Source organism: Undibacterium hunanense (genome assembly GCF_014284335.1).
In the GTDB taxonomy this organism is placed as follows: Bacteria; Pseudomonadota; Gammaproteobacteria; order Burkholderiales; family Burkholderiaceae_D; genus Undibacterium; species Undibacterium hunanense.
Genome location: NZ_JACOGF010000009.1, coordinates 230,686 through 285,311 on the forward strand (window position 1 = coordinate 230,686; position 54,626 = coordinate 285,311).

The 54,626-nt window shown below is 50.5% G+C and carries 50 protein-coding genes and 1 tRNA gene; 22 read left to right on the top strand and 29 right to left on the bottom strand.

Annotated features, from left to right (window positions below):
- Nucleotides 1-89: 89 nt before the first annotated feature.
- The 3 genes from H8L32_RS18120 to H8L32_RS18130 all read right to left on the bottom strand — a co-directional run bounded on the left by H8L32_RS18120 (nucleotide 90) and on the right by H8L32_RS18130 (nucleotide 2,278).
- Nucleotides 90-350 (bottom strand): hypothetical protein, encoded by a 261-nt coding sequence (locus tag H8L32_RS18120; RefSeq protein WP_186948663.1) that lies wholly within the window; start codon nucleotides 348-350, stop codon nucleotides 90-92.
- 87 nt (nucleotides 351-437) lie between these two features.
- Complete coding sequence (locus H8L32_RS18125; protein WP_186948664.1) at nucleotides 438-1,250, bottom strand: HNH endonuclease; 813 nt, start codon at nucleotides 1,248-1,250, stop codon at nucleotides 438-440.
- A 509-nt stretch (nucleotides 1,251-1,759) separates the two neighbouring features.
- A complete protein-coding gene (locus H8L32_RS18130; RefSeq protein ID WP_186948665.1) occupies nucleotides 1,760-2,278 on the bottom strand; it encodes a hypothetical protein in 519 nt (172 codons plus the stop codon).
- Between the two features lie 647 nt (nucleotides 2,279-2,925).
- On the opposite strand from H8L32_RS18130, the gene H8L32_RS18135 reads away from it, so the two are divergent.
- From H8L32_RS18135 to H8L32_RS18155, 5 genes are all read left to right on the top strand, one after another.
- On the top strand, nucleotides 2,926-4,452 hold the full coding sequence (locus tag H8L32_RS18135) for an alpha/beta hydrolase (RefSeq protein WP_186948666.1): 1,527 nt from the start codon (nucleotides 2,926-2,928) through the stop codon (nucleotides 4,450-4,452).
- A gap of 14 nt (nucleotides 4,453-4,466) precedes the next feature.
- Complete coding sequence (locus H8L32_RS18140; RefSeq protein WP_186948667.1) at nucleotides 4,467-5,138, top strand: OmpW/AlkL family protein; 672 nt, start codon at nucleotides 4,467-4,469, stop codon at nucleotides 5,136-5,138.
- Between the two features lie 311 nt (nucleotides 5,139-5,449).
- On the top strand, nucleotides 5,450-6,055 hold the full coding sequence (locus H8L32_RS18145; protein ID WP_186948668.1) for a TetR/AcrR family transcriptional regulator: 606 nt from the start codon (nucleotides 5,450-5,452) through the stop codon (nucleotides 6,053-6,055).
- Between the two features lie 122 nt (nucleotides 6,056-6,177).
- Nucleotides 6,178-6,987, top strand: a complete 810-nt coding sequence (locus H8L32_RS18150) for an oxidoreductase (protein ID WP_186948669.1) — start codon at nucleotides 6,178-6,180, stop codon at nucleotides 6,985-6,987.
- A 131-nt stretch (nucleotides 6,988-7,118) separates the two neighbouring features.
- Nucleotides 7,119-8,120, top strand: coding sequence for an NADP-dependent oxidoreductase (locus tag H8L32_RS18155; protein WP_186948670.1), 1,002 nt, complete (start codon nucleotides 7,119-7,121; stop codon nucleotides 8,118-8,120).
- A 65-nt stretch (nucleotides 8,121-8,185) separates the two neighbouring features.
- On the opposite strand, the gene H8L32_RS18160 is transcribed toward H8L32_RS18155, so the two are convergent.
- Genes H8L32_RS18160 through H8L32_RS18170 form a run of 3 tightly spaced genes read right to left on the bottom strand, consistent with a single transcriptional unit; the run spans nucleotide 8,186 to nucleotide 10,379 of the window.
- Nucleotides 8,186-9,157: a GGDEF domain-containing protein gene (locus H8L32_RS18160; protein ID WP_230412294.1), complete on the bottom strand. Its 972-nt coding sequence runs from the start codon at nucleotides 9,155-9,157 to the stop codon at nucleotides 8,186-8,188.
- A 50-nt stretch (nucleotides 9,158-9,207) separates the two neighbouring features.
- Nucleotides 9,208-10,062, bottom strand: a complete 855-nt coding sequence (locus H8L32_RS18165) for an HDOD domain-containing protein (RefSeq protein ID WP_186948671.1) — start codon at nucleotides 10,060-10,062, stop codon at nucleotides 9,208-9,210.
- Nucleotides 10,059-10,379 carry a hypothetical protein gene (locus H8L32_RS18170; RefSeq protein WP_186948672.1) on the bottom strand — a complete coding sequence of 107 codons (321 nt, stop codon included), beginning with the start codon at nucleotides 10,377-10,379 and terminating at the stop codon, nucleotides 10,059-10,061. The genes H8L32_RS18165 and H8L32_RS18170 overlap by 4 nt, the downstream gene beginning before the upstream one ends.
- Nucleotides 10,380-10,743: 364 nt before the next feature.
- Here H8L32_RS18170 and H8L32_RS18175 point away from each other — a divergent pair, with 364 nt between their 5' ends.
- The gene (locus tag H8L32_RS18175; protein ID WP_230412295.1) at nucleotides 10,744-11,358 is read left to right on the top strand and encodes a DUF1345 domain-containing protein; all 615 of its coding nucleotides are present in this window, start codon (nucleotides 10,744-10,746) and stop codon (nucleotides 11,356-11,358) included.
- A gap of 11 nt (nucleotides 11,359-11,369) precedes the next feature.
- On the opposite strand, the gene H8L32_RS18180 is transcribed toward H8L32_RS18175, so the two are convergent.
- A complete protein-coding gene (locus H8L32_RS18180) occupies nucleotides 11,370-11,804 on the bottom strand; it encodes a hypothetical protein (RefSeq protein WP_186948674.1) in 435 nt (144 codons plus the stop codon).
- 213 nt (nucleotides 11,805-12,017) lie between these two features.
- Between H8L32_RS18180 and H8L32_RS18185 the strand changes: the two genes are divergently transcribed.
- Nucleotides 12,018-13,256, top strand: a complete 1,239-nt coding sequence (locus H8L32_RS18185) for a nucleoside recognition domain-containing protein (RefSeq protein WP_186948675.1) — start codon at nucleotides 12,018-12,020, stop codon at nucleotides 13,254-13,256.
- A gap of 50 nt (nucleotides 13,257-13,306) precedes the next feature.
- Here the strand turns inward: H8L32_RS18185 and H8L32_RS18190 are convergent, their stop codons facing one another.
- From H8L32_RS18190 to H8L32_RS18200, 3 genes are all read right to left on the bottom strand, one after another.
- Entirely contained in the window at nucleotides 13,307-15,106 is a 1,800-nt protein-coding gene (locus H8L32_RS18190) for a M14 family metallopeptidase (protein ID WP_186948676.1), read from the bottom strand.
- A gap of 22 nt (nucleotides 15,107-15,128) precedes the next feature.
- A complete protein-coding gene (locus tag H8L32_RS18195; RefSeq protein WP_186948677.1) occupies nucleotides 15,129-16,436 on the bottom strand; it encodes a TRZ/ATZ family hydrolase in 1,308 nt (435 codons plus the stop codon).
- A gap of 244 nt (nucleotides 16,437-16,680) precedes the next feature.
- Entirely contained in the window at nucleotides 16,681-17,865 is a 1,185-nt protein-coding gene (locus H8L32_RS18200; RefSeq protein WP_186948678.1) for an NAD(P)/FAD-dependent oxidoreductase, read from the bottom strand.
- Nucleotides 17,866-18,128: 263 nt separating this feature from the next.
- Between H8L32_RS18200 and H8L32_RS18205 the strand changes: the two genes are divergently transcribed.
- The 3 genes from H8L32_RS18205 to maiA all read left to right on the top strand — a co-directional run bounded on the left by H8L32_RS18205 (nucleotide 18,129) and on the right by maiA (nucleotide 20,334).
- Nucleotides 18,129-18,758, top strand: coding sequence for a GntR family transcriptional regulator (locus H8L32_RS18205; RefSeq protein ID WP_186948679.1), 630 nt, complete (start codon nucleotides 18,129-18,131; stop codon nucleotides 18,756-18,758).
- 209 nt (nucleotides 18,759-18,967) lie between these two features.
- On the top strand, nucleotides 18,968-19,663 hold the full coding sequence (locus tag H8L32_RS18210) for a fumarylacetoacetate hydrolase family protein (protein ID WP_186948680.1): 696 nt from the start codon (nucleotides 18,968-18,970) through the stop codon (nucleotides 19,661-19,663).
- Nucleotides 19,664-19,677: 14 nt separating this feature from the next.
- The gene (gene maiA / locus H8L32_RS18215; protein WP_186948681.1) at nucleotides 19,678-20,334 is read left to right on the top strand and encodes a maleylacetoacetate isomerase; all 657 of its coding nucleotides are present in this window, start codon (nucleotides 19,678-19,680) and stop codon (nucleotides 20,332-20,334) included.
- 145 nt (nucleotides 20,335-20,479) lie between these two features.
- Here the strand turns inward: maiA and H8L32_RS18220 are convergent, their stop codons facing one another.
- Nucleotides 20,480-21,130, bottom strand: a complete 651-nt coding sequence (locus H8L32_RS18220; RefSeq protein WP_186948682.1) for a response regulator — start codon at nucleotides 21,128-21,130, stop codon at nucleotides 20,480-20,482.
- A 489-nt stretch (nucleotides 21,131-21,619) separates the two neighbouring features.
- Between H8L32_RS18220 and H8L32_RS18225 the strand changes: the two genes are divergently transcribed.
- The 5 genes from H8L32_RS18225 (at nucleotide 21,620) to H8L32_RS18245 (ending at nucleotide 26,372) form a co-directional block, all read left to right on the top strand.
- Nucleotides 21,620-24,406: a PAS domain S-box protein gene (locus H8L32_RS18225; protein WP_186948683.1), complete on the top strand. Its 2,787-nt coding sequence runs from the start codon at nucleotides 21,620-21,622 to the stop codon at nucleotides 24,404-24,406.
- A gap of 135 nt (nucleotides 24,407-24,541) precedes the next feature.
- Nucleotides 24,542-25,114: an RNA polymerase sigma factor gene (locus tag H8L32_RS18230; RefSeq protein WP_186948684.1), complete on the top strand. Its 573-nt coding sequence runs from the start codon at nucleotides 24,542-24,544 to the stop codon at nucleotides 25,112-25,114.
- A 15-nt stretch (nucleotides 25,115-25,129) separates the two neighbouring features.
- Nucleotides 25,130-25,477, top strand: a complete 348-nt coding sequence (locus tag H8L32_RS18235) for a hypothetical protein (RefSeq protein ID WP_230412296.1) — start codon at nucleotides 25,130-25,132, stop codon at nucleotides 25,475-25,477.
- A 1-nt stretch (nucleotide 25,478) separates the two neighbouring features.
- A complete protein-coding gene (locus H8L32_RS18240) occupies nucleotides 25,479-25,775 on the top strand; it encodes a 4Fe-4S dicluster domain-containing protein (RefSeq protein WP_186948685.1) in 297 nt (98 codons plus the stop codon).
- Nucleotides 25,776-25,931: 156 nt separating this feature from the next.
- Nucleotides 25,932-26,372, top strand: coding sequence for a hypothetical protein (locus H8L32_RS18245; RefSeq protein ID WP_186948686.1), 441 nt, complete (start codon nucleotides 25,932-25,934; stop codon nucleotides 26,370-26,372).
- Nucleotides 26,373-26,438: 66 nt separating this feature from the next.
- On the opposite strand, the gene H8L32_RS18250 is transcribed toward H8L32_RS18245, so the two are convergent.
- Entirely contained in the window at nucleotides 26,439-28,160 is a 1,722-nt protein-coding gene (locus tag H8L32_RS18250) for a cation:proton antiporter (protein WP_186948687.1), read from the bottom strand.
- Between the two features lie 319 nt (nucleotides 28,161-28,479).
- Nucleotides 28,480-28,812, bottom strand: a complete 333-nt coding sequence (locus H8L32_RS18255; RefSeq protein WP_186948688.1) for a DMT family transporter — start codon at nucleotides 28,810-28,812, stop codon at nucleotides 28,480-28,482.
- Nucleotides 28,813-29,191: 379 nt separating this feature from the next.
- On the opposite strand from H8L32_RS18255, the gene H8L32_RS28195 reads away from it, so the two are divergent.
- Nucleotides 29,192-30,778 carry a methyl-accepting chemotaxis protein gene (locus H8L32_RS28195; protein WP_186948689.1) on the top strand — a complete coding sequence of 529 codons (1,587 nt, stop codon included), beginning with the start codon at nucleotides 29,192-29,194 and terminating at the stop codon, nucleotides 30,776-30,778.
- A 142-nt stretch (nucleotides 30,779-30,920) separates the two neighbouring features.
- On the opposite strand, the gene H8L32_RS18265 is transcribed toward H8L32_RS28195, so the two are convergent.
- The 6 genes from H8L32_RS18265 to H8L32_RS18290 all read right to left on the bottom strand — a co-directional run bounded on the left by H8L32_RS18265 (nucleotide 30,921) and on the right by H8L32_RS18290 (nucleotide 36,306).
- Entirely contained in the window at nucleotides 30,921-31,799 is an 879-nt protein-coding gene (locus tag H8L32_RS18265; RefSeq protein ID WP_186948690.1) for an ABC transporter permease subunit, read from the bottom strand.
- Nucleotides 31,800-31,810: 11 nt separating this feature from the next.
- Entirely contained in the window at nucleotides 31,811-32,632 is an 822-nt protein-coding gene (locus H8L32_RS18270; protein ID WP_186948691.1) for a taurine ABC transporter ATP-binding protein, read from the bottom strand.
- Nucleotides 32,608-33,603 carry a taurine ABC transporter substrate-binding protein gene (gene tauA / locus H8L32_RS18275; RefSeq protein ID WP_186948692.1) on the bottom strand — a complete coding sequence of 332 codons (996 nt, stop codon included), beginning with the start codon at nucleotides 33,601-33,603 and terminating at the stop codon, nucleotides 32,608-32,610. Before tauA ends, H8L32_RS18270 begins: the two co-directional genes overlap by 25 nt.
- Before the next feature lie 333 nt (nucleotides 33,604-33,936).
- Nucleotides 33,937-34,746, bottom strand: a complete 810-nt coding sequence (locus tag H8L32_RS18280) for a carboxymuconolactone decarboxylase family protein (protein ID WP_186948693.1) — start codon at nucleotides 34,744-34,746, stop codon at nucleotides 33,937-33,939.
- The gene (locus tag H8L32_RS18285) at nucleotides 34,724-35,218 is read right to left on the bottom strand and encodes a (R)-mandelonitrile lyase (RefSeq protein ID WP_186948694.1); all 495 of its coding nucleotides are present in this window, start codon (nucleotides 35,216-35,218) and stop codon (nucleotides 34,724-34,726) included. Before H8L32_RS18285 ends, H8L32_RS18280 begins: the two co-directional genes overlap by 23 nt.
- A 35-nt stretch (nucleotides 35,219-35,253) precedes the next feature.
- Nucleotides 35,254-36,306: an alpha/beta hydrolase gene (locus H8L32_RS18290; protein WP_186948733.1), complete on the bottom strand. Its 1,053-nt coding sequence runs from the start codon at nucleotides 36,304-36,306 to the stop codon at nucleotides 35,254-35,256.
- 284 nt (nucleotides 36,307-36,590) lie between these two features.
- Here H8L32_RS18290 and H8L32_RS18295 point away from each other — a divergent pair, with 284 nt between their 5' ends.
- Nucleotides 36,591-37,502, top strand: coding sequence for a LysR family transcriptional regulator (locus H8L32_RS18295; RefSeq protein ID WP_186948695.1), 912 nt, complete (start codon nucleotides 36,591-36,593; stop codon nucleotides 37,500-37,502).
- 173 nt (nucleotides 37,503-37,675) lie between these two features.
- Here the strand turns inward: H8L32_RS18295 and H8L32_RS18300 are convergent.
- From H8L32_RS18300 to H8L32_RS18310, 3 genes are all read right to left on the bottom strand, one after another.
- Nucleotides 37,676-37,765, bottom strand: a tRNA-Ser gene (locus H8L32_RS18300).
- Nucleotides 37,766-37,862: 97 nt separating this feature from the next.
- Nucleotides 37,863-38,327, bottom strand: a complete 465-nt coding sequence (locus tag H8L32_RS18305; RefSeq protein ID WP_186948696.1) for a rhodanese-like domain-containing protein — start codon at nucleotides 38,325-38,327, stop codon at nucleotides 37,863-37,865.
- A 30-nt stretch (nucleotides 38,328-38,357) separates the two neighbouring features.
- Nucleotides 38,358-40,679 (bottom strand): putative bifunctional diguanylate cyclase/phosphodiesterase, encoded by a 2,322-nt coding sequence (locus H8L32_RS18310; RefSeq protein ID WP_186948697.1) that lies wholly within the window; start codon nucleotides 40,677-40,679, stop codon nucleotides 38,358-38,360.
- Between the two features lie 663 nt (nucleotides 40,680-41,342).
- On the opposite strand from H8L32_RS18310, the gene glnA reads away from it, so the two are divergent.
- From glnA to ntrC, 4 genes are all read left to right on the top strand, one after another.
- Nucleotides 41,343-42,758: a type I glutamate--ammonia ligase gene (gene glnA, locus H8L32_RS18315; RefSeq protein ID WP_186948698.1), complete on the top strand. Its 1,416-nt coding sequence runs from the start codon at nucleotides 41,343-41,345 to the stop codon at nucleotides 42,756-42,758.
- Nucleotides 42,759-42,884: 126 nt separating this feature from the next.
- Nucleotides 42,885-43,373 carry a DUF4124 domain-containing protein gene (locus tag H8L32_RS18320; RefSeq protein ID WP_186948699.1) on the top strand — a complete coding sequence of 163 codons (489 nt, stop codon included), beginning with the start codon at nucleotides 42,885-42,887 and terminating at the stop codon, nucleotides 43,371-43,373.
- A 95-nt stretch (nucleotides 43,374-43,468) separates the two neighbouring features.
- Entirely contained in the window at nucleotides 43,469-44,542 is a 1,074-nt protein-coding gene (glnL, locus tag H8L32_RS18325; protein ID WP_186948700.1) for a nitrogen regulation protein NR(II), read from the top strand.
- A gap of 78 nt (nucleotides 44,543-44,620) precedes the next feature.
- Complete coding sequence (gene ntrC, locus H8L32_RS18330) at nucleotides 44,621-46,132, top strand: nitrogen regulation protein NR(I) (protein WP_186948701.1); 1,512 nt, start codon at nucleotides 44,621-44,623, stop codon at nucleotides 46,130-46,132.
- 112 nt (nucleotides 46,133-46,244) lie between these two features.
- Here ntrC and H8L32_RS18335 read toward each other — a convergent pair whose 3' ends face one another.
- The 5 genes from H8L32_RS18335 to H8L32_RS18355 form a co-directional block, all read right to left on the bottom strand.
- Nucleotides 46,245-46,769, bottom strand: a complete 525-nt coding sequence (locus H8L32_RS18335; RefSeq protein ID WP_230412297.1) for a phosphatidylglycerophosphatase A family protein — start codon at nucleotides 46,767-46,769, stop codon at nucleotides 46,245-46,247.
- The gene (gene thiL / locus H8L32_RS18340) at nucleotides 46,766-47,734 is read right to left on the bottom strand and encodes a thiamine-phosphate kinase (RefSeq protein WP_186948702.1); all 969 of its coding nucleotides are present in this window, start codon (nucleotides 47,732-47,734) and stop codon (nucleotides 46,766-46,768) included. Before thiL ends, H8L32_RS18335 begins: the two co-directional genes overlap by 4 nt.
- Before the next feature lie 105 nt (nucleotides 47,735-47,839).
- The gene (locus H8L32_RS18345; protein ID WP_186948703.1) at nucleotides 47,840-49,036 is read right to left on the bottom strand and encodes an FAD-dependent oxidoreductase; all 1,197 of its coding nucleotides are present in this window, start codon (nucleotides 49,034-49,036) and stop codon (nucleotides 47,840-47,842) included.
- Nucleotides 49,037-49,044: 8 nt separating this feature from the next.
- Entirely contained in the window at nucleotides 49,045-49,209 is a 165-nt protein-coding gene (locus H8L32_RS18350; RefSeq protein WP_186948704.1) for a rubredoxin, read from the bottom strand.
- A 54-nt stretch (nucleotides 49,210-49,263) separates the two neighbouring features.
- Nucleotides 49,264-49,743, bottom strand: a complete 480-nt coding sequence (locus H8L32_RS18355; protein WP_186948705.1) for a rubrerythrin family protein — start codon at nucleotides 49,741-49,743, stop codon at nucleotides 49,264-49,266.
- 272 nt (nucleotides 49,744-50,015) lie between these two features.
- Here H8L32_RS18355 and H8L32_RS18360 point away from each other — a divergent pair, with 272 nt between their 5' ends.
- Entirely contained in the window at nucleotides 50,016-52,325 is a 2,310-nt protein-coding gene (locus H8L32_RS18360) for an NADP-dependent malic enzyme (RefSeq protein WP_222619405.1), read from the top strand.
- A 75-nt stretch (nucleotides 52,326-52,400) separates the two neighbouring features.
- Here H8L32_RS18360 and H8L32_RS18365 read toward each other — a convergent pair whose 3' ends face one another.
- Together H8L32_RS18365 and alkB are read right to left on the bottom strand one after the other, a co-directional pair.
- Entirely contained in the window at nucleotides 52,401-53,306 is a 906-nt protein-coding gene (locus tag H8L32_RS18365) for a 5'-nucleotidase (RefSeq protein WP_186948706.1), read from the bottom strand.
- A 60-nt stretch (nucleotides 53,307-53,366) separates the two neighbouring features.
- Nucleotides 53,367-54,020 (bottom strand): DNA oxidative demethylase AlkB, encoded by a 654-nt coding sequence (gene alkB / locus H8L32_RS18370; RefSeq protein WP_186948707.1) that lies wholly within the window; start codon nucleotides 54,018-54,020, stop codon nucleotides 53,367-53,369.
- Nucleotides 54,021-54,626 lie beyond the last annotated feature (606 nt).

Sequence of the window (54,626 nt, forward strand, 5' to 3'; positions counted from 1 at the left end):
AGAGAAAATTTCGCATTCTAATGCGATGTTTCCAAGCGCAGACTCAATATCGCTAGCTACCCTGGCTCTTACAATGACCTGGATACCCATTATCGTTTGAACTCCACCGTACAAAGTGCAGCAAGAGCCAGAATAATTTCATTAATTGCCAAATCGGATATCGACTGCCCCCTGATGTCATAAATGATACGACATGATTTCATGTGAGGTGGCAAATGCTTGGCACCGAAAGCGATGCGTGCCTTGTTGTATTGAACACTTAAATTAATTGCGTCCTGGTTTTCAAGATTGTGGTTGGCTAGGAGCACATATTCGTTTTTTGAGAGATCGATAAATTCAGGTGTGAACATATAGGTTAACTTGTCAAACTAGATTTGTTTGTGTTGGCGCGAATGGGGAGGTTCCTTATCGTTGTCAGTGAGCGTGGATATAAATAGTTACGTAATATTGCCCAATTTTGGAAATGCGCGACGTTCAATGAGATATCTCTCCGACGGTTGTAAGTCACTCCGTACTGGTATTTTCACTGACTTTCCGTGGAGATCGCTTGTGAGAAATTTGTCTGTCGCAGACAAATTCCGATTATTGTTTAAAGGGTGATATTCGATTTGAAATGACTCATTTAAAGTAATACGGCCTGAATCAAACAATCGATGGTGCAAAGCGCAAAGAAGAAGACCATTTTTTGGATCCATTCTTTGGTCAGAATTTGCCTTTTCCCATGGAATTATGTGTGCAGCATCTAAAGCTTCCATTTGAGAAAATTGACAAAATGCGCACTGGTAGTTGTACGCTTTTAGCAAAACGGTTCGAAATATGCTCTGCGCAATCCCACGCACTTTGACTTTGATGTAAATCTGTTCGCGACATTTTGGATCGTTATATATTTGCAGAGCAAGTGATTCAGGGGTATCGATTATACTGAATTCGTTGTATGGATTTATAACGCTCGACCACTGAAAATTAAAAACAGACTGAATGCCAGACTGCAAGTCGGAGATGTCCCATGCTATGAACCCGTTACCAGGCACGTGGGATTTTTTTCCTACAACGAGTATGGTTAATGGTGGTAGGCGATTCGTAAGGCAGTAGTCCTGTATTGGACTTAAAGCATATCCGACCGACAACGGATTTGTATCAATCAAAGGAGCGACGTCTTCGTAAGTAACGGTTTCACCATGTTTTGCAGCTTCGATTAAAATTGGCCAGACGATGCCAGCAGCATAAAACCAGTTCTTTTTTTGTTGCATAGCAAAACTCCTTCAATAATTATCTGTCTAAGAGTATTAAGATAATTGCAGACCTAGTTAATACATAGCCGGCTATCTCAATTGGGCTCAAAACCCATAGTTGTGCAGAGACTGATAAAGCCAAAACATATCAAGGAAAAACATAATGGCGTTTTTAATGGTGTTATAGTAATTGTTGAAAATTTGCGAAGATGAATGGAGAAATGAAGATCATTGCCTTGTCGCTAAAGTAGATCCACAGTAAAAAATCACACTCCTCCTAGAGTAAGTGTAAGGCGATAATAGATGGGCATGAATTTCAAATGTTTATGGTTACAACGAGGCGCTAGTTACATCGGTTGGCGAGGTAACTACTAAATTCAGAGATTCAATTTTTGAAGAGCAATGTAGACGATATCGTTGGAAAATTTGTTTAGCCTAAACCGATCTAGATTAAATGCATACCTATTTTACTAATTCAATAGATCCACATGTCAAAGTATTTGGCATGTGGAAATAAATGTTTAATGCTACATAGGGCCAATTTCAAGCATTTCCGCATGCGCTGCTTTTACATTCTTATTGAAAATATGTTGAAGGGCAATAAGTTCGTCATAGGTGCCGGTTCCTGTGGTCATCATTTTCTCGAAGTACGTCGGAATTTTTTCTGCACTTTTTTTTACATCAGCCCCAGTTTTAATTGCGAAAAGACTCATTCGATCAATAGCGAGAATAAGTTCCGATATACTCATATTGAGCTTGTAGCGCTCGTCTGTAAGCTCGCTTTTGAGGGCAGTTATCCGGTCACACTCCTTCTCTTGCTCAGTAATAAAAAACAGAATTGACATATACCTGTCTGTGGCAAACGTAAATTCTTGGCATTTGTCATAGAAATTGTCGGCCCATTTGACCTTGAATTCTGATGAGCGTGCTAGTTCACTTTTTTGTTTTTCTATGCGTGTTGTAATAAGAAAGCCTATCCATATTAGCGCTATGGGGATTGCTAATTTTGCGATTGCATCTACTAAGTCTTTGGTCATGGAGTCCATTAAAGTGCCTTTCATATGAAAAACTACATAGTTGTAATTAAAGAATAACTGTTGTGGTTGTCCTTAGAAAATTCCAATTTGTTTATTTTTGTTGAGGAGGGCGTCCTTTTAAATTGCTTCTATTGACATGGCTTAAGCCTGAAGTGAGAAGTATTTTAACAACATTATTAATGTCTATCAGTATTTATAAAAAATAAATATACTTGCTATATTTAATGAATGTCAAATTCAGTTTTAATGCTCAAAACTGCAATGAGGTAAGCTTTTTGTATTTAGATACAAAAATAAACCGTACTCTTTAAATTAAGTTTACGGATGTGTGGCGTCAGCGTTAATCCCTCTTCGCTAGACATGAATTAGTTCCTTATTGGTCGTCACAGGAATTTATATCAATAAAATCATTTCTGGTTTTTTTCTTAACAGACATTAAAATTACGCCTTGTGTTGTATTTGGTACGCGTAGACAGTTCGTGCACCAAATTCAATCAGAATTTTAAGAGTGTTTACTCTAGAGATGAAATTTTCGCTATTCAGCAAATTGCGTAAATGACATACTACTCATTGAGTTTTAGAACGCTCGTTCCATTTTATTTTGGACTTCGGTGGTTCTACTGACTTCCAAAAAAAATACTTAACAGGAGACAATAATGCGTCAAATCCATATAGCGCTGGGTCTGCTTTCGGCTGCCGTTCTTTCGGCTTGCGGTGGCGGTGGTAGTGCTGGTCCAACAATCGATACAACACCTGCGCGTGGTACGCTGGTTGCCAATCCCCCTGTCCTGGTGCCTATTCCTCAGGCGAGCGGCCCGGCATTGACCAAACTTGATCCAGTCGTCTTCAAGGCTTCGCTGGATGCAGCAAAACCTGGTCTGACCCAGATCACTGGCGCACCCAAGTGCGAAATCAGCACCTACTACATGAAGTACACCACTGTTGGCGGCGCAAACGAAGCGACTGATGCAACTGGCGCCATCATGGTACCGTCTGGCACGGATGCTGCCTGTACCGGCCCACGTCCTGTGCTGTTGTATGCACATGGCACGACAGTAGAAAAATCTTTCAACATGGCCAACCTGCGTGACAACTCGGAAGCCACTCTGCTGGCAGCCATGTATGCCGCACAAGGTTTCATCGTTGTTGCGCCTAACTATGCCGGTTACGATACCTCGGCACTGAGCTACCATCCTTACCTGAATGCTGAACAGCAAGCCAATGACATGGTGGATTCCCTGCGTGCGGCACGCAAGGCATTCGGCTCTATCGGTGCACAGGATTCCGGCAAGCTGGTCATCAGCGGCTATTCTCAAGGTGGCCATGTGGCCATGGCGACACAGCGTGCTATGCAGACTACCTACGCGTCTGAATTCAAGGTAACTGCCCTGGCAGGTATGTCCGGTCCTTACGCCATGTCCCTGTTGGGTGACGCAACGTTTGCCGGTAGCCCGAATGCGGGTGGTACGGTGTTCATTCCTCTGATCACGACCAGTTGGCAAAAATCCTATGGTGGTTTGTATGCCAATCCGAATGAAGTCTATGAAGACAAATACGCAACCGGCATCGAAACCTTGTTGCCAGGCGCGCTGACTTTCAATGACCTGTTCACGACAGGTAAATTGCCAGCGTATGCAATGTTTGCCAAGGATTCTCTGCCAGGTCCTTCATCTGCTGCCTTCGCTGCTTTCTTCGGTGACGGTAACCTGGTGAAAACCAGCTATCGCAACACCTATCTGGCTGATGCACAGAAAAATCCTTGCAACGTCAATCCTGCAGATCCTTTGAACTGTACGCCTGCCAATCCTTTCCGTAAGGCTGGCGTGAAGAATGACTTGCGTAACTATGTGCCTACCGTGCCGGTGTTCCTGTGCGGCGGTAATGGTGACCCTACCGTGTTCTTTGCCAGCACCCAGGCAACGGCAGGTTACTTCCAGGCTAAAGGTTTGCCAGCAGCAGCGTTGACAGTGCTGGACGTGGATTCCGCTCCAACCAGCGCAGCAGATCCGTTCGCTGCTGCCAAGGTCGGTTTTGGTCAAAGCAAAACGGCAGCGATCAATGCAGCCATTGCCGCCAAGCAGGATCCAGCTACAGCTGTCGCCGCTGCTTACCATGGCACGCTGGTTCCACCGTTCTGCAACGCTGCAGCACGCGCCTTCTTCCAGCAAGTTTTGGCTAAATAAGAGGAGACGCCATCATGAAAAAAATACAAATCGCTATCGCCGTTGCACTGGGTCTGGCTTCTGTCTCCGCCATGGCATATGACAATACGGTACGTGCCGGTATCATCAATGTGCAGGTGCATTCCGAGTCTCCTGATTTCACCAGCAATGGCCCGGCTTTCCTGACGCCACAACCGGCAGGTCTGACTGTTGGCAATGCAACGACAGTTTTGCTGGGATACACGCGCCGGCTCAATGATAATTTTGACTTTGATTTCCTCGCTGGTATCCCGCCGGAGCATGATGTCAAAGGCCGTGGCACGCTGGCACCTTATGGCACGATTGCCAAGGTTAAACAACGTGCACCGACTTTCTTCATCAACTACAACTTCGGTGCACCAACCAACGCATGGCGTCCGTATGTAGGTTTGGGTTTCAATTACACCCAATTCTTTGATGCGACATCCACCGCGGTCGGCAATATCGCAACAGGTGGCCCAACCAAGATTGATTTGAAGGATTCATTCGGTCTTGCAGGGCAGGTTGGTATCAGCTACAAATTCAGTGATCGCTGGTCTGTCAATGCGTCTATCGCTGCGGCAGATGTCAAGACTGATATGAAGGCCACAACCGGCAGCATAGAACGTAAAACCACCATCAATTTCCGGCCAGTTGTATATGGTCTGTGCGTGGGTTACAGCTTCTAAGATTCTTCTTCGGTAGTGTGAAAAAGGGTTCCAATGTTTCATTGGAACCCTTTTTTCTTGCAAATCTGTATGTGGCAAACGCAGTCCTGGCATTGGTAGCCATTGGTAGCATTTGTAGCACTTTTGGCGCCCATAATGTCGTAGCGCCAGCAGTATCCGCAGCATCCATGATGCGGGTGATTTCATCGGGCCTTCCTGTATCACGCTGGCTCACCTCGCATGCAGACCTGGTCTGCAATCCATCTATCCCTGTCAAGAAATGCATTCTGACTATTCTTGGATTGCTCCAGCACATTGTGCTGAAATGATATATGATGACCATCATGCAGAATAAATCGACAAAATTAAAAGCCACCGGACGCAAAGAAATTTCACACGAACGTATCGTTGAAGTTGCTGCGCGTGCCATACGGCGCAGTGGTTACGATGGTACTGGCGTCGCCGACATCATGAAAGAAGCGGGATTGACGCATGGCGGTTTCTATAGCCACTTTGCGTCGCGCGAAGCATTGCTTGCCGAGGCTGCGGATCGTGCCGGTGCCGAAGCGGTGGCAGCCTCGGCACAGATTGCCGCTGCCGTGCCGCCTGAACAGGCTTTGCAGGCGCTGGTACAGGCTTACTTGTCGAAGGAGCATTTCGACAGCATAGAGAGGGGTTGTCCCGTTTGCGCGCTGGGTTCGGAGATGCCCAGGCAGGCACCAGAGGTGCGGCGTGCTGCTACCCGTCGCATCAAGGAAATGATTGATGTCGTTGCACGTCAATTGCCAGACTGGGGCCAGCCAGGCGCACATGAGCAGGCACTTATGGTGGTCGCTACCATGGTCGGTACGCTATTGTTGGCGCGCGCCGTTGACGATACCAGGCTGTCAGACAGTTTTCTCGACGCTGCGCGGGAAAAGATCACATCTGGTTCATGATTGATGCCGGTGGATGTACGCCGGTTTTTGTTTGTCTTAAAATATGATGATCATAATATTTTGATTAAAATGAAGGTATTGCAATCCCTTAAGTACATAGTCCATATAGATTGGAGAGCATGATGAGCAACAAAATAGCATTGGTTACCGGTGCCTCACAGGGCATAGGCGAAGCGACTGCCAAACGACTCGTGAAAGCAGGTTACACGGTTTATGGCACCAGCCGCCGGGGTGCTTCAGGTGATGAGCGATCATTCAACATGTTACCGCTGGATGTGACCAGCGATGAGTCGGTCGAATCAGCCATCAGTGAGGTGATACGTTTGAGTGGGCGCATAGACCTGCTGGTCAATAACGCCGGGATAGGCATCGCCCCTGCTGGCGCAGAAGAGGTCTCGATTGCGCAGGCCCAGGCGATTTTCGATACGAATTTTTTTGGACTCCTGCGTGTGACACGCGCAGTCGTGCCTTATATGCGACATCAGGGGGCGGGGCGCATCATTAACATTGGCTCGGTACTCGGTTTTTTGCCCATGCCTTACGGTGCTCTGTATTCCGCAACCAAGCATGCGGTGGAAGGTTATTCAGAATCCCTGGACCATGAACTGCGCACCTGGGGCATCCGTGTCATTGTGCTTGAACCTGCCTACACCAGGACCCCATTCGACGCCAACATGCTGGAGCCGGACACCAAGCTGGACGAATATCGCGAAGTGCGTGCTGCGGTGAATAAAAGGGTGAAAGAAGTCATGGCAACGGCAGAGGGACCTGAAGTCGTGGCCGAAGCCGTACTGAAGGCAGCGATAGCACATCATCCCAAGTTACGTTACACCGCAGGTAGCCTGGCCAGTCGCCTGCGCCTGCTGCGCACATATGCACCTGCTGGCCTGATGGATGCTGGCATACGTAAAGACCTGCGGCTTGAAGCCTAGGAATATTCATATTTCTGTTGTTCAAAGACGTAGGATAACGCAGACCTGAAATGCAAGCGCTTTGGCAGCAATATCTGTTGGCCAGATATTTGACTGCAAGCATATTTAATCCGATTGGAACCAGAATTATGATGAAAGCTTTTATTATCGACAGTTACGGAAAAAAGACTGAGGGCCGGATTGGCTCTATGCCGGTTCCGGATATCAGGCCGGATGAAGTACTGGTCCAGATCCACGCGGCTGGTGTCAATCTGCTGGATTCCAAGATCAGGAATGGCGAGTTCAAGCTCATCCTGCCTTATCAGTTGCCGCTTGTTCTGGGCCATGATGTGGCCGGGGTCGTGGTTAAAACAGGACCTCAGGTACGGCAATTCAAGCCAGGTGATGAAGTGTATGCCCGTTCAGATGACCTTCGTATCGGTGCTTTCGCGGAATTGATTGCCATCAAAGAAGATTCACTGGCGCTGAAACCAAAAACGCTCAGCATGGAAGAAGCGGCGTCTATCCCTCTGGTGGGTTTGACAGCGTGGCAGGCGCTGATAGAACAAGCGAATTTGAAGAAAGGGCAAAAGGTATTCATACAGGCCGGTTCTGGCGGTGTCGGCACATTTGCGATTCAATTGGCGAAGCATATCGGGGCAACAGTGGCGACCACCACCAGTACCGCGAATATTGATCTGGTGAAGAGCCTGGGCGTAGATATCGTTATTGATTACAAGAAGGATGATTTCGAAAAAATCCTGCGCGACTACGATGTGGTTTTAAACAGCCAGGATGGAAAGACACTCGACAAGTCTTTGCAAATACTCAAAGCTGGTGGGAAACTGATTTCAATATCCGGACCGCCGGACATTGATTTTGCGAAAAAAATTGGTGCACCATGGTTTGTACAATTCATCATGCGGCTGTTGAGTTCTGGTGTCAAAAGAAAAGCCATGCGTCGACATATCGACTATTCTTTTCTGTTCATGAGAGCGCACGGAGCGCAGCTACGCGAGATTGCCGCGCTCATCGATTCCGGGGCCATACGTCCGGTTGTGGACAAAATCTTTCCATTCGAGGCAACGGGCGAAGCCATGGCGTATGTTGAAAAGGGCCGCGCCAAAGGCAAGGTCGTTATCAGGATTCGATAACTCGCTTGCCCTTTTCAGGCATTGGAAAATGTTGATGAGAAGGACAGATGTGTGGCAACGACGGCTTAACTGGCCACCTGGTTGCGCCCAGCCGCCTTGGCGCGGTAAAGTGCCGCATCGGCGGTGCTGATGAGGGCATTGCTGTCCTGACCGGGTGTCAGTGTCGCCACGCCAAATGAACCGGTGATATGCGGCAGGATTTTTTGCCGGTCGCTAAATATCTTTGTTTTACCCAGACGGTTACATAGCCGCTGGGCTACACCCATGGCTGATTTATGACTGGCACCAGGCAAGATCACCATCATTTCCTCGCCGCCATAGCGGGCAGCAAAGTCACTGGGGCGCAGGCCTGCATTCAAGACCTTGGCGGCGGTTTGCAAGGCGTCATCGCCCAGCAGGTGACCATATTCATCATTGAAGCGTTTGAAGTGATCCAGATCCACCATGATGATGCTGAGTGGTGCGCCGGCAGCATGGGCATATTCGATCATGCCCGGCAATTGTGCATTGAGCCAGGCGCGATTGTGCAGGCCTGTCAGGCCATCCACCATGGAAAGCTGGCGATAAAATTCACCGACTTTCTGGCGGTTGCGTATCTGTGCATTCGCCGCCCGGATACGGAAGGACAATAACTGCAGCAGATTGCGGGCAACGCCGTTGGATTCATCGATGAGCTTCCACAGGGTTTCAGCTTCAATCAGCAATAACTCGCTGTCGCTGATGGCAGAGATGGTGGCCGAATGGATTTCTTCATCCAGCACCGATATCTCACCCACGCATTCACCAGGCAGGTATTGGGTAATGGTGTTTTCCAGATGATTGCTTTTTTCGGTCAGGCGGCTGACACCCAGCGCGCCTTTCAGGACGATGAATAATCTGGCGCCGGAGCTATTGGCATCCAGCACGATCTGGCCGGTACGGGCCTTGACGACCTGACAGTCCTTGATGATGTCGGCGATCAGTTTTCGGTTTTCTTCGTTGATGTCACGAAACAGGTGGATATCTTCTATGCGATAGTCCGTTGATCTGAAAAGCATCAGGTGTTCCAAAATTGTTTTATCCAGATACATGGGCCAAAAAGAAAAAGTCAGAGTACGATCTGATCCAAAGCATCGAAACGCATTTCAGTTTCACGAAATATGCTTATATAGTCAGTTTCACTAAGCCCTAGCGTATCCCAAGCAGCCTGTGACAGCAAGGGGAGCATGTCGTTTTCTTCCGCAGACAGGTCCAGGGCATGCACGATGGCATTGGCCACATGCACGACCGAAGCCAGCGCATGCAGGTTTTCCTGCTCGGGATCATGGTGACCACGTATGGCATCGCACACTGCTTCTGAAAAACGCCATTGATGCGCCAATGCCAGGCCGGCAACGACATGGTCAATATGCATGATGCGTCGTTCTGCTTCCAGCAGGTGACAATCATTTGCTGCTTTATAGTCAAGTACCTGATTGTAGTTGTCAGGATAGCCAGTCACCAGCACCAGCTTGCCTATATCGTGCAGCAAGCCTGCAGTAAACGCAAAATCATGCTTCATGTGCAAGGCCCGCGAGATCAGTTCGGCACAGATGGCCGTTCCTATACTGTGACGCCAGAAGGCCCGAAAATCAAAGGCAGGGCATTTGGAAGTTGGAAACTTGTCGCTTAAGATGGTGGTCCGTATTAAATTTTTTACATTTTTCACCCCCAGCATGGCCGTTGCCTGCTGCAAGGTCACCACTTTGGAATTATTCCCGTAGTAGGATGAATTGGCCAGACGCAATAGTTTGGCCGAGACAGAATGGTCCATGGCCACTTTTTCAGTGATCATATCCAGGCTGCTGTCTTCATCTTCCAGGTCTTGCAGCATTTCCATGGCCACTGCTGGCAGGGTAGGCAAGTCCTTGATATGCTTGACCACATCTTCCAGATGTACCTGATACTCGCTCGTGTCATTCATTGATAGTCACCATGGCGGTAATGGAAGACATATGCTTTCAACAGGCTGGCGGGTGCACTGTCGGGAGCGTGGCGGAATAGTCGTTCCAGGCGTGCCAGCCTGATTTCGCGTTCTTCGGTTTCTTGCTGTTCTGAGACTGGAGCAGCAACGATGGATAGCTGGTGTATTTCGTGGTGAGCGATGGAATGCAGCATGTTCTCCGTCAGCGTTACGCCAGCTGGCAACAACACATGCCCCACCTTATCAAGCAGATCATCTGCCAGCACAGCACCTGCGGTGACTTTGGAAAGCGCTACATAATGGGTACGTTTATTCATATCCGCTGCCTCTGTTCGTAAGATTCCAGCCAGGCTTACAGCCTGAGTATGTATTTGCAGTGTAATAAAAAATTGCGTATTTGAAAGTTTCTTTTGAATAAAAATGTCCTGCTGTCATTTCAGAGTTCAGAGTACTCGCTGCTCACTGCTCATTGACTTTGTATATACTACACCCGGGATTGATACCGTGTCAGGCAAGCTACAGGCACTGCAATCAGTGCGCTGATTGATTCGTTGTGGTTTGTCCTGAGCACATTCTTTTGAGTGCATGGCGGCCCAGGTTTTAGTAATAGCAAAAAAACTGCAAAAACAGCAAAAAACAGGAAAAATCATCAGAAACTTTATTAAAAGACGCCCCAGGCTGTTGATCACCCTTGGTTTGGGCACCGTGGCAGCGCTGGCCCTGCCGGGGACGACACCTTTGGTGACGCGGGCACTATGCGGCTGGAACGTGGGGGTCTGGCTCTATCTGATCTCGATGGGATGGCTGATGATGCGCGCTGACAAACAGGCTGTGCGCAGGATGGCGCAGCAGGAAGATGAAAGTGCCGTTGCAGTGCTGGTGATTCTGTCGCTGTCGGCGACCATCAGCCTGCTGGCCATTATTCATGAACTGTCAGGCATGGCCGGGCTCAGTAGTGAAGTCCGGATAATGAAATACCTGTTTGCCGCTTCAACTGTGCTTGGTTCCTGGGCCTTGCTGGGAATTGTCTTCTGTTTTCACTATGCGCTGCTGTTTTACAATTCACCAGAGAAAAAACGCGCCTTGCACTTCCCGGATGACGAGGAAATGCCGGATTTCTGGGATTTCCTGTATTTCTCTTTCACCATTGCGGTCGCTGCACAAACTTCGGACGTGTGTGTCATGAACCGCCAGGTGCGCAAGACGGTGCTTGCTCAATCTGTGTTGAGCTTTTTCTTCAATGTGGCCGTCGTGGGCTTTTCCATCAATATTGCGGCTGCCCTGGTTGGTAACTAAGGTGGTATTTACTACCGCCAGTGATGGTGGTGGTCGCGTCGTTCTTCGCGCCATTCACGTTCATAGCGTCTTTCCTGGTGCCAGCCATGCCTGTCGCGCCATGGGCGGCCATAGGTCTGTTCCACATATACATGCTCGACATACGGTGTGGCAGAACGCAATACGATAGGTACGCCACCGAATCGTGTATCCACATTCACAAAGTAAGGCAGGCGGCTACCGGTCTCCCAGCCACGGCCATTCGTCCAATACCAGGCGCGGTGATCGGGTGAGTAATACACCTGGTGCGAAGGGTAATACACATAGTTGTAATTGCGTACTACATGATGTGGTGGCGGATAATTGCGCCAGCCACGGTCAAAATCATGTGCAGCAGCTATTCCCGTGCCGGCAGCGTACAAAACTGCTGCAGACAACAGGCATTTCATCAGTAAGCTGGTTTTCATGACACCACCTCTTATTTGTTGCGATGTTCATATAACGCAGGCCCGCGCAGTTACGGCTACATGAATTTGTATATGAGGTGGAAAAACTGCAACAGGATGTTTCAGGTATGTCTGCCGTCTATGACAGGGAATGAAATTTTCATACTACGGTAAAGGCTTTTCATGATAAAAAGCTTGCACTCCTACATCAAACTCAGGTCAAACTGACAAGTCATGCTACTTAACTATATCTGGACCGGCTTTTTTCTGATTGGCTTCATTGCCGCCCTGGTGCAGTGGCTGGTGTTTGGGGATGTGGAAGTGTTCAAGCGCATCATGGATGGAACTTTTGATTCTGCGCGCATCGGCGTTATGGACATTGCCTTGCCGCTGGCTGGTGTCATGACCCTGTGGCTGGGCATCATGAATATTGGAGAAAAAGCCGGGGCCATCGATTTTATTGCGAAACTGATCGCGCCGTTTTTTGCACGTATTTTCCCTGGAGTACCAAAAAACCATCCGGCCAATGGTCACATGGTGATGAATTTCTCCGCCAATCTGCTGGGACTGGACAATGCCGCTACACCATTCGGCCTAAAGGCAATGGAAAGCCTGCAAAGCCTGAACCCCAGCAAGGAAGAAGCCACCGATGCGCAGATCATGTTCCTGGTCTTGCATACATCCGGGCTGACACTGATACCGCTGGCCATCATGGCGCAACGTGCGGTGCTGGGGGCAAAAGACCCATCAGATATTTTTATCCCTTGCATGATCGCCACCTATGTCGCCACGGTGGTTGGTCTGGTGGCTGTGGCCATCAGGCAGAGTATCAACCTGTTCGATAAAGTGATACTCGCCTGGCTCGGTGGTCTGAGCAGTTTTATCGTTGCCATGGTCTGGTATTTAAGCCAGCATATGACGCGGCCAGAGATTGAAGTGTTTTCCAAGGTCAGCAGCAATCTTTTGCTGTTCACCATCATCGTCAGCTTTATAGTGGGGGCGATGCGCAAAAAGGTGAACGTATATGAAGCCTTTATCGAAGGGGCCAAGGGCGGCATACAGACATCGCTGACGATTATCCCGTATCTGGTGGGTATGCTGGTGGCAATTGGTGTCTTGCGCAATTCCGGGATACTGGGTTTTGTCGTGTCCGGCTTTAACTGGCTATTTACGCAGATGGGAGTGAACACGGATTTCACCGCTGCCCTGCCGACAGCATTAATGAAACCGCTGAGCGGTAGTGGCTCACGTGCGATGATGGTGGATGCCATGAAGACGTATGGCGTGGATTCATTCGTTGGCCGTCTTGCCTGTATCTTCCAGGGTTCTGCCGATACCACGTTTTATATCGTTGCCCTGTATTTTGGTTCAGTCGGCATACGTAAGACCCGGTATGCCATTTCCATGGGCTTGCTGGCCGATTTTGCAGGTGTCGTGGCGGCCATATTTGTGGCCTACCTGTTCTTTCATTAATACCGCAACCCATCTGAAATGGCATGCATTTGCTGCATGCCGTTTCTGCTTCAGGGTTTGGTATTCAGGCGCAGTACGGGATATACCTGATAACGTTGGTCCCATGATGAATGGCGCTGGGCAAAAAATTCCAGGCGGGCAGCAGGGCTTTTGGCAAATTCTGGCTCGTCGGCAATTTTCTTTTCAAATGCAGCTTTCAGTTGGGTATCTGCGGCAAGTTGCTGGCGCGCGACATCTTCTGCCACATAGGCTTCCATATACTCTTTTCTTTCAAATACACCGTTAAACCAGCCCCAGTTGACCAGGGCATCTGGTGCAGATGGCTCAAACAGGGCTGCCACCAGGCGCGCTTTTGCCTGGGCAATTGGAATAAACAGCGCTCCCTTGCGCAGGGTTTGCGTTTTACTTTCCCACTGGCCCTGCAATTTCAGGGTCTGGCGTCCTTCAAATGATTGCGGCTGCAAATTCACTTTGCTTGCCTTGAACTGTTCAGTGTCGACATTGCCCAGTTCTTTCTGAATGATGCTGTACTGTATGCCATGCTGCTGCAGTTTTTCTTTGACCGCTTTGCTGTAGGCGACGGGTACCAGGTAGCCAGCCTTGGGCAGGGTGACCGTGGTATCAGGCAGAATTTCATCACGTAATTTGACGTTCCATACCTGAGGCGTGCTTTCATCGTAACGTGTCATCAAGGCACCTGACACATCCGACATGTTGCGAGTATAGGCATAGCCACGGAAGGCAATATCCTTGCTCTTGTCGCTGGTTTTATAAGTTACAGCCAAAGTCTGCCCTGCCATTTGCGCAGCACGCTGATCTGCCGCCTGCGCAGTCTTCAGCCATGCTTCACCATGTTGTGCAACTTGCTCCAGCACTGAAATAATGGTGTTATGGGTGATGCGTACGCGGGTAGGGTAATCTTTCCATGAATGTGTTTCCACCAGCATGCCAAAGCGATTGCGCAAGGGCAGGTAGCCATTCGAAAAACGTGGTGGCGCCACATTGTCGACAAAGCCAGACATGGGATCGTCTTCGCGTGTAAATGTCATGTAGAAAGACAATGGCAATGAGCCCTGTTTTGCCAGGTCAGCGATGACATTGTCACGCAAGACTTTGCCTGCCTTGCGCAGGTCTTCATCGCCAGAATTGACAGGTTCGACCTGGATGGAAATATCATGTTCAAACTTGGCACCATCGGTCACATGCAAATCGATGACAGCCAGCGGATTCCAGGTATTGAAAAGTGCCAGCATGGCTTGCATTTCAGCAGAATCGGCTTTCACGTAATCGCGATTCAGATTGAAGTTTTGTGCTGTCGTGCGCCAGCCCATTTCTTCCGGCCCACGCTGATTGGGGCGATTCCATGCGCCGAAACGTTCATGTCCATCAATATTGAATACCGGCACAAACAACAGTATCTGGTGATCCAGCGCATGTGCTGCAGTCTTGTTGTCCAGCACTTCACGCAAGGCCAGGAAACCGGCGTCCTTGCCATCAATTTCACCGGCATGAATGCCGCCCTGTATCAGGGTGACAGGCAGGTTTTTCTTTGCTGCTTCGGCAGGCTGGAAGACACCTGTACGTGTCGCCAGTAAGGCCAGCATGGGGCGGCCTTCTGGTGTGCGTCCAAATTCCAGGCAGCGCACTTCTTTGGGATAATTTTTCTGAAACGCCACACACAGCTTTTCCACTTCTTCATAGCGGCCGGTTTTCAGAAAACCGGATTGCTCTGCCACTGTGGTGAGCAGATTATTACCTGCAAGGGCAGGTGACAGCGGCAGGGTGCTGACCAGCAGCCCGGCCAATCCTGAATAAAGAGGGGTTTTGATGAAAGCAGCTAATGATTTCATGATGAAGTTAACGGTAAATTGTTCAGGCAGCCGTAATGCGCTGTTGCCACCAGATGGCTTTGTCTTTCAATTGTGCTGCGTCCTGGTTCAGTAACTGGCGTTCTGCCATCAGGCAACGGCCATTGACCCAGACGTGGCTTATTTGCTCGCGGCCAGCCGCATAGACGATTTGTGATACAGGATCAAACAGGGGCAGGGTTTCAAGTGCCGACAGGTCAATCGCGATGATATCGGCCAGCTTGCCGGCAACCAGGCTACCTATCTGCTTATCCATACCTAAAGCACGGGCACCAGCCAGGGTCGCCATTTCCAGCGCCTTGCCTGCATTCAGGGCGGTCGGGTTGTTTGATACGGCTTTTGCCAGCAGGGCCGCCATACGCAAGTCACCCAGCAGATCGAGTTTATTATTGCTGGCTGCGCCATCTGTACCTATGCCTACATTCACGCCTGCACTTTGCATGGCGTGGATGGGAGCAAAACCGGAAGCCAGTTTCAGGTTGCTGGCAGGGTTATGCGCAATGTGCACCCCCTGTTGTGCCAGCAATTGAATTTCATCTTCATTTGCATGCACCATGTGGGCAGCTATCAGGCGTGTCGACAGCAAGCCCAGTTGATGCAGGCGTTGCAGGGGGCGCATGCCGTGATCACGCAGGCTGTCATTGACTTCATCCATGCTTTCATGAATATGGCAATGTATGCCCATGTCATGCTTGTCAGCCAGGGCGACAATTTTCTTGAAGGTGATATCTGACACCGTATAGGGGGCATGTGGTGCCAGCCGGAACGCTACGCCACTCTGGCCCTGGAACGCCTGCTGTGCTGCCATGGCCTTGTCAAGGTAGGCATCGGCATCAGCCGCATAGCCGGTAGGAAATTCGAGTACGCTGCAACCCACCACGGTACGCATACCGGTATGCAGGCCCGCACGTGCTACGGCTTCATGGTGGAAATACATGTCGTTGATAGTGGTGGTACCGCCGCGCAACATCTCTGCCATGGCATAGACGCTGCCATCAAACACAAATTCTTCCGATACGTGTTTCTTTTCTGCTGGCCAGATATGGTTGTTCAGCCAGTCCATCAGGCTCAGATCATCCGCCAGGCCACGCAACAGGCTCATGGCGGAATGGCCATGCAGATTGACCATGCCGGGCATGAGCGCATGTTCCGCCAATTCTACATGCTGGGCATCAGGATATTGTTGCCGTGCGTCTGCACTGCTGAGTACAGCCAGAATTTTTTCATCCTGCATGACCAGCGCATGATTTTGCAGGACAGTGGCGGCCGGTTCTATGGGGATCAGGTATTTGGGATGTAGGCAAGTCTTCATTTTTTACTCCACGATTGATCATGCATTATAACTAGAACTCATTTCATCAATAGGGTGAGATGCGTTTGCACGATAAGCATGGATGGCAAGGGGTAGCAGGAAGTGTATTTTATGCCGCCCAGAGGAGTGTCGTGCAGTGTACACAGCGTGACACAGTGGACCGCGATGGGCGCAATGGTACACATGGCTGGCGTTTTAAAGAAAAAGGTGGAACAGGGCACGACCAAATCCACCTTGTTATGAGTTACAGGATGCCGTTTTCGCGATAAGCCTGGTTCTTTTCAACGCGTGCATAAGACAGGCGGGAAAGATCGATTGTTTCCTGATGGCCCTTGACTATCATCTCCGCAATTGCCCGGCCAGCGGCTGGTGCATGCATCATGCCGTGACCTGAAAACCCGGCGGAAACGTAGAAATTATCGAAGTGGCCCTTCCAGTTACCAATGATAGGATTACCGTCCAGCTCGCACTGTTCATACAGGCCAGACCAGGTGCGATGGCATTTGCTGCCTTCAAATGCCGTTGGGAAGCGATGTGCCAAAGCCGGCCACACAACACGTTCAAAGTAATCATGGTCCACGTCGAAGTTGAAGCCACGTGCCTCGTCAGAGTTGACCAGCCCACCCGAATAACCCACACCTTCAGGACGGAATGCCAGCCGCGCAGTGTCTTTCACATACGGTAGTGGTTCAATCTTGTTTTGGCCGGTGAAGTAATGTTCAAAGCGGCGCAGTGGGCTGACAGGCAAATGCATGCCTATCATGTCGCAGATCTGGCTGGCCCACGGACCTGCGGTATTGACAAAGTAATCCGCAGTGACTTCCCGTTGGCTGGCCAGGGTGGCGCTGGTGACGGCATGCCTGCTCGAACCCAGACCGACGACCTTGTCCTGGATGTAGTCTACACCCAGGGAACGCGCCTTCTTGCGTACGCCTTGCAGGAAGCTGGATGGATCACACCAGCCATCTCGCGGTGAATAGGCGCCGCCATCCAGATCTTCGACGTTCATGGATGGGAAATGCTTGAGCAATCCCTGGCGATCCAGGATGTGGATTTCAGCACCGAGTGCGGTTTGCGTTTTTTCGTTTTCTTCTATAACGCGCATATGTTCACCCTGGACGATGAACAGATAGCCTTGCTCCTTCCAGTCGATATGGGCAACGTCACCATTGACCGCCATTTTCACTGGAAACTGCTTGATAAAATCGATGCTGAAGTTCGACATCTGAATGTTTTCGGGACAGGAAAACAAGCGCCTGGCGCCACCAGATGCACGCAAGGTGGATGCAAATTCATAGGTAGGGTCAGGCTCGATCACGGCGATTGTCATGCCAGGGCTGGCCTGTTTCAGGAAGTAAGCCGTACACGAACCGACGATGGCTCCACCAATGATCACCACGTCATAGTGGCTGGTATTTAAAGCATCCATGGTAAACCTTTGTTTAAAAAGAAGATTTCATAGGGTTTGCGCTAGACTCCCCCGGCTGCATTGGGGGAGTCTGGTCGTACTGAAATACGGTCTTCGTCGTCTCGCCAGGGTAAGCCGGGAAAACTTTGCGGAAATCCTGTTTCAATTTGTCTGACAGCAGAAATAAAGGTGATGAAAAATTGTATCTTAAATTGGATCCAATAATGTATAATTTTTTTGAATTGTTTAACTTGTAAGTTATTTAACCAAAGAAATGAGCACGTATGAGCAAGCCAACTTCAGACCAGATTACCTCTTCATTGAGAAAGAATATCTATGAAGGCGTTCTTTCGGCGGGTGTTCCTTTGAAACAGGAAGAGCTTGCCGATCAATTTGGCGTCAGCCGGATTCCCATCCGCGAAGCACTCAAAAAGCTGGAAGCCGAAGGCCTGGTCAGGCATGAACCGCATAAGGGTTCCGTGGTTACCACGCATTCGATTCCTGAAATCATCGAGATGCTGGATATACGCATTGGCCTGGAGACAAGGGCATTAAGACTGGCCATGCCGAATATGACACAAGACCATCTTGATCGATGCCAGGCCATTCTTGAGCGTTACGATCATGCGAGCAAGCCCAGTGTCTGGTTTGCACTCAATCTTGAATTTCATCTGACCCTGTATAGTGCGGCGAAAAAACCACGTCTGATCAAGATGATTGAAGACTTGGTGCTGGGGACGCAGCGCTACACACGGATCTACATCTCACACATACTGGGGCGCGAACAGCCACAACGTGAGCATTATGAAATTCTTGAAGCATTGCGTGCGGGTGCGGAAGAAAAAGCCATCCGTATGCTGGAAGAACACATTGCACATACACAGCGCGCTATTCTTGCAGCACAGGACGATTGAGTTGTTGGCTGTGGTATGTAAAAACACCGCAGGTGTAATCTCATGCAGGCATGACAGGCATCAAGGGAAAATGCCATAATAGAGCGAGTCCCAGGCAGTGCTGTTGCACAGATTTACTGCCGTGGAGAGACGCGTGAGCGACATGTAAAAGACATGTGATAGACATGTGAGACACACATAAGCATTAACAAGCATTGATCGGAGATGACATGGATTACCTTATTCCCCCTCAGCCCCAGGCTGCTGTTCCGGTGGCTGGCAGCACGGCCTTGTTCCCTGTACACAGGATTTACTGCGTTGGCCGCAATTATGTAGAGCACGCAAAAGAAATGGGCGGAACCGGTCGTGAGGCACCGTTTTTCTTCATGAAGCCGGCTGACGCGATCGTGCCTGTCGCTTCTGGTAACGTGGGGGAAATGCCTTATCCTTCCATGACCAGCAATCTGCATCATGAGGTCGAGCTGGTGCTGGCCATAGGCAAGGGCGGCAAGGATATTCGTGAAGAAGATGCACTCAGCCATATCTGGGGCTATGCAGTTGGCCTGGACATGACACGTCGTGATTTGCAGGCTGAAGCAAAAGCGCAGGGACGACCATGGTGTACATCCAAAGGCTTTGATTTTTCTGCACCCATCGGTGCCATTCATACTGCTGATACGGTATCCGGTATGGAACAGGCGAGCATACGGCTGGACGTAAATGGGGCAACCCGTCAGGACAGTGATACCGGCAAACTGATCTGGAATCTGTCTGAAATCATTGTCTGCCTGTCGCAGTTGTATACCTTGCAGCCTGGCGATCTGATTTATACCGGCACACCCGCAGGCGTTGCAGCCGTACAGCGTGGTGATTTGCTTGAGGCCAGTATTGCCGGCCTGAGTGACTTGAAAGTCAAACTGGTTTAAGTGGCGGATATATGATGAAACTTTATGGCTATTTCCGCAGCTCGGCATCGTATAGAGTAAGAATTGCGTTGAACCTGAAAGGACTGGACTATGAACAGGTGGCCGTGCATCTGGTGAAAAACGGGGGCGAGCAATTTGCCCCGGCTTACCGCGCACTCAATCCCGATGCACTGGTACCTGTTTTGCAGGATGAGTATGAAGGCCATGCCGTGACGCTGACGCAATCCATGGCCATGATTGAATATCTGGATGAAGTGTATCCACAGCCCGCCCTGTTGCCGTCGAGTGCAATAGAACGTGCACATGTACGTGCATTGGCTTTGTCCATTGCCTGCGAAATCCATCCAGTCAACAATTTACGGATATTGCGCTATTTGACTGGAACTTTACAGGTAAGTGATGATCAAAAGAATGCCTGGTACCGGCACTGGTGCGACGAAGGCCTGAAAGTGCTGGAACAAAAGCTGGCGACGGATGCGCGCACCGGACGTTTCTGTTTTGGTGACGAACCAGGCATGGCGGACTGTTTCCTGGTGCCGCAGATTGCCAACGCCCAGCGTTTCAATTGCGATTTATCGGGCATGCCGGTGTTGATGCGCATACACCAGGCTTGCCTTGAACATCCGGCTTTCATCAAGGCAGCACCAGCCAATCAGCCTGATGCTGAATAATGATGAACCGAGTCGCGACGACATTAAGTAATTGTACGTAGATGGCAGCGTGCCGGTGCAGAATGACGGTATAAAAATATAAAAATATAAAAGACAAGGGCCTCTATTGAGGCCCTTGCTGTATGTATATGGAGGGGGGGCAGATTCAGTTGGGTAATTCGGAATCGTCGCTGTCAATCTTGAGGGTGTCGTTCAAAACGGAAATCAGTAGCGAACGTGTGAGTTTGGATTTGGTGGTGTAGCCATCAATCGCAAAAGCCTCGCTGACCTGTTGTTCTGGTGCATAGCCTGGCTGTCCGGTACGCAACACAATACGCAAATTGGTCAAGCCCATTTCATTACGTATCACGCTGACGAGTTTCAAGCCGGCATCGACGGTTTCCATCACCACATCCAGCAGCACCAGAGCGATATCTGGGTTGTTGCCGATGACGGCACCGGCTTCTTTTGCCGAGTAAGCATGCACAAACTCCAGTGGTCGACCGTGGATTTTTACGCCGCTGAGCGCCAGCAAGGTCGTATCGTGGACATTGCTGTCATCATCCGCGATCAGTATTTTCCACGGATGTAATTCAATCCTGGGTTGTAATGATTCTTCGTCTTCTTCAATAAAATCAATAATATCATCGTCCTGGGTGCTGCCAAGTGCAGCGTCGGATGAAAATTTACCATCCAGATACGAAAAAAAACCATTACCCGATGATCTTTCATTTTTTGCCATCGCATCACAAGCCATGACGGCGGCATAAAGATCATTTTGTAACAAGCCGGGTGTTCTACTGTGTTGATTCTTCATCAGTGCGCTCCCTGTTGCTTGAATTGTCTTACTTCTCGTTTAATCTTATGTGAAGCGCTCAGCTTAATCAAGCTTAAAGAAATGAAATATGTTAAATAATGACTATTGCAACACAGTACGTTGATGATTGTTGAACTGGCCCTGTGATCTGATTAAATCAGTGCAGGAAAACAGGCTGGCAGAGTCAGATGCTATGCAATGAGACTACGCAGCCACATGCCCTGGTGATCATCTGTTGGTAAAGGCCGGTGGTCTGCACGGCTAAAGTGCAGATCGGCCTTGCATTTGTTAACAATCCATTGCTTTGAACCGCCAATTAAATTTGCAGACAAGTGCTGGTATTCAATTAAAATGAATTAAACAGAGTGCAAACAAAGACAGGTATTGCACCGCCTGATGCTTTGCGATTAGTCAATACTAAAAAGCCTCATTTGGGAGATGTTGATGGTAACTCCAGGTTTCCGCTCTCGATAGCGTCGCAGGATAGCCATGCCTCCTTCCTTTCTTCCCGCCGCCATTAGCAGTTCATTGATCGCTTCCTTGCTGACCATGCTGGTGCTGTTTTATGTGCAGCATTTGAATGTGCATGTCCGGACTACCCGTTGCTGGGCGCTGGCGTACGCCTTTCTGGTTTTGCGCAGTGCATGCAATTTGCTGGCAGTCACCCATGCACCCCTGCTGGTTCTTGCCGCCGATATGTCCATGCTTGCTTATGTCTGTTTTTTATGGGCAGGTACCAGAATCTTTTATGGCGTGACGGTGCATGTCATGCCTGTCATGCTGGGCTTTGCACTTGCCGTTATGTGGTTGTTGATGACGTTTCTGACCGGTGCCACCTTGTTCTGGCGTACGCTGCCGGTTTACAGTCTGGCGGGCTGCATGCTGATTGCCACGGGCCTGACTTTTTGGCGTATGAAAAATGATCGGCATAGCCTGGGTTACCTTGCCCTCGGTGCGCTGATTTTTTTGAAGGGCGTACACCTGCTGGATTTTCCCTTGTTGCGGGAATATGCCGGGTTTGCCTCGCTGGGTTTTGCCATAGGGGCATTCCTTGATCTTGCCATAGGCATGTTGTTTATGGTGGCAGCTTTGCTGCGTCAACAGGAAGATGCTCACCGCATCAATGAAAACCTGTTACAGGAAATACAGGAACGTCAGCAGGTAGAGCGTATGTCGAAAGAGCGCAATGCACTGTTCGAAAAAGTATTTCAGATGGTTCCTGATGTATTGGCCATATGTCGCGAAAAAGATGGATGTTATCTCGACGTAAACCGTCACTGGGAAACCGTTACCGGATATTCCAGGGATGAAACGCTGGGACGCTATTCACTGGAAATGAATTTATGGGCAGACCCAGGCAAGCGCCCGGAAATGCTCGCCATCCTCGCGCGTGATGGCGAGGTTAATAATTATGAAACGATATACCGGCACAAGCTGGGACATGAATATCATGTGCTGATTTCCGGTACACGCTTTGATGCAGGCAGTGAGCCGTATATCGCCTATGCCATGCAGGATGTGACGACACTGCGCCAGGTGGAGAAATTGCAAGTAAGGGCAGAACGGGAATTACAGGAACGTGAAAAACTCCTGGCGACCGTGTTTCAACTGGTGCCCGACATACTCACCATTACCAGGATGGGTACCGGTCAGTACATAGATGTTAACCGTAACTGGGAACCGATGTCCGGTTACACCCGTGACTATGTCATAGGACGTACCTCCAATGAATTGAATTTATGGGCCAAGCCCGAGCAGCGCGACGAATTGATAGCCCGCATCAATCGGGACGGTGAAGTCAGGGACATGCAAGTGTCGTTTCGCCGCAGAACCGGTCTGGTGACGCAATGCCGCATTTCAGGTTCCAAATTTGAAGCGGGAAATGAAGCTTATTTGCTGCTGTCTTCACGCAATATCGATAGTGAAATCGCGGCAGAAGCAACGCGCTTGCAAGTCGAGTCGCTGTTACGCGAAAATGAACATAAATATTCCACCCTGTTTCAGTTGTCACCAATTCCTCTGGGTCTGGTGGATGTGAAGACGGACCGCATCGTCGAAGTGAATGATGTCTGGCTCAAGGAGTTCGGCTATGCCAGAGACGAGGTGGTTGGGCAGCTTACCAGCGCACTTGGTTTTGATGACCAGCTGGAAAAGCGAAAAGAATTTGATCTGGCCTTACTGCGTGACAAAAAGGTAGATCAGATGGAAATTCATCTGAAGCCCAAAGATGGTGCCAGACTGATTTTCGTGCTGTCGGCCCGCTTGATCACAATGCACAACAAACGCATGTGTATTTTCTCATTGTTGAATGTGACCCGACAGGTAGAAGTCGAGCATGAAATCCGCGAGATGACGGCACAGCTGGAAGAGCGGGTGAAATCGCGTACCCAGAATCTGCAACAGGCGAATGCCGAGCTGGCGTCTGCCATGGCGTCACTCAGACATACCCAGGATGAACTGGTGCGTGCCGAAAAAATGGCAGCCCTGGGTTCACTGGTGGCAGGGGTTGCGCATGAACTGAATACCCCCATCGGCAATAGTGTAACCGTTGCAAGTACCCTGCAAGACAAAACCAGGGAATTAATACAGGATATCAGTGCAGGCAAACTGAAGCGTTCAACACTGGACACCTATGTAGATACTGCCAGCAAGGGGACTGAACTGCTGATGCGTACTCTTGGCATGGCCAGGGAATTGATACGCAGTTTCAAACAGGTGGCCGTAGACCAGTCCAGTAGTCACCGGCGAAATTTCGATTTGCAGACGGTGCTGGAAGAATTGATCGTGACCATGGCGCCGATGTACAAGAATAGTCCTTACAGTCTGTTGACTGATCTGGCCCCCGGCATAAACATGGATAGTTATCCGGGGCCGCTAGGGCAGATCGTGACCAACTTCATGACGAATGCACTGACGCACGGGTTTGAGCACCGCGCCAGCGGTGAAATGCGGCTGAGCTCCCATCTGCAGGACAACGGTAGTGTGCAGATCACCTTCTCGGACAATGGCATGGGAATGAATGAACATGTCAGGAAGCGGGTATTCGATCCCTTTTTCACCACCAAGCTGGGGCAGGGTGGATCGGGGCTGGGAATGAATATTGTCTATAACCTGGTGACTGGCGTGCTGGGGGGCGAGATACAACTGCACAGCCAGCCAGATGAAGGAACCACCTTCATCATGACCCTGCCACTGGTCCCACCTCAGATTGCCAATGAAAATAATGCAAGGGATATAGAGAAAGAAGCTGGTTTCGAGGCTGGTTCCGCTCCATAATTGCATAAAACGCATCTCATTCCTGTTGATGAAATGCGTTTTGGTAAAAAAGTCATTGCAGGCATGCTGGCCTGACTTTTCTGTGGTTTTCTCGTTTCTCTACAATATTGCTTGTCATGATGCGTCTACACCATCATGGAAACCACATTAACCCCTGACGAATTGATGGCTGATCAAGATAATCACATCACTGAAACGGTATTGCGCGAGCGTGCCCGCCTGGGGAGTTTCATACGCAAACGTGTCGCCGATGCCGGTGAAGCGGAAGATATCTTGCAGGATGTGTTTTATGAACTGGTTGAGGCTTACCGGCTGCCAGAACCCATAGAGCAAATAGGTGCGTGGCTGTTTCGTGTGGCGCGCAACCGCATTATTGACCGTTTTCGTAAAAAGAAGGAACTGCCTTTGCCTGAAGCAGGGGAGGGGAACGATGACGACATCTGGCTGGACAAGTTGTTGCCATCGACAGACGAAGGGCCGGAAGCTGCCTATGCACGCAATGCCTTGCTGGCGGAACTGTACGATGCCCTGGAAGAATTACCTGAAGAACAGCGCGATGCCTTCATTGGCCATGAAATAGAAGGCCGCAGTTTTAAAGAAATGGCAGCGGAAACAGGCCTGGGTGTGAATACCCTGCTGGCGCGCAAGCGCTATGCCGTCCTGCATCTGCGTACCCGCTTGCAGGACATATTTGACGAATTGAATTGAAAGAGGAGTATCACCATGTTACATCGTTTTAAAATATTGAAGTTTATGATTCTGGTTGTCGGCGGTATCGCCGCATTGAGCTGGGTCGTCATGATGTTATGGAACTGGCTCATGCCAGCCTTGTTTATCGGCGCACACAGCATCAATTTCTTGCAGGCAGTCGCTTTGCTGGTGCTGAGTAAAATCCTGTTTGGCGGTTTTCGCGGCCACCCAGGAGGCTGGCACAGGCATGGTGACCATCATCATTGGCATCAGCGCTGGGAAAAACTGACACCGGAACAACGCGAAAAATTCCAGCATGGCCTGTTTGGCCGTAAAAAACACTGGGATCAGGCGCACGCTAAAAATAACGAGCAGGCCTGACATGCAGGCGCCAGAAAAGTACATCTGCAAGCAAGAGCCCGGTATCATCGTCCCGGTGGTGAATTTCAGTAAATGTGAAGGCAAGGCCGACTGTGTGCCGGTCTGTCCTGAGCATGTTTTTGAAATTCGCCGCATTGGTAGTGAAGATTATAAAAAACTGGGTTTGCTGGCACAGATCAAGCAACGTGTACATGGCATGAAGGTCGCTTACACTCCACATGCCGATGCCTGCCGCGCCTGCGGGTTGTGTGTGACAGCCTGTCCGGAAAGGGCAATTACCCTGCGCAGGATTGAGTAGGCTGCCCTGGCTGATTGAATGTGATACCAGCGTTCCGGTAGCAGCACCAGGAATTCGATGTCAGGATAAAAGGACGCGTCATGGTGAATTTTCCGGTTGATCAGGTCAGTCCGAAAAGCAGGCATTGCGCGTCAACATGACATACTGGGTTCAGTCATGAAAGCTGTCTTTCACTTCAGTTTCCAACAGCATTGGCGACATGCGCCACTTGCGTATTGGGTACATGTGCCGGTGCCAGATCAGCCGGACAACTGGGTGCCGCCTGCGCCGCCACTGGTACCGCACAAAGGCTATGTTTTTTTGCATGTGGTATTTGAAAAACATGAACTGGTTTTCAGTTCACCGGCGCAACTTGATCATTTCATCCGTACCCTGTCGGCCAAACCTTTGCCGATCACGCGTCATCTGTCAGCGCTAAGGGGGACTGAGCTTGGGCCCAATAGCCATTGGCTGAGTCGCTTGCCCGCTGCCTTGAAAGCCCCGCGCAAACGAGTCATGCTGGTAGCGCACATGCAGGAAGTGCGTTCCCTGGCAGTGAATGCCGACACGCCATTGCAATTTGACTGGAAAAATCAGAACGCACTTCTGATGAAATGAGTTCTGACAATATGATTTATTACGTCAACTGATCCATTGCACCAGCCAGATGGTGGCGGGTTGTGATCAGGTATGTGTACTCTCGTGCCAGTTATCGCCTGGTTTAAAGCGATTCAATACGTGATTGGCCATGCCTTTTGCCAATTCTTCTTCACCAAAGAACACATCACCTATTTCTTCTTTACGCAACAGAATCGACTCATCTTCGCTATGTGTGCGAAGTAAAATTTCTATGCCTGGATTCAGTGCACGGGCAGTTTTTGCCATATGACGAACATTCAGTGTGTCTGGTGTTGCTACCACCAGCATCGCTGCATTGGCAATATGCGCCTGTATCAATACCGCCGGGTCTGCTGCATTGCCGGAAACGGCAGCCATGCCTTTTTTACGAATGTCTTCCACTATTTCACGATTTTGCTCGGCGATGACGTAAGGGATGCCTCTTTCATCCATCGCCTTGGCGATGCGGCGGCCTACTCTGCCATAACCCACCAGCACGACCTGGCCTTCCAGATATTTGCGTTCGGTACTCATGGGCAGTTCTGCGTACGGGTCCTGGCGCTGATCCAGTTCTCGTGCCAGGTCAGAATGGGACAATGCCCATTTTCTAAGCGGTCCTATCAGTGTGAACAAGAAAGAATTCAAGCCTATGGAAATCAGTACACCCGCCAGTATCAGGCTCATCCCTTCGGCAGGTAACAGACCAAGTGATAATCCCAGTCCGGCCAGGATGATGGAAAATTCACCGATTTGCCCCAGGCTGGCGCCGATTGAAAGTGCAGTGTTGAGCGGATAACGCAACAGGATGACCAAAGCTGCCGAGGTGAAAAAATTACCCAGGATGACGATGGCAACCACACAAAGAACGCGCACAGGTTGTGCCGCCAGGATGGCAGGGTCAAATACCATACCGACGGATACAAAAAACAGTACAGAAAAAGCGTCACGCAATGGCAGTGATTCTTCAGCAGCGCGATGGCTAAATTCGGATTCACGCATGACGGTACCGGCAAAGAACGCCCCCAGCGCAAAAGACACGCTGAATATGACCGACGCACCATAAGCAATACCGATAGCGGTTGCAATTACCGACAGAGTGAAGAGTTCGCGCGAACCGGTACGTGCAACCTGCCACAGCAACCATGGCAGCGCACGGCGACCAACAACCAGCATCAAGGCGATAAATATGGATACCTGCAGCAATGTCTTGCCTATGGTCATCCACAACGGTGCCGCGTCTGGCGCTATGGCTGTTGTACTACCCAGCACACCCGCCAGCGGTGGCAATAACACCAGTACCAGCACGGTGACCAAATCCTGAACCACCAGCCAGCCTACTGCTATGCGGCCATTCATGGTGCTCAGCAAGTTGCGCGCTTCCAGTGATTTCAACAAAACGACGGTACTGGCGCAGGCCAGTGACAATCCAAAAATCAGTGATCCACCCAGGCTCCAGGTCCACCAGGATGCAATGACTGCACCCACCGCAGTGGTCAGGCCCATCTGCAAGACCGCACCAGGGATGGCAATCCGCCTTACCGCCAAAAGATCACCGGGTGAGAAATGCAGACCTACGCCAAACATCAGCAGCATGACGCCAATTTCTGATAGCTGTGAGGCGATATTGACATCCGCCACAAAGCCGGGTGTAGCGGGGCCTATCATGATGCCTGCCAGCAGATAACCGACCAGGGCTGGCACTTTAATTTTTTCAGCAATGAATCCGAGGACCAATGCACCGGCAAAAGCTGCTGCAACAGTCGTGATCAAAGAAATACTGTGGTCCATTCGGCTCCTTAAATTTAACCACTCTCGTCATTAAGAGTGGTGTGTACAAACGGTTGAGATGCCATCATTGATATATGGCTCATATCATTGCGTGGATTACGTGGATTACCCGGAACGAATTCAGGAGGAGGGTGGTCAGGCAGCACTGCTCTTACCAACGAGCCCGTCCACTCTTTGCAGTTTGCCCATACGCAGGCTGTCACCAGGTGCATTTCTGCACTTGAGGACGAGCATACAGGGCTTTATCCAGGAAGAGGAAAATAGTAGAGTCAATATTGCTTTCGGTCAAGACTCTTGATCAAGAATTCGTCGTGCCCAGTCAATGCGAAACAGATTTTGAAAACAAGTTCATCACCATGACGCCCGAGATGATCAATGCCATTCCCGCGATGGCTGGCAGATCCAGTTTTTGACCATACACTATCCAGGCAATTGCGCTTACCAATACCACACCAAGCCCGGCCCAGATGGCATAGGCGACACCGACCTGCATGGTCTTCAGTGTCAAAGACAGAAAGTAAAAAGCAATCAGGTATCCAACTGCAACGACTATCGACGGTATCGGTTTCGAAAACCCCTCGCTTGCCTTCAGTGCAGACGTTGCGATGACCTCGCCGGCGATGGCGATTCCCAGAAAAATCCAGTGATTCATGTTGATGCCCTTGTCGTGAAAAAGAACGAGTCAGTCTATATGCCAGGGCATAAAAATAACAGTCTTGTTCTTTGTTGCAGCTTGTGAGCAAACGCAAAGCGGGAAGGATTATTCTGGAGTATTTTTTAATCCATTTCTCCCGTTTTGATGAAGACGATACGACAAGGAATTTTTTCTAAAGTCACCTGTTAAAGGGGTATATTTTTTATAACTTAATGCTTTAAAAATCGATATATTTGTTATTTTGAAATCGAAAATTGTCACAAAAAGCTAAACATTTAACAATAATTCACCAGCAAAACCAACCCTTGTGAGAACTTGGGCGCAGAATAGGTATTGTTTAAGAGCAATGAATTACAACGATCAAATTGAGGAGACCATGATGTTCAATCTTACTATTCGACTCAGACTTATTCTGACCATGGCAGTCATGGGATGTCTGCTGGTCATCGTGGCGGTACTGGGTATTGTTGGTGGTGATCGCAGCAACAGCGCGATCAACGATATTTTTACTAACCAGTTACCATCCGCCATTGCCATTGGCGAGACTCAAGTGAATGCATTGCGCGCAAGAGCTGCGATTGACAGGGTGGTCATGCATCCGGATGCCAGCGAAGCGGCGGCAACCATCAAGCGGTCTGAAAACTTTATCAGTCAGTCTGATAAAGCCTGGGAAAAATATTTATCACTGCCTAGCGACGTTGAAGAAAAAAAGATTTCGGATGATGTCACTGTAAAGCGTAATAATTTCCTCAACGAGGGCTTCAGACCTCTGGTAGCCGCGTTAAAGGCTGGCAAACAGGAAGATGCTGATGCCATCGTCATGGGCAAGGCAGCAAAACTGTATACCGCGTTTTCAGAAAAAGCGGATGAACTGGTCGCCTACCAGACCAAGAGCACAGAACAGCAGTACATGGCCAGCCAGGCCATGAACAGTACTTTCCGCTGGTTAAGCATCAGCGCATTGATTGTTGGATTGATTTTGGTGATTATTTCCAGTGTCTTGCTGTTGCGCGCCATTACCCGGCCCCTTGATCAGATGCTGCAGCATTTTGATGCGATTGCTGCTGGTGATCTGACTGCACCCGTCCACGCCACTTCCCGCGATGAAATGGGTCACTTGATGACAGGTCTGGAAAAAATGCGTGTCAGCCTGGTTGAAACGGTTGCCCGTGTCCGCAAGGGTAGCAGTTCCATCGCCACTGCAACCGATGAAATCGCCAAAGGCAATATGGATTTGTCTGGCCGCACAGAACAACAGGCAGCCAGCCTGGAAGAAACCGCTTCCTCCATGGAAGAGCTGACTTCAACAGTCAGGCAGAATGCGGACAATGCCAAACAGGCAAACCGCTTATCCATTGCTGCCTCGGAAGTGGCGGTGCGTGGTGGCACTCTGGTGGGTGATGTTGTCACCACGATGAATTCGATTAAAGAAAGCTCAGGCAAGATCGTGGATATTATCGGCGTGATTGATGGTATCGCTTTTCAGACGAATATCCTGGCATTGAATGCCGCAGTGGAAGCCGCACGTGCCGGTGAACAGGGGCGCGGGTTTGCCGTGGTGGCCAGCGAAGTCCGCACCCTGGCCCAGCGTTCCGCCAGTGCTGCAAAAGAGATCAAGCAATTGATTGATACCTCGGTAGAAAAAGTGGATGCAGGCAGCAGACTCGTCGATGATGCAGGCAAGACCATGAATGAGATTGTGAACTCCATCAGAAGCGTCACCGACATCATGAGTGAAATTACTGCCGCCAGTATTGAACAAAGCCAGGGCATAGATCAGATCAACACCGCAGTAATACGGATGGATGAAGCAACACAACAAAATGCCGCCCTGGTTGAACAGGCCGCTGCCGCAGCAGGTAGCACCCAGGACCAGGCGCAACAATTGATGGATGCGGTCAGGGTCTTTAAAATTGTGGAAGCAGCACCATCAAACAACAAATCCATGCGCCTTGTTGCCTAATGAAATAATGGATTTACTGGAGGCGGGATTGCCTGGACGTGTCATTGCTTAAGTGTGATCACCATCCCGCCCAGTATTACACTGGAACGCACAGTGTCAAATATTGATCTGTGCTGTGTCCGGCTGCAAGCCTGTTGCTGTTTCAGTCATGTCCTTTCCAGGGCACCAGTTTGTGTTCGAGGCGGCGCATAAGCAGATCGAACAAATATGCAACGATGCCGATAAGGATGATACCCATGATCACGATATCGGTACGCAAGAAGCTGGATGCATTCAATACAAGCTGTCCTACCCCAGCCGTGGCTGCCACCATTTCAGCCGCAACCAGGGTCGTCCAGCCGAAGCCGATGGCAATCCTCAAGCCAGTCAGAATATCCGGCAGCGCTGCCGGTAAGATCACATGCCGCAATAATTGCCATTGACTCGCACCCATCGACAGCGCTGCATGCAGTTGTTCCGATGCCACCTTGATGACGCCAGCGCGGGTAGCGACCGCGATGGGCGCAAAACAGGCCAGGTAGATCAGCAATATCTTGGCCGTCTCGTCGATGCCGAACCAGATCACGATCAAAGGCAGATAGGCCAGTGGTGGCAGCGGACGATAGAATTCGAGGAGAGGATCAAAAATACCACGCACGATACGGTTGGTACCCATCAGCAAGCCCAGCGGCACGGCGCTGATAGCAGCAAGAAAAAATGCACCAAACACCCGTAACAGACTCCAGGCCAGATGCTGGAGTAATGGCAGCCCGCCTTGTATATTGCCGTTCCATGCCTGCGCAGCGGCAAGCCATACCGCCGCAGGCGAAGGCAGAAATAAAGGTTCTATCCAGGCCCTGGCAGTGATGATCCACCAGCCCAGCAACAGAATTGCGATAGTGGCGATGGTGACGCCCAGCGTTTTTCCACTTCCCGGGCGAGGGTATACCTTTGCCACTGGTAATAGTGGCGTGGTCTTGCGCTGTGCAGGTTCTGCATAGGCGATATCAGGGATAGCAGGTGAAGTCGATGAGAGAGTCATGGCGTGGCAGTTCAGACAGGGTGGTGCACAAGTTGCAGCAGGCGTTCACGCCAGGCAATAAAATCAGGCGATGACTTTACTGCACGCGCATCGCCAGACGCCAGATAGTCACCTGAAAACGGCAGCTTGAATTGATGGGCAATGCGGCCTGGGCGTGGCGACATGACAATCACACGCGATCCCAGAAACAGCGCTTCTTCAACGCTGTGAGTAATGAAAAAAATGGTTTTCTTGCTGCGTTGCCAGACATTGACCAGCAGTTCCTGTATCGATTCCCGCGTTAATGCATCAAGCGCACCCATCGGTTCATCCATCAGCAGCACGCGGGGATTATTGGCCAGTGCACGGGCAATTCCGACACGTTGTTGCATACCACCTGACAATTGATAGACTGGCGCCGAAGCAAATTGCTCCAGTCCGACCAGGCGTAAGTTGTCGAGTGCAAGCGCATTGCGCTCGTTACGCGCAATGCCACGAAAGCGCAATCCCAGCGCGACATTGTCAAGCACGTTCAGCCATGGCATCAGCGCATGTTTTTGAAACACCACGCCCACTTCAGGACTGGGGCCGGTGATTGCTACATCGTCGAGCATGACTTCGCCTTCCGACGCCTGTATAAATCCAGCCAGGCAATTCAGCAAGCTGGTCTTGCCACATCCTGACGGGCCAAGTGCGACCACGAATTCGCCAGGGGCGATAGACAGATTGACATCGGACAAGGCCAGTGCTTCGTCAGCCCCGGCACCGGCGAAGCGCACCGAGAGCCGGCGTATGTCAAGCTGACCGCCACTGTGCGCAGTTGGCAGGTTTATTGTGCTGCCTTGCGTACCCATGTTGCATTGACTCCTACACTGTAGTCCGGCAATACCGTCTGGATGGTACCCTGGGTTTTCAGGAAGGCTGCCGTAGCAGCCAGCGATTTGGCAGCACCGCCACCCAGCCATTGGGCTGAAGCCTGCTGCTGCAAGGTCGGAAACTCATACAGCGCCAGGCTGGCGGGGACTTCGGCAGCATCCGCACCAGCCCATTTGGCTACCGCTTTGATCTGCGCAGAATCCACCTTCCAGTTCGCTTTGTTGTTGCGATAGTCGGCATCTGTTGCTGCCAGCAGCTTCACCAGTTCGGTCAGGAAGGTATCATTCTGTTTGGCGAAATCCTTGTTCACCACAATGCCGTCAAAGGTCGCGGTGCCGGTCTGTTTGGCGATTTCGCCAGAGGAGATCAGGGTCTTTCCGGTTTTCTTGACTTTGGCCAGCACAGGATCCCAGATGAAGGTCGCATCAATATCGCCACGTTCCCATGCGGCGGCAATTTCTGGTGGACGCAGGTTGATGATCTTGACGTTGCGTGCATCGACTTTGGCATGTTCCAGTGCTAGCAGCGTATGGAAATGTGAAGTCGAAACAAATGGCACAGCGATGCGTTTGCCATTCAGATCAGCCAGCGATTTGACATTACTGCCATTGCGTACCACCAGCGCTTCGGCATCATTGATATTGTCCAGAATCCAGAACAACTGGATATTCAAACCTTGCGACAAACCTGATGCAATCGGTGCCGAGCCTGCTTCGCCGATTTGTACCGAACCGGAAGCCAGTGCCCGGATGACGTCTGCACCGCTCGCCAGTTTGCGGAAAGTGACTTTATATCCGGTCTTCTGTTCCAGGTTTTGCGTTTCCTGCGCATAGCGCCAAGGCACCACCATGTCCTGATAAGCGATGACGACTTCTTTGGTTTCGGCCACGGCATTCCCCATAAGGAAGACGCTGGCGGCGAGGGCAAGGACACGCAGATTTTTTTTCATATATGGTAATGGACAGGTGGATAGTCGGCCCAGTATAGGAGTCAGTTTTGTACGACAAAACGAATCTTTTCGACTAAGAATATGCGTGTGTTGATCTGTTCTGAACACGAACCACCATGAAACGCAGCAATGCAGGGAAATCAGCGGCAAGTGGCCGGGCCTGGTATCAGGCGCAACAATTGATGGATGCAAGGAGTGCAATGAGGGTGGCGGATGCGGACAGAATCTTTAGATTGTGCAGGTGCAGGTTTTAAGCAATTAAGCAGTTAAGCAGTTAAGCAGCAAGACCATGCAGCTTGTTGTCTGATCGCTGGCGCAAAAATTTGACGTGTTCTAATCGAAGTGAGGATTTTCTTTTCTGATTACAGCCAGTGCTTCTGTCAATGCATGGTCCGCACGCCTGGCAGTATCCGCGTCGCAATGTTCGGTCAGTATCTGCGTCAATTGGCGCAATTGCGTAACCGTCAATCCCACGCGCATGCTGGCGGCCATGTGAGAGCGCAATTGCGCCTCTACACCGGGCGTGGCGGCCAAGGCTCCGACCGTCGCCAACTCGCGGCTTTGCCAGTCGAGGTTGTCCCGCTCGAAGATGTCACCAAACAAATGGGTCTGTAAAAACTGGTTGATGACAGGCGCAAAATCGAACACTGCTCCCTTGACTGTTGCGCCGGCAATCTTGGTCTGGTTGGATGTCCCGGCGACGATCAGTGCATCGCCGGTGGGGATGGCACGACCAGGTTCACGTCCAACTATGTCATGGATACCACTTTGTTGGCGCGCTGCTACGACCTTCATTAATTCTTGCAGTGCGTTAAGACTGCGTGGAAAGCCTGTATAGGCATAAAGCTGCACCAGAATTTCTTTCGCCTCGCTCACCGTGAGACCCGCATCCAGCCCCTGATTCAATGCCGCGCTGAGTTTGGGCATATCGCTCATTGCCATGAAAGCGGCGATCAATGGGATGGACTGCTGGCGGGCGGAAAGTGCGACGGAGGCAGGTTCTTGGCGTATCATGGATTGCGACTCCGTTTCGTTTTGAGCAGCATGCCCGGATGCCACCACCAACCCCAGCCCTACCACCAGGGCTGAAGCAGCCGCCAGCAAACGGACTTTGCGACGATTAGTGGGAATTGTATTGGTCATCGCTTACTTTCTCCATCCAGATTACGCTTTTGCCATCGATAGAATTTGTTACTGCCAGATGAGTCATCGCTATCGTCGGTGCGGCGCCGTGCCAGTGTTTGACACCGGGTGGGCATAGCACCACATCGCCAGTTTGAATTACCTGTATCGGTTTGCCCCATTCCTGTGTCAATCCGGTTCCGGAAATCACCACGAGCCGCTGCCCCGCAGGGTGGATGTGCCAGGCCGAGCGGGCGCCTGGTTCGAAACTCACGTAGGCACCTGTTGCAGAGTTGTGCTCGTTGGCAGGAAATAATGGAGTAACATTTACTCGCCCGATGAAGTAATCCGGTGACCCGATGATGGAAGCCTGACTACCGGCGCGCACTATTTCCTGCGTCGGAGCGGATGCATGCTCATGCTCATATTCATGTGCCTGTGCTGTGGTTGCCCAAATAATGCATACTGCGAGCGTTGAAAAGAATCTATTCATGAGTATTTTTTTATTTAACTTCTGGGGCGAATTGATTAAAGAGTCCGGGCATAAAACCTGGTCAGTTTTCCCATAGCGGCGTCAACGTATCTGGGTACCCAATAGGTTTCGATATGTGTTGCCCCCTCAATTTTGAACAACTCTTTATCCTTGGTTCCAGTTGCTTTGGCAAAGGCTTCCTCCGTCATGTACAGACTATCCGCTTTGCTACCAGCGATCATCAGTAAAGGCTTGTTAATCAGCTCAATCTGATTCGTTGCATCAAAGCGCATCAGATCAAGCAGACTGCTTAACGTGTACCGCCCCTCCGAATTTGGATGGGCATGGGTTTTTCCGTAATATTCAAATCCTTGACGATACATTTCAAATGGCAGCCTGGCAATTTGCTCATCAGTCAGTTGCACGTCGTTAGCGTACAGAATTTTCCCGCCGGTTACCTCTTGCGCTCTGGCATTCGAGGCCTGCAACAAGCGCTCCTGAATCGTGGAAAGTTGTGAGTCCATGAATCCGTTACGACGAACCCGCCCAGAATTGAACATGCTCAATGTCGCAATGGATTTAAATCGTTTGTCGGTTTGCGCTGCGGCCAGTGAATACCCGCCGCCACCGCAGATACCGAGCAAACCCAGGCGGGCGCTATCGACACCGGCATACTGAATAATGAAATCCGCCATGCCATGGATATCCTCAATACGGTTCGAGGGTTTGTCGACATAACGCGGTTGGCCGCCGCTCGCGCCCTGATACGCGGCATCTGCCGCAATCGTGATGTAGCCTTGTTCTGCCAAGTGTTGAGCATAAAGTCCGGCCACTTGCTCTTTCACGCCGCCATTCGGATGCGCTACCACCACAGCGGGGTAGGTTTTCTTCGGATCGTAGTTGGCTGGAGTATAGATATTTGCTGAAATATCCAGACCATTGAGTTTGTAAGAGACCGGGTGAATATGGATCTTGCCCGACTCATTTTGAGTGATCGCACCGTCATAAACCAGGGTGTAAGGATTCTTTTTATAGTCCGCTGCGCTGGATTGTGCTGAAACGGCGATCGCTGCCGATAAGGCAAATGCTTGTAAAGTTGTTTGCACCATATAAATGTCCTTGTCTGTAAAGTTCATGCTTCAAAAATGTGAATCGTCCATCTTGGTAATCGGTAGGGAAGGCGCTTGATTGCCAGACACCAAAAACTGCTGCGCTATCAGCTTTCCTGGTGCGTCGATTGGAAGACGATCTCTTTAATGCGCTCAACACACCGGGTTTTGATTACGACGATTGCACAAAATCCAAATTCGCTTTGTTATGAACGAGTATAGTTTGCTGTGATCTATTCAACTATGGGATAAAATTAGTACAAGCTAATGAGAAAAATTCATTTATGAAGGTTGGTCTATCTGAACTGACGGCGTTTACCGCCATAGCAGAGCACAAGAGTTTCCGCACGGCTGCATTGCGTCTCGGGATATCTCCGTCTGCGTTGAGTCATTCTCTCCGCCATTTGGAGGAACGACTAAATGTGAGGTTATTTAACCGCACCACGCGCTCCGTAGCATTAACCGAGGCAGGGGAACAACTATTGCGTCGTGTAGCCCCGGCCATTATTGATTTGTCCGACGCCATGGATGAAGTCGCATCTTCAGTGAACCGGCCATCGGGCGTGATTAAAATCAGCGCTGCTGAAGCAGGTGCCAGGCCATTGATACGTCACGTGCTGCCTGGTTTTCTTGCAAAGTACCCGGATATTCAAGTGGAATTTGTTGTCGATACGCGTTTTGTGGATATCGTAGCCGATGGCTATGATGCAGGCATCCGTGTCTTTGATGACGTGCCGCGAGACATGATTGCCGTGAAATTTGGACCAGAAATGAAATTCACTGCTGTCGCTTCACCAGAATATCTCGCTGAATATGGCATACCCGAAATGCCCGAGGACTTACTGCGCCACCGCTGTATTCGCTTTCGGTTTGCCAGCGGTAATCTTTATCGTTGGAATCTGGAGCGTTCCGATAAAAGCTTCAACATGGATGTGGAAGGACCGATGACCTTAGGAAATACAAACTTGATGACCGAAGCCGCGTTGGGTGGTATCGGCATTGCCTGGGTTCCCGAATATCAATCGACTGAACACCTTGCTTCTGGCAGGCTGGTTCACCTATTGAAGGACTGGAGTCCCTCCATGCCGGGGCTCTGTTTCTACTACCCCGCAAATCGCCACCCTCCAACAGCATTGCGTCTGTTCATACAAGCCATCAAAGACTGGAAGGAGAGTGATTTGCATTGCCATCGCTGATGTTGGCACTCTCGTTGGAGTGACTGTGTCAATATGCGGCGTATTGAATAGACGAATGACGAACGCTTTCAACACGAGTAATCAGCTATAAGTGAGAACAGACAGTGTGAGGTACGAAGGAGGGCGCGTAGAAATGAATAACGGGCCACAAGGGCCCGTTATTACTTGGTTCTTGGCGGAGAAGGGGGGATTCGAACCCCCGGTAGGGATAAACCTACGCACGCTTTCCAGGCGTGTGACTTAAACCACTCATCCACCTCTCCTACTACATTCGCAGTCATTTGCCGTAACAGCGAAGTCCGCTATTCTAGCAAAATAAAATTCAACTTGGAAGCTTTTTTCTTTTTTGTTGAAAAAGACTTAAGCACCCAGCCATGGCAAGCCCAGTTGGCACCAGCCGCCTAGGGTTTTCCGGTGGCCGTCGGTGTCTTTGTCACCTTCAAAGCCTTGCCGGATGTCAAAGCAGTTGGTGTAACCATTCTCTGTTGCCAGTTTGGCGGCATGACGTGAACGTACCCCAGAGCGGCACAGGAAAAGAAGGGCTGTGGTTTTGTCGGGTGCCGCAGCTTGCAGTTGTGCCAGAAAATCAGGATTGGGGACGCCTCCGGGGTAGAGGCTCCATTGTACGGCCTGGTGTTGCGTTGGATTGATGTTGACGCGACCGACCCAGTCTCGTTCGGCATTGGTGCGCACGTCCACCAGCAAGACGCCGCTATCGTTTTGCAATAATTCAAAAGCTTCTTGCGGGGTGACTGCGCCGGCATAATCCAGGGCTTGTTCCTGGCCACGCTGGCGCGCTGTCTGAAGATGATCAGTGGTGGACATATTGGTCTCCGTGCATTGTTGCTGAATGGGTTAGCCTTTAGTGTATATTAAATCGGGGCTTGGCTTACCATATAGATAACCCTGAAACGCCTGACAACCCTGCTGTACCAGAAACTTTTGCTGCGCGCTGGTTTCTACGCCTTCGGCAATCACTGCCAGTCCCAGGCTTTGTCCCAGTCCGATGATGGTGCGGGTGATGACGGCATCATTGGTGTTGTTGAGCATCTCGCGTACGAAAGACTGGTCGATTTTCAACTGATCCAGGGGCAGGCGTCTCAGATAGGATAGGGAAGAATAACCAGTCCCGAAATCATCCAGGGAAAAACCGACTCCCTGCATTTTGAGCTGATTCATTCTTGCGATGGTTTCTTCTGCATTATCTACCAGCAGGCTTTCTGTCAATTCCAGTTTTAGCTTGCTGGCATCGATGTTTGCATGACGGATGATGTCCTGCACCTGGGCCACAAAATCAATCTGCTTGAATTGGCGGGCACTGACATTGACCGCCAGCGTCAGCGCTGATGTTGCCGGATCTTGCTGCCACTCGGCCAGTTTCTGGCAGGCGGTCTGCAAGATCCAGATGCCAAGTGGGATGATAAGTCCTGATTCTTCTGCCTGCGGAATAAATTCGGCGGGGGACACCAGACCACGCTGCGGGTGCTGCCAGCGTATCAGTGCTTCTGCCCCGATGGTTTTGCCTGCTGCGTTGACCTGCGCCTGGTAATGCAAAACAAACTGCTGTTGCGCCAATCCAAGACGCAGATCTGCTTCCATGGCAGCGCGGGCATTAACGATGTCAAGCATGTCCGGGTCAAAGAAACGAAACAGGTTGCCGCCGCTGGCTTTGGCTTCATACATCGCGACTTCTACTTGTTTCAGCAGTTCTTCTGCGTCGTCACTGTGTCTGCCAAACAGGGTAATACCGATACTGGCACTGCTGTGATATTCAAGATGTTCCAGGTCATATGGCTGATGCAGGTCGGACAGTATTTTGGTGGCGATCATCTGGGCTTCTATCGCTGCCTCGCGCATGTTGTCGCTGAGGTCATCCAGCAATAAAACAAATTCGTCGCCACCATGGCGGGCCAGTGTGTCGCCTTGCCGTATGCTGTGCGCCAGGCGTTTGGCAACCACTTGCAATAACAGATCACCCTTGCCATGGCCTATGGTGTCGTTGATGCTCTTGAAATTATCCAGATCAAGAAACAGCAATGCGCCAAAGCGGTTGTGGCGCGATTTGCTCAGTAGTGTGTGTTGCAGCCTGTCCAGTAACAGACGGCGGTTGGCAAGACCTGTCAGGGCATCGTGATAGGCGAGATGTTCGAGTTTTGCTTCTGTGGTTTTTCTTTGGGTGATATCCAGCATGGTGGCAACATAGTTGACGACCTTGCCATTGCCGGATTTGACGGCGGTGATGGTCAGCCATTCCGGATACACTTCGCCGTTTTTGCGGCGGTTCCAGATTTCGCCTTGCCAGTAGCCGCTTTTTTCAAGGTGGCCGGTCATTTCGGCATAGAAGCTATTGCCATGCATGCCGGATTTTAACAGGCTGGTTTGCTTGCCTATGGCTTCTTCCCTGGTGTAGCCGGTGATGCGTGTAAATGCCTGATTGACGCGCAATATGGTTCTGTGTTCATCGGTGATGACCATGCCTTCCTGGCCTTCGAAGGCAATGGCGGCAATACGCAAATCTTCTTCTACATGTTTGCGTTCGGTGATGTCTTGCACGGTGCCATAGCGATTGATGGCGCTGCCGTCTGCCTGCCGTTCCAGCTTGATTTGTATATGCAGCCAGCGGATCTGGGTATCAACCAGTATGCGGTGCTCGATTTCCATATCCTGACCAGACATGGCTCTGTCCCATGCGTTGCCAGCCAGGGTCCTGTCGTCTGGATGTACCCGCTGCAAGATGGTGGCGCAGGTGATTTTACTGTCAGGGTTTATTCCCCAGATGCGGCAGGCTTCTTCTGTATACCGTATGTCCTGATTATCGAGGCTGCTGATCCAGCTACCGGTTTTTGAAATGGTCTGGGCGCGGCGCAATTCTGCTTCACGTTGCGCCAGCTGGGCAGTTCTTTTTTCTATGATTTTTTTCAGACCGCGTTTTTGCTCACGTGCTTCCAGCAATAGCCTGACCAGATATGCCAGCATTGCACTGAAGATAAATCCCACTACATAGTTGAACAGTGTGTCTTGCCTGACGGTAATCGAAGGATCCAGTAATTTAATGTTATCGACACTCCGGTTACGCATTTCGGGGATGAGCGTGAAACTGGTGAGCATGGCCAGTAAGAATGTCCCCATGGCGAAAAGCAGGGGCTTGGTAAGAAATTGGCGTAAATAGGCATGCATGATTATTTGTCTTTGGCGTATGGCGCAATTGTGCAAGAGCCGAAAACCTAAACCCTGCAAACAGGCGAAATGAAGATAGCGACTCTGGCAGTGAGAGTCAATCTCGCTGGTAGAAATGAAGGGCGCGATTGATACTGATCAAATGACGACCATCCAGTTGCTTTTGGTTTGGCTATTTGAATAAGATTCTGAACATCAGTCAGCGCGGATGAACTGCTTGATAAGTTGACCAGTGAATGATTAATGGGTTAGTAGTTAATGATCCGGGCGGTAGGATGTGACGTGAGAGAAGTGTTATTTACACAATAAAATAAATTCCGCACTAAACGTGTGCATAAACTGGCATTTGGCAACATATTGCATTTATTTGGTGCAATATTTTATTTTTGCACCAAATTGAATCGTTTTGCTATTTGTTTGTTTGCGGCAAGACATGAGCATGCACAAAGAAAACGCCACAAAAACAAGCATTTAACAAATTTCGAATTTGAATATGCTTTGGCTGGTTGATGGCATGGATTCTGCTATCATCTCTCACTGAGTTTAGCCGCCAGTTGAATTCAAGAGTGGATGAGGTAGGACTGTTCACTCGTTCTTGGTTGCTGGCAGGTGCAGGGCTCAGCAATTTCCGAATTTTTTTTAGCTCTATTTGAGGAGTTTCACATGGCAATGACAGCCGCAGAAGTCTTGAAAATGGCGAAAGACAACGAAGTTAAGTTCGTTGATTTTCGCTTTGCTGATACCCGAGGCAAAGAACAGCACGTTACTGTTCCAGTTTCCCAGTTCGATATCGATAAATTCGAATCTGGCCATGCATTTGACGGCTCGTCTATCGCTGGCTGGAAAGGTATCGAAGCATCCGACATGTTGTTGATGCCTGATCCTAATACTGCAAATATTGACCCTTTCTTCGAAGAAACAACATTGTTCATGCAATGTGACGTCATCGAGCCATCCGATGGCAAAGGCTATGACCGCGATCCACGTTCCATCGCAAAACGCGCTGAAGCGTATCTGAAATCTTCTGGCATTGGTGATACCGCCTACTTTGGCCCAGAACCAGAATTCTTCATTTTTGACAGCGTACGCTGGAAAGTGGATATGTCCGGTTCCTTCGTCAAGATCGATTCCGAAGAAGCTTCCTGGACAACAGGCGAAAAACTGGAAGGCGGCAATACTGGTCATCGTCCTACCGTTAAAGGCGGTTATTTCCCGGTTCCTCCAGTCGACAGCTTCCAGGACATGCGTTCTGAAATGTGCCTGATCCTGGAATCCCTGGGCATTCCGGTTGAAGTGCATCACCATGAAGTGGCTGGCGCTGGTCAAAATGAAATCGGCACCAAGTTTTCTACTCTGGTAGAACGCGCTGACTGGACACAAAACCTGAAATACGTAGTCTGGAACGTAGCGCATACCTACGGCAAGACAGCGACTTTCATGCCTAAGCCTATCGTTGGCGACAACGGTTCTGGCATGCACGTACATCAATCCATCTGGAAAGATGGCAAAAACCTGTTTGCTGGCGACGGCTATGCTGGTTTGTCTGATTTCGCCCTGTACTACATCGGCGGTATTATCAAACATGCAAAAGCATTGAACGCGATCACTAATCCAGGTACCAACTCTTACAAGCGTCTGGTTCCAGGTTATGAAGCACCGGTTAAACTGGCTTACTCCGCACGTAACCGTTCTGCTTCCATCCGTATTCCTTACGTTGCCAATCCAAAAGGCCGTCGTATTGAAACACGTTTCCCTGATCCACTGGCGAACCCATACCTGTGCTTCTCTGCACTGATGATGGCAGGTCTGGACGGCGTTCAAAACAAAATCCATCCTGGCGAAGCAGCGAGCAAAGATCTGTACCATTTGCCACCAGAAGAAGATGCATTGATCCCGACAGTCTGCGCTTCCCTCGAAGAAGCACTGAATGCATTGAACAAAGATCGTGAATTCCTGACACGCGGTGGTGTGTTCAGCGACAGCATGATTGATGCGTACATTGACTTGAAAATGCAAGAAGTACAACGCTTCCGCATGACGACTCATCCAGTCGAATTCGACATGTACTACTCTCTGTAATCAGGGTAAAAACAGAAAAAGCGGGGGCAACCCCGCTTTTTTTGTTACAAATGCTAATTTTTTCGTAATTGTGTTGCATCGCTGCATCGCATACACTACAAGTCCGTGATTGATTATTGCTTTAATATGAATCGACTATTGTCAGCTTTCATTCTCCTGATTGGTGTGCAGGCCTATGCCCATGCGCAGGCCGATGTGTATCTATGCGTCGACGAGAACGGTAAAAAGGAATATAAGAACACGGGCGCAGTCAAAGGTTGTAAAAAGGTGGAATTGCAGGGCATTACGGTGGTACCGGCCCCTGTCTTCCCGGCAGCAGGCAAAAAGCCCCAGGGCAAGCCTGCCAGCAGCCCTACCGACTTCCCCAAAGTAGATGAGGGAACGCAAAAAGCCAGAGATTCAGACCGCAAGCAGATTTTGCAGGACGAATTGAAGGCGGAGGAGCAGAAGCTCGCGAATTTGAAAAAAGAGTTCAATAATGGTGAGCCTGAAAGGCGAGGCGATGAAAAGAATTACGCCAAATACCAGGAACGCACCAATTTGATGAAAGAAGACATCAGTCGCACCGAAAAGAACATAGAAGCGCTTAAACGAGAGATAGCTAATTCGAAATAAGTCGCCCATGTCGGGAAATGGTGCTATCAGGCACCAGTCCGGGCATGATGCTTGCGTAAAGGTCGCTCTGTGCGGCCTTTTTTATTGGATATCGTTTGAAAACTCCACTTACCTCATTTGCCGGACTGGATTTGCTGACTTCAGCCGTGATCGTGCTGGATGCTGAGGGCAGTATTTTGTTTGCCAATGCCTCTGCTGAAAATCTGCTGGACAGCTCATTCAAATCACTCACGCATTTAAAGTTGACGGACCTGTTCCTGAACGGCGAAGAGCTGATCGAGGTGTTTCATCAGGCGGTCGCCCATCAGTTTGCCGACAAGCGCCAAGACCTGACGCTGGAGCGTGCCGGGCGTGAGGCATTGCATGTGCACAGCATCGTGACAGCGCTGGATAATCCTGATACGCCAGTATTGATAGAGTTGCGCGAAAACGTACAGCAACTCAAGCTCGACAGAGAAGAGCGCATGCTCGATCAAAGCAAGGCCAACAAGGAGCTGATACGTAATCTGGCCCATGAAATCAAAAATCCTCTGGGTGGAATACGTGGTGCCGCGCAACTGCTGGAGCTGGAATTGCCCGAGCGCCACCTGCGTGAATTGCGCGAATATACCCAGGTCATCATCAAGGAAGCTGACCGCCTGCAGACTCTGGTGGACCGCTTGCTGGCACCGCACCGACTGCCACATATCGTTGGCGACGTGAATATCCATGAAGTCTGTGAGCGCGTGCGCAGCCTGATTGTGGCTGAATTCCCGCAGGGGCTGACCATCAAGCGCGACTATGATTTATCGATACCCGAATTTCGTGGTGACAAAGAACAGTTGATACAGACGGTGTTGAACATCGCCCATAATGCTGCCCAGGCCTTGCATGAAAGAATCAGACAGGGCGATGCAGTGCTGACTTTCAAGTCGCGTGTGGTGCGCCAGATCACGCTGGCGAAGGTTCGCTACAGGCTGGCATTAGATTTGCATATCATTGATAACGGTCCGGGAATTCCACCCGAGATACGCAACCGGATTTTTTATCCATTGGTCTCGGGTAAGGAGGGCGGCAGCGGTCTGGGATTGACACTGGCGCAAACTTTCGTTGAACAGCATCTGGGTGTCATCGAATGTGAAAGCAGGCCAGAGTACACGGATTTCAGGATACTCATTCCCTTACCTTGAAGTGAGGTAAAGGAAAAGTGGTTGCACCAAAAGTGCTCCTTCTATTGATATGCTTAACACAGAATGCAGAACGACAATATGAAACCAATCTGGATAGTGGATGACGACGATTCAATTCGCTGGGTGCTGGAAAAAGCATTGGCGAGGGAAAATCTGGCAACGCGCAGCTTCACCAATGCAAGAGATGCGATGAACGCTTTGCAAAGCGATACGCCGCAAGTGCTGGTCTCTGACATACGCATGCATGGTGCTTCCGGCTTGGAACTCTTGCAAACCGTGAAGGCCAAATATCCGGGTTTGCCTGTGATTATCATGACGGCGTTTTCGGATCTGGAATCGGCAGTCGCGGCATTTCAGGGCGGCGCATTTGAATACCTGGCCAAACCTTTTGATCTGGACAAGGCAGTCGAGTTGATACGCCGTGCACTGGATGAAAGTCTGCGTGAATCCAGCGTTGAGCAAAGCATGTCAGAAACCCCGGAAATTCTGGGGCAGGCACCAGCCATGCAGGATGTGTTTCGCGCCATAGGTCGTTTGTCACAATCGAATGTGACGGTGCTGATTACCGGTGAATCCGGCAGCGGTAAAGAACTGGTGGCACGTGCACTGCATAAGCATAGTCCACGCGCATCCCAGCCGTTTATTGCATTAAACACTGCGGCTATCCCCAAGGATTTGCTGGAGTCAGAATTGTTCGGCCATGAACGTGGCGCTTTTACCGGCGCGCAAACCACACGACGCGGACGCTTTGAACAGGCTGAAGGCGGCACTCTGTTTCTCGATGAAATCGGTGACATGCCTTTTGATTTGCAGACACGTCTGCTGCGCGTTTTGTCGGACGGTCATTTCTACCGTGTAGGTGGGCATCAGCCTATGAAGGCGAATGTGCGCGTGATTGCGGCGACGCACCAGAACCTGGAAACCCGTGTCAAAGACGGTTTGTTCCGTGAAGATTTGTACCACCGTTTAAATGTCATTCGCCTGCGCTTGCCAAGCTTGCGTGAGCGCCGCGAAGACATACCACTGCTGACCAAATATTTTCTGAATCAAAGTGCCAAGCAACTGGGTGTTGATGTAAAACGCATGTCAGAACCGGCATTGCAGTTTTTATCCAGTCTGGATTTTCCGGGTAATGTCAGACAACTGGAAAACCTGTGCAACTGGATTACCGTCATGGCACCGGGGCAGACAGTAGAAATCCCTGATTTGCCGCAAGATCTGGTGCCAATCGCAGCACCGGCAAGCCCGCCAGCCGGTATGAATGGCAGCGATCTGCAAGCACGTCCGGCGGAATATACGGCAGCAGCGCCTGTGCAGGCCGGTGCCAGTGCCTTTATGGAAAAGCCGGTGTATCGCAGTGGTGAAAGCTGGATATCCTTACTGGAAGCCGAAGCAGCAGCCATGCTGGCAGAAGGTCAGTCTGAAGTCATTGACAAGCTGGGTCGCAGCTTTGAATCTGTCGTTATCAAGGCAGCCTTGCGCCATACCCATGGTCGCAAGAATGACGCCGCCATTCGCCTGGGCATAGGCCGCAATACGATTACACGCAAAATCCAGGAACTGGGTATTGATGGTGTAAAGGACGAATAAAATCGCAATCGTTTGCCCGATGTGAATGCTGATGTGAACGCTGAAGTGATCGTGAAACAAGAAGGGGACATGCTTGCATGTCCCCTTCTTGTTTACGTGAAAATTAATGTATTCACACTGCGCGCCACAGGGCAAAAGTCAGCAGGCAAAAGAAGGCTGCCACAATGTCATCCCACATTACGCCAAAGCCACCTTTGAAGCGGCGGTCAAAATAGCCGATAGGGGGCGGTTTTGCCATATCAAAAAAGCGAAAAATGATAAAGGCCCACAATTGGGTCTGCCAACTGGCCGGCGTGATGAACAGTAGCACCAGCCACATGGCGATGATTTCATCCCATACCATACTGCCATGATCGGCAACCCCCAGGTTCTTGCCGGTAATGCGGCAAGCCCAGACACCCACGATAAACCCCAGAAGGATGATGATGGCCCAGTTGACCGTGGTAAAAATTTCTGGCCAGCGCGTGGAAAAAACATGGAAACTCAGCCAGCCAAACAAGGTGCCGGATGTGCCTGGCATGATCGGTGACAGGCCGCTGCCAAAACCTTGCGCCAGTATATGGGCAGGGTGGCGCAGCATGAACCGCCAGGTGGGTTGAGTGACGATGGCTGTCTGGCCTTGTTCTAGGGTAGTCATGGATTGACGAAGTGATCAAAGGATTGATAAGCCAGATGCAGGTCTTTACCTTCATCATCCAGCAGGCGTAAACCGCTGGCGCTGTCTATCTGGCCTATGCGGGTGACGACGGTGTTCGATTGTGTTGCCGCAGCCAATATCTGCTGCCTGTTGCTGACTGCTGCGGTAAAACATAGCTCATAGTCATCACCGCCATTCAGGGTAAATTGCCTGCGTAAATCCTGTGGCTGTGTTTGTAATACCGGCCCTGCCGGTAACTGGTCTATCAACAGCGTAGCGCCGACGCCCGACTTGTCCAGGATATGGCCCAGATCGCCAGCCAGTCCGTCTGAAATATCCAGCGCCGCATGAGCAATACCGCGCAGCGCCATACCCAAAGCAATACGGGGGCTGGGAGTATGCATGCGCAATGCTGCCTGCTGATGTACTTGCGGGTCCAGTGATACTTCATTCCAGTAAGCTGCCAGCGCCAGACGGGCGTCACCCAGACTGCCCGATACCCAGATATCGTCACCGCTGCGGGCGGCATCACGACGCAGCGCCGTGCCGGGGGGCAGTTCGCCAAAAATCGTGATGCAGATATTCAGTGGGCCCTTGGTGGTATCACCACCAATGAGATGGCATTGATGTTCATCCGCCAGGGCTAGCAAGCCGGCTGAAAATTCAGCCAGCCAGGCTGGATTGGCTTCCGGCAGCGACAGGGCAAGGGTGAATGCGATGGGTTTTGCCCCCATGGCGGCCAGGTCAGACAAGTTCACGGCCAGACATTTGTGGCCCAACATGCGAGGGGCAGCATCGGGGAAGAAATGACGTCCAGAAACCAGCATGTCACTGGAAATAGCCATTTGCATGCCCGGACTGGGGTTGAGCAGGGCGCAATCATCCCCTATACCCAGGGCGACGCGACTGTCTTGAATATGGTGTTGCGCAAAATAGCGCTTGATGAGGTCAAATTCGGAAAGCATGCTGGCATTGTACCGAATGAAGCCGGGGATACAACATGGACTGGCTTAATTCGGTACAAATGCTTACCTACCCAGGCGTTGACAGGTGTTTGCCAATCAACACAATCAGGCCAGGGATGCCAGGGATGTCGTCTGTGCTTCTGTCAACTCACTGATCAGTGTGGTTCTCGATTTGGCACTGTGTGGCGCAACAGCAAAGCCGCGCATTATTCTGTCTTCGTCAAAGAAACGACTGGTCGTGACACCGGCGCTGTTTTCGGATTCCCATGTACCTGATGGGCTGACGTGGGCGGCAGGTGCGATCAGGGCGACCGGATAACTGGGTGTTTTGACCAGGACTGCTGCCAGCTTCATTTCTATGCGTGTGGGCTGACCGCTCAGGCTCAATGCAATTGATCGGGCTGCTGCCATCAGTGGCGCTACATAGGGCATGGTATTCTGACTGCCGTCGTCCAGGGTGTACTGCGCACAGTCACCCAGTGCATAGACCTTGCTGGCACTGGTTTGGCCATATTCATCCACGATGATTCCGCGTCCGGTATGCAACTGGGCTGCTTGCGCCAGACGGGTGTCGGCACGCAGACCTACTGCCGACAAGATGACGTCCGTGACAAAACTTTCACCATTCGACAGGGTGACGTGCAATGCCTGGTCACGCCGATAAATCTGGCTGGCCGTGGTGCCGAGTTTCAGTTGTATGCCTTTTTCTGTCAGGGCAGTTTGCAAGCCTTGCGAAATGGCGACCGGTGCCAGAGCTGCCAGCGGCAGGGCATTGGGGTCTACCAGCGTAACGGTGTGGCCTGCACTGGCCAGATCATCACTGAATTCGCAACCTATCAGCCCGGCGCCGAGTATGGTGACGTTTACCTTGTCACCGGCTTGCGTCAGCCTGTCACGAAATATCTTGTAGTCAGCCAGATTATTGACTGACAGAACCTGATCGGCAGCATTGCCAGCGATGGGCAGGCGTATTGCTTGTGCCCCCAGTGCCAGCACCAGTTGTGCATACTCAAATTCACCCATATTGGTCCGCACTGTTTGCGTGACGGTGTTGATGCTGCTGACCATAGTCCGGGTCAGGATATGGGCATTCAGTTGAGCAGCCATTTGCTCCACCGTCTGGCTTTGCAATTGTTGCGGCTGCTTGCCCAAGGCAAAAGCATTTGACAGCATGGGTTTGGAGTAAAAACCACCATCATCGCCAGTGATGATCAGCAAGGGCGTGGTTTTGTCGAGCTTGCGAAATTCCTTGGCGAGAGTGTAGCCTGCCAGGCCAGAGCCGATGATGGTGATGGGTTTCATGGTAAACCTCAGATTTCTATCATGTCAAAATCAGCTTTGGCGACACCGCAATCCGGGCATTCCCAGTCTGCCGGGATATCGTCCCAGCGTGTGCCAGCGGCGATGCCTTCTTCTGGCAAGCCTGTGGATTCGTCATAAATAAAGCCGCATACGATGCATTGGTAGGTTTTCATGTTGTCCTCTGTATTGTTTGATTGATTCTTGATTCAGTGCCAGCCTTGCCGGATTCAAGCCTGATTGGCTTCCAGCACGGCGCGATAGTGATTGGCGTGACGTTCTTCTACCTTGGCCAGCGCGGCGAAGCGTTTGGCAGCGATTTCTAAAGTCCGCTTAAAGTTTTCAGCGTGTTCCTTAGATTCTGCGATTTGCTCATCGTATTCAGCGACAGCAGCATGGTTGCCTTCTTCCACAGCGAGATGGCGGAATGTTGGGTACATTTCAGTGTATTCATAGGTTTCACCTTCAATGGCAATTTCCAGCGCGCGCTGTGGCGTCAACTGGCTTTTGGGATACAGTAAATCCAGATGACCAAAGGCATGCATGACTTCCTGGTCGGCGGTGGCTTCAAATGCTTCGGCAATTTCTATGGCGCCGGCTTCACGTGCCAGTTTGGCAAAGTAGCGGTATTTGATGTGGGCCATGGATTCGCCGGCAAAAGCGGATTCAAGGTTCTTGATGGTGACGGATGGGTTTGCCTGGGTGCTCATAATGCTCTCCTTGGTGATTTACTGAAATTTGCTTGCGTTTGCTATCAACGTGAGAAGAATAATAGATTTTAATAATTGATTTTAAAAGACAATTGATTTTATTGATTCAATAGATAAATCCTATATTGCTTGGCATAACAGAATAAATCGCATTTGGTTATGCGCCAAAAGCATATGAGTCGTACAAATACGTATAAAGTTAGAGTGTTCCCTCTGCTAGAATCACGGGCAGTAAGATTTCCGTAAGCAAAAATAGAAAGAAGGCCAAGCACATGGATTCGTCAGATCAAAAAGAGCAAATACGTCAACAATTGCGTCAGGCGGCGCTGGAATATCATGAATTCCCGACGCCGGGCAAAATCAGTGTCACTGCAACCAAGCAATTGACGAATCAACGTGATCTGGCTTTGGCGTATTCCCCCGGTGTAGCTGCCCCATGTGAAGAAATCGTGGCTGACCCGACAGCAGCCTTCAAATACACGGCCCGTGGCAACCTGGTTGGTGTGATTACCAACGGTACTGCGGTGCTGGGCCTGGGTAATATCGGCCCGCTGGCATCCAAGCCGGTGATGGAAGGCAAGGGCGTCTTGTTCAAGAAATTTGCCGGTATTGATGTATTTGACATCGAAATCAGCGAATCTGACCCAGACAAGCTGGTCGATATCATTGCTTCTCTGGAGCCGACATTTGGCGGTATCAATCTGGAAGACATCAAGGCACCGGAATGCTTCTATATAGAACGCAAACTGCGTGAGCGCATGCGCATACCGGTCTTCCATGATGACCAGCACGGTACAGCGATCATCGTCGGCGCAGCAATCCTGAATGGCTTGAAAGTCGTTGGAAAAACTATTAAAAACACCAAGCTGGTGGTGTCTGGCGCTGGTGCGGCGGCATTGGCCTGTCTGGATTTGATCGTGGACCTGGGCTTCCCGCTGGAAAATATATTCGTGACCGACCTGGCCGGCGTAGTGTACAAAGGCCGCGTTGAATTGATGGACCCGGACAAAGAGCGTTTCGCACAAGAAACGACGGCTCGTAGCCTGCGTGATGTGATTCCTGATGCTGATATTTTCCTCGGTTTGTCGGCTGCCGGCGTGTTGAAGCAGGACATGGTCAAGCTGATGGCAGCAAATCCTCTGATTCTGGCTTTGGCTAACCCTACGCCAGAAATCTTGCCAGACGAAGTCAAGGCGGTACGTGATGACGCCATCATGGCGACCGGGCGTTCTGACTTTCCTAATCAGGTCAATAATGTCCTGTGTTTCCCTTATATTTTCCGCGGTGCTCTGGATTGTGGTGCAACCACCATCACACGTGAAATGGAAATTGCGGTCGTGCACGCGATTGCTGAATTGGCTCAGGCCGAGCAATCCGATGTCGTTGCTTCTGCCTATGGCATCAGCAACCTGTCTTTCGGCCCTGAATACCTGATACCCAAGCCTTTTGATCCACGCCTGATGATCAAGATTGCGCCGGCAGTGGCAAGGGCAGCAGAAGAATGCGGTGTCGCAGCACGTCCTATCAAAGACATGCAGGCTTATGTAGAGAAGCTGCAGCAGTTCGTGTATCACAGCGGCACATTCATGAAGCCGCTGTTTCAGATCGCCAAAAAAGCGCCTGCAGAACGCAAACGTATTGTCTTTGCCGAAGGTGAAGAAGAAAAAGTTTTGCGCGCGGTACAGGTCATCGTTGATGAAAAACTGGCGACACCTATCCTGGTGGGACGTCCACACATCCTTGATCAGCGCATAGAAAAATTTGGCTTGCGTCTCAAGGCGGGCGAAGATTTCCTGGTGATTAATCCTGAGCACGATGACCGCTATCGTGATTACTGGCAAACCTATCACCAGATGACTGCGCGCAAGGGTGTGACCGAGCAATATGCAAAGCTGGAAATGCGCCGCCGTCATTCACTGATTGGTGCCATGATGATCCATAAAGGCGATGCAGATGGCATGATTTGCGGTACCTTTGGTACCACTGGCCTGCATCTGAATTACATCAATCAGGTGTTGGGTAAACGTGAAGGCGTGAACGTCTATGCCGCGATGAATGGCCTGGTCTTGCCGGATCGCCAGGTGGTGCTGGTCGATACCCATGTGAATGAAAATCCGACCGCAGAGCAAATCGCCGAAATCACCATCCTGGCCGCAGAAGAAATGCGCCGTTTTGGTCTGATGCCTAAGGCAGCCTTGTTGTCGCACTCGAATTTCGGTTCCAGCAATAGCGAATCAGCACAGAAAATGCGTGCGGCACTGGCGATAATCCAGCGTGACGCGCCTGATCTGGAAGTCGATGGCGAAATGCATGGTGATACTGCGCTCGATACCAGCTATCGCAAGAAAATGATGCCTGATTCGACCTTGAAGAGCGATGCCAATCTGCTGGTCATGCCGAATATTGATGCAGCCAATATCGCCTACAACCTGCTAAAAACAACGGCAGGCAATAACGTGGCGATTGGCCCCATCTTGTTGGGCTGCGCCAAACCGGTACATATCCTGACACCATCGGCCACGGTCCGTCGTATCGTCAATATGACAGCCTTGTGTGTAGTGGATGCGGTGGCACAGCGTTAAGCACTCATAGCATGTAAATAAGCCAGCCTGATTCAGCATGACTGATACGGCTGGCTTTTTTGTTTTATGCGGGATTTATTTATTCTGTTTGACGGGCACACGTCCCGTCGGCACGACATTCGATGCATGCAGGCAATGACCATGCTGATCATCAAAAAACATATGTGGTTTGAAGGCCGCCAGCACAGCGGATTTATTCACGCCACCCATGAAGAAGGTTTCGTCGATTGCGATATTCCATGCACGCAGTGTACGTATTACCCGTTCATGAGCGGGTGAGGCACGCGCTGTCACCAATGCAGTGCGCAAGGGGAAGGCGCGGCCATCTGGTGTTTTGAAATTATTCTGCAAATATGAAAGTGCCACCAGCAACCTTGCAAAGGGCCCTTGTGGCAAAGGCTTTTTGGCATTTTCTCTTTCATGCGCTTCAAAGGCTTCTACGCCATGTTCCTGATAAATACGTTCAGATTCATCTGAAAAAATCACGGCATCACCATCAAACGCAATACGGATCTGTTCCGGATCTGCTGCATTATCCGGCAAGCGATACAGCATCGCCGATGCCACGCCAGAATTGATAGCCGCCTGCACGTCATCTTCATGTAGTGACAAAAACAGACTGACATTAAACGCCAGCAGATACGGTGCCAAGGGCGCGCCGCCAGACAAGGCCGCACGTGTAATATCCAGGCCGTAGTGGGCAATCGAATTGAAAATGCGCAAAGAAGTTTCGGATGAATTGCGCGACATGATAACCACTTCCACCAGCCTGTGTCCGGGTGTCAGTTCATTCAGTTTCAGTAAGGCTTTGACCAGACCAAAGCCGGCACCTGGTTTTAGTACGCTGTTTTCTTCTTTCAGTTGATGCTGACGATACGCATCCAGCCCCTGTTCCTGAAACAGCGTTTCCTCTGCTTCCAGATCAAATAAGGCGCGTGAAGAGATTCCTATAACGAGGAGATTGTCTAGTGACACTGGCATGATTGATTGGTCTGTCTTGTTCTGAAATGTTGGATAGTCCGTCTGTGTTTCAACGCAGCACTACATAGCCTGGCGAAATGTCAGATTGATTCTTTGTGTGCCCAATAAAGGATGTGCTGCGTCCTTGATGGGGGCGACGCCATGGTAACGCAATCGGGCCGGGCCACCCCATACCGCGACATCCCCATGCGCCAGATGATAACGCTGAACGGAATCGCTGCGCTGCATGCCACCAAAAAGAAACGTCGCCGATATACCTAATGAGAAAGACACGATGGGAGCAGCAAAATTTTTCTCATCCTTGTCCTGATGCAGGCTAAGGCGCGACCCGGTCTGATATTGATTGATCAGGCAGCTATCGGGCTGGAAGCCCGGGTAGCCGGCTTCCAGTGCAGCCTGCATGGCAAGTGCGGCAAGACGTTCCGGTATGTCTGGCCAGCGCGTGCCATTTTCCGGATTATAAGGGCTATAGCGGTAACCATCCTTGTCCGATACCCAACCCACGTCACCACAGCAAGTCATCGCGACAGACATGCGATGACCGTTCGGTGTACGCATCTGACGGAAAGGATGACTGTTCAATACCTGCTGTATACCTTCCATGATTTCAGTTTCGTGCTGTACCGAAAAATGCCTGAGGATGAGGGCGCCATCGCAGATGGGTTCGACCCATGGCTGCATGTTGCTGACATCATCAAATAGTGAATAATTCATACGCTGTTTTATTTCATTCTTTATTACCTGCGTGCTTATCATATAAGTACGCGATTCAATTTTTGAAAGATTAGCATGTAAAGTATAGCGAGAGCCCCAACAACGCACAAAGCATAGTAGGGTGCGCCATGCGCACCGTTCCCGCACCTTATATAGCCGATAGCTTTGCCCCTATAGGTCAGCGGCCAAGCAAAGAGCCGGTGCGCGTAACGCACGCTACAAAACTAACGTGTAATCTCGAGCGAGAGTCCCGATAACGCACAAAGCATAGTAAGGTGCGCCATGCGCACCGTTCCCGCACCTTATATATGCCGATAGCTTTGCCCCTATAGGTCAGCGGCCAAGCAAAGAGCCGGTGCGCGGAGCGCACCCTACTAAGATAAGAGAACCGGCTAAATAATTTAACGCAAAGGCTTGCAAAGAAGGGTGAAGGTTTGCTATAGTTCGCCTCCCGCTGAAGAGCGGGGGGAAATGAAGCGAAGTAAAGCTGGCGAAATGAGCGATGGAAGTTATTGCGGAATAAGTCAGTAGCTGTGAATGCCGTGCAACAGTTTAAGTAGCTCGAAAGAGCGAAGAGAAACGAAATGAGTTGCAGGTGTTGACAGT

Excerpts from the sequence above, each read along its gene's own strand:
- H8L32_RS18250 (WP_186948687.1), bottom strand. The coding sequence starts at position 28,160 with ATGGACCACAGTATTTCTTTGATCACGACTGTTGCAGCAGCTTTTGCC.
- thiL (WP_186948702.1), bottom strand. The coding sequence starts at position 47,734 with ATGCTTTCCGAATTTGACCTCATCAAGCGCTATTTTGCGCAACACCAT.
- H8L32_RS18165 (WP_186948671.1), bottom strand. The coding sequence starts at position 10,062 with ATGAATGACACGAGCGAGTATCAGGTACATCTGGAAGATGTGGTCAAG.
- H8L32_RS18365 (WP_186948706.1), bottom strand. The coding sequence starts at position 53,306 with ATGCCAGTGTCACTAGACAATCTCCTCGTTATAGGAATCTCTTCACGC.
- H8L32_RS18245 (WP_186948686.1), top strand. The coding sequence starts at position 25,932 with ATGAAAGCTGTCTTTCACTTCAGTTTCCAACAGCATTGGCGACATGCG.
- H8L32_RS18220 (WP_186948682.1), bottom strand. The coding sequence starts at position 21,130 with ATGAAGAATCAACACAGTAGAACACCCGGCTTGTTACAAAATGATCTT.
- H8L32_RS18290 (WP_186948733.1), bottom strand. The coding sequence starts at position 36,306 with ATGGTGCAAACAACTTTACAAGCATTTGCCTTATCGGCAGCGATCGCC.
- H8L32_RS18265 (WP_186948690.1), bottom strand. The coding sequence starts at position 31,799 with ATGACTCTCTCATCGACTTCACCTGCTATCCCTGATATCGCCTATGCA.
- H8L32_RS18125 (WP_186948664.1), bottom strand. The coding sequence starts at position 1,250 with ATGCAACAAAAAAAGAACTGGTTTTATGCTGCTGGCATCGTCTGGCCA.
- H8L32_RS28195 (WP_186948689.1), top strand. The coding sequence starts at position 29,192 with ATGATGTTCAATCTTACTATTCGACTCAGACTTATTCTGACCATGGCA.
- H8L32_RS18295 (WP_186948695.1), top strand. The coding sequence starts at position 36,591 with ATGAAGGTTGGTCTATCTGAACTGACGGCGTTTACCGCCATAGCAGAG.
- H8L32_RS18150 (WP_186948669.1), top strand. The coding sequence starts at position 6,178 with ATGAGCAACAAAATAGCATTGGTTACCGGTGCCTCACAGGGCATAGGC.
- H8L32_RS18335 (WP_230412297.1), bottom strand. The coding sequence starts at position 46,769 with ATGACTACCCTAGAACAAGGCCAGACAGCCATCGTCACTCAACCCACC.
- H8L32_RS18155 (WP_186948670.1), top strand. The coding sequence starts at position 7,119 with ATGAAAGCTTTTATTATCGACAGTTACGGAAAAAAGACTGAGGGCCGG.
- H8L32_RS18280 (WP_186948693.1), bottom strand. The coding sequence starts at position 34,746 with ATGACCAATACAATTCCCACTAATCGTCGCAAAGTCCGTTTGCTGGCG.
- glnA (WP_186948698.1), top strand. The coding sequence starts at position 41,343 with ATGGCAATGACAGCCGCAGAAGTCTTGAAAATGGCGAAAGACAACGAA.
- H8L32_RS18185 (WP_186948675.1), top strand. The coding sequence starts at position 12,018 with ATGCTACTTAACTATATCTGGACCGGCTTTTTTCTGATTGGCTTCATT.
- H8L32_RS18320 (WP_186948699.1), top strand. The coding sequence starts at position 42,885 with ATGAATCGACTATTGTCAGCTTTCATTCTCCTGATTGGTGTGCAGGCC.
- H8L32_RS18350 (WP_186948704.1), bottom strand. The coding sequence starts at position 49,209 with ATGAAAACCTACCAATGCATCGTATGCGGCTTTATTTATGACGAATCC.
- H8L32_RS18310 (WP_186948697.1), bottom strand. The coding sequence starts at position 40,679 with ATGCATGCCTATTTACGCCAATTTCTTACCAAGCCCCTGCTTTTCGCC.
- H8L32_RS18120 (WP_186948663.1), bottom strand. The coding sequence starts at position 350 with ATGTTCACACCTGAATTTATCGATCTCTCAAAAAACGAATATGTGCTC.
- H8L32_RS18255 (WP_186948688.1), bottom strand. The coding sequence starts at position 28,812 with ATGAATCACTGGATTTTTCTGGGAATCGCCATCGCCGGCGAGGTCATC.
- H8L32_RS18130 (WP_186948665.1), bottom strand. The coding sequence starts at position 2,278 with ATGGACTCCATGACCAAAGACTTAGTAGATGCAATCGCAAAATTAGCA.
- H8L32_RS18205 (WP_186948679.1), top strand. The coding sequence starts at position 18,129 with ATGAGCAAGCCAACTTCAGACCAGATTACCTCTTCATTGAGAAAGAAT.
- H8L32_RS18170 (WP_186948672.1), bottom strand. The coding sequence starts at position 10,379 with ATGAATAAACGTACCCATTATGTAGCGCTTTCCAAAGTCACCGCAGGT.
- H8L32_RS18140 (WP_186948667.1), top strand. The coding sequence starts at position 4,467 with ATGAAAAAAATACAAATCGCTATCGCCGTTGCACTGGGTCTGGCTTCT.
- maiA (WP_186948681.1), top strand. The coding sequence starts at position 19,678 with ATGAAACTTTATGGCTATTTCCGCAGCTCGGCATCGTATAGAGTAAGA.
- H8L32_RS18240 (WP_186948685.1), top strand. The coding sequence starts at position 25,479 with ATGCAGGCGCCAGAAAAGTACATCTGCAAGCAAGAGCCCGGTATCATC.
- H8L32_RS18190 (WP_186948676.1), bottom strand. The coding sequence starts at position 15,106 with ATGAAATCATTAGCTGCTTTCATCAAAACCCCTCTTTATTCAGGATTG.
- H8L32_RS18235 (WP_230412296.1), top strand. The coding sequence starts at position 25,130 with ATGTTACATCGTTTTAAAATATTGAAGTTTATGATTCTGGTTGTCGGC.
- tauA (WP_186948692.1), bottom strand. The coding sequence starts at position 33,603 with ATGAAAAAAAATCTGCGTGTCCTTGCCCTCGCCGCCAGCGTCTTCCTT.
- H8L32_RS18145 (WP_186948668.1), top strand. The coding sequence starts at position 5,450 with ATGATGACCATCATGCAGAATAAATCGACAAAATTAAAAGCCACCGGA.
- H8L32_RS18230 (WP_186948684.1), top strand. The coding sequence starts at position 24,542 with ATGGAAACCACATTAACCCCTGACGAATTGATGGCTGATCAAGATAAT.
- H8L32_RS18270 (WP_186948691.1), bottom strand. The coding sequence starts at position 32,632 with ATGGGTACGCAAGGCAGCACAATAAACCTGCCAACTGCGCACAGTGGC.
- H8L32_RS18345 (WP_186948703.1), bottom strand. The coding sequence starts at position 49,036 with ATGAAACCCATCACCATCATCGGCTCTGGCCTGGCAGGCTACACTCTC.
- H8L32_RS18355 (WP_186948705.1), bottom strand. The coding sequence starts at position 49,743 with ATGAGCACCCAGGCAAACCCATCCGTCACCATCAAGAACCTTGAATCC.
- H8L32_RS18305 (WP_186948696.1), bottom strand. The coding sequence starts at position 38,327 with ATGTCCACCACTGATCATCTTCAGACAGCGCGCCAGCGTGGCCAGGAA.
- H8L32_RS18285 (WP_186948694.1), bottom strand. The coding sequence starts at position 35,218 with ATGAATAGATTCTTTTCAACGCTCGCAGTATGCATTATTTGGGCAACC.
- H8L32_RS18180 (WP_186948674.1), bottom strand. The coding sequence starts at position 11,804 with ATGAAAACCAGCTTACTGATGAAATGCCTGTTGTCTGCAGCAGTTTTG.
- H8L32_RS18160 (WP_230412294.1), bottom strand. The coding sequence starts at position 9,157 with ATGCTTTTCAGATCAACGGACTATCGCATAGAAGATATCCACCTGTTT.
- H8L32_RS18200 (WP_186948678.1), bottom strand. The coding sequence starts at position 17,865 with ATGGATGCTTTAAATACCAGCCACTATGACGTGGTGATCATTGGTGGA.
- H8L32_RS18195 (WP_186948677.1), bottom strand. The coding sequence starts at position 16,436 with ATGAAGACTTGCCTACATCCCAAATACCTGATCCCCATAGAACCGGCC.
- H8L32_RS18360 (WP_222619405.1), top strand. The coding sequence starts at position 50,016 with ATGGATTCGTCAGATCAAAAAGAGCAAATACGTCAACAATTGCGTCAG.
- H8L32_RS18210 (WP_186948680.1), top strand. The coding sequence starts at position 18,968 with ATGGATTACCTTATTCCCCCTCAGCCCCAGGCTGCTGTTCCGGTGGCT.
- alkB (WP_186948707.1), bottom strand. The coding sequence starts at position 54,020 with ATGAATTATTCACTATTTGATGATGTCAGCAACATGCAGCCATGGGTC.
- ntrC (WP_186948701.1), top strand. The coding sequence starts at position 44,621 with ATGAAACCAATCTGGATAGTGGATGACGACGATTCAATTCGCTGGGTG.
- H8L32_RS18135 (WP_186948666.1), top strand. The coding sequence starts at position 2,926 with ATGCGTCAAATCCATATAGCGCTGGGTCTGCTTTCGGCTGCCGTTCTT.
- H8L32_RS18225 (WP_186948683.1), top strand. The coding sequence starts at position 21,620 with ATGCCTCCTTCCTTTCTTCCCGCCGCCATTAGCAGTTCATTGATCGCT.